The sequence below is a fragment of the Dongia sp. agr-C8 genome, assembly GCF_054658695.1.
The window spans coordinates 1-57,411 of the sequence record NZ_BAAGHZ010000001.1; the positions used below are offsets into that span (position 1 = coordinate 1).

General features: G+C 66.6%; 50 protein-coding genes. 22 read left to right on the top strand and 28 right to left on the bottom strand.

The genetic code is table 11. The features are described 5' to 3' along the window. The 4 genes from ACYQ4T_RS00005 to ACYQ4T_RS00020 all read left to right on the top strand — a co-directional run. A partial coding sequence (locus ACYQ4T_RS00005; protein ID WP_459849650.1) for a beta strand repeat-containing protein occupies positions 1-2,461 on the top strand: 2,461 nt, incomplete at its 5' end. A gap of 304 nt (positions 2,462-2,765) precedes the next feature. Further along, complete coding sequence (locus ACYQ4T_RS00010) at positions 2,766-9,095, top strand: Ig-like domain-containing protein (protein ID WP_459849653.1); 6,330 nt, start codon at positions 2,766-2,768, stop codon at positions 9,093-9,095. A 152-nt stretch (positions 9,096-9,247) separates the two neighbouring features. Further along, on the top strand, positions 9,248-10,015 hold the full coding sequence (locus tag ACYQ4T_RS00015) for a DUF72 domain-containing protein (RefSeq protein ID WP_459849655.1): 768 nt from the start codon (positions 9,248-9,250) through the stop codon (positions 10,013-10,015). 25 nt (positions 10,016-10,040) lie between these two features. Further along, positions 10,041-10,778, top strand: coding sequence for a DUF3750 domain-containing protein (locus ACYQ4T_RS00020; protein ID WP_459849658.1), 738 nt, complete (start codon positions 10,041-10,043; stop codon positions 10,776-10,778). On the opposite strand, the gene ACYQ4T_RS00025 is transcribed toward ACYQ4T_RS00020, so the two are convergent. Then, a complete protein-coding gene (locus ACYQ4T_RS00025; RefSeq protein ID WP_459849661.1) occupies positions 10,767-11,852 on the bottom strand; it encodes an NAD(P)H-dependent flavin oxidoreductase in 1,086 nt (361 codons plus the stop codon). The two genes, ACYQ4T_RS00020 and ACYQ4T_RS00025, sit on opposite strands and share 12 nt — an antisense overlap. A gap of 148 nt (positions 11,853-12,000) precedes the next feature. Between ACYQ4T_RS00025 and ACYQ4T_RS00030 the strand changes: the two genes are divergently transcribed. The 5 genes from ACYQ4T_RS00030 to ACYQ4T_RS00050 all read left to right on the top strand — a co-directional run bounded on the left by ACYQ4T_RS00030 (position 12,001) and on the right by ACYQ4T_RS00050 (position 16,737). Then, positions 12,001-13,515: a sensor histidine kinase gene (locus tag ACYQ4T_RS00030; protein WP_459849664.1), complete on the top strand. Its 1,515-nt coding sequence runs from the start codon at positions 12,001-12,003 to the stop codon at positions 13,513-13,515. Continuing rightward, a complete protein-coding gene (locus tag ACYQ4T_RS00035; RefSeq protein WP_459849667.1) occupies positions 13,512-13,952 on the top strand; it encodes a response regulator in 441 nt (146 codons plus the stop codon). The genes ACYQ4T_RS00030 and ACYQ4T_RS00035 overlap by 4 nt, the downstream gene beginning before the upstream one ends. 13 nt (positions 13,953-13,965) lie before the next feature. Next, positions 13,966-15,033 (top strand): response regulator, encoded by a 1,068-nt coding sequence (locus tag ACYQ4T_RS00040; RefSeq protein WP_459849670.1) that lies wholly within the window; start codon positions 13,966-13,968, stop codon positions 15,031-15,033. A gap of 95 nt (positions 15,034-15,128) precedes the next feature. Further along, on the top strand, positions 15,129-15,500 hold the full coding sequence (locus tag ACYQ4T_RS00045; protein ID WP_459849673.1) for a YciI family protein: 372 nt from the start codon (positions 15,129-15,131) through the stop codon (positions 15,498-15,500). Next, positions 15,481-16,737 carry an RNA polymerase sigma factor gene (locus ACYQ4T_RS00050; protein WP_459849676.1) on the top strand — a complete coding sequence of 419 codons (1,257 nt, stop codon included), beginning with the start codon at positions 15,481-15,483 and terminating at the stop codon, positions 16,735-16,737. The genes ACYQ4T_RS00045 and ACYQ4T_RS00050 overlap by 20 nt, the downstream gene beginning before the upstream one ends. Here the strand turns inward: ACYQ4T_RS00050 and ACYQ4T_RS00055 are convergent. Then, positions 16,734-17,435, bottom strand: a complete 702-nt coding sequence (locus tag ACYQ4T_RS00055; protein WP_459849678.1) for a DUF1194 domain-containing protein — start codon at positions 17,433-17,435, stop codon at positions 16,734-16,736. The genes ACYQ4T_RS00050 and ACYQ4T_RS00055 overlap by 4 nt on opposite strands. A gap of 299 nt (positions 17,436-17,734) precedes the next feature. On the opposite strand from ACYQ4T_RS00055, the gene ACYQ4T_RS00060 reads away from it, so the two are divergent. After that, a complete protein-coding gene (locus ACYQ4T_RS00060) occupies positions 17,735-19,681 on the top strand; it encodes an ATP-binding protein (RefSeq protein ID WP_459849680.1) in 1,947 nt (648 codons plus the stop codon). Between the two features lie 14 nt (positions 19,682-19,695). On the opposite strand, the gene ACYQ4T_RS00065 is transcribed toward ACYQ4T_RS00060, so the two are convergent. Beyond that, positions 19,696-20,457: a class I SAM-dependent methyltransferase gene (locus tag ACYQ4T_RS00065; protein WP_459849683.1), complete on the bottom strand. Its 762-nt coding sequence runs from the start codon at positions 20,455-20,457 to the stop codon at positions 19,696-19,698. Positions 20,458-20,527: 70 nt separating this feature from the next. On the opposite strand from ACYQ4T_RS00065, the gene gloB reads away from it, so the two are divergent. The 3 genes from gloB (at position 20,528) to ACYQ4T_RS00080 (ending at position 22,411) form a co-directional block, all read left to right on the top strand. Then, complete coding sequence (gene gloB, locus ACYQ4T_RS00070; protein WP_459849686.1) at positions 20,528-21,301, top strand: hydroxyacylglutathione hydrolase; 774 nt, start codon at positions 20,528-20,530, stop codon at positions 21,299-21,301. 110 nt (positions 21,302-21,411) lie between these two features. Then, entirely contained in the window at positions 21,412-22,005 is a 594-nt protein-coding gene (locus ACYQ4T_RS00075; RefSeq protein WP_459849689.1) for a glutathione S-transferase family protein, read from the top strand. A 37-nt stretch (positions 22,006-22,042) separates the two neighbouring features. Next, positions 22,043-22,411, top strand: coding sequence for a hypothetical protein (locus ACYQ4T_RS00080; protein ID WP_459849691.1), 369 nt, complete (start codon positions 22,043-22,045; stop codon positions 22,409-22,411). An 8-nt stretch (positions 22,412-22,419) separates the two neighbouring features. On the opposite strand, the gene ACYQ4T_RS00085 is transcribed toward ACYQ4T_RS00080, so the two are convergent. Next, a complete protein-coding gene (locus tag ACYQ4T_RS00085) occupies positions 22,420-23,364 on the bottom strand; it encodes a 2-dehydropantoate 2-reductase (protein WP_459849694.1) in 945 nt (314 codons plus the stop codon). 28 nt (positions 23,365-23,392) lie between these two features. Beyond that, positions 23,393-24,259, bottom strand: coding sequence for a LysR family transcriptional regulator (locus tag ACYQ4T_RS00090; RefSeq protein ID WP_459849697.1), 867 nt, complete (start codon positions 24,257-24,259; stop codon positions 23,393-23,395). Between the two features lie 95 nt (positions 24,260-24,354). Here ACYQ4T_RS00090 and ACYQ4T_RS00095 point away from each other — a divergent pair, with 95 nt between their 5' ends. Beyond that, positions 24,355-25,320, top strand: coding sequence for a quinone oxidoreductase family protein (locus ACYQ4T_RS00095; protein ID WP_459849700.1), 966 nt, complete (start codon positions 24,355-24,357; stop codon positions 25,318-25,320). A gap of 12 nt (positions 25,321-25,332) precedes the next feature. On the opposite strand, the gene ACYQ4T_RS00100 is transcribed toward ACYQ4T_RS00095, so the two are convergent. The 5 genes from ACYQ4T_RS00100 to phaR all read right to left on the bottom strand — a co-directional run bounded on the left by ACYQ4T_RS00100 (position 25,333) and on the right by phaR (position 29,765). Then, positions 25,333-26,619 (bottom strand): NAD(P)/FAD-dependent oxidoreductase, encoded by a 1,287-nt coding sequence (locus ACYQ4T_RS00100; RefSeq protein WP_459849703.1) that lies wholly within the window; start codon positions 26,617-26,619, stop codon positions 25,333-25,335. Positions 26,620-26,810: 191 nt separating this feature from the next. Next, positions 26,811-27,593 (bottom strand): LuxR C-terminal-related transcriptional regulator, encoded by a 783-nt coding sequence (locus ACYQ4T_RS00105; RefSeq protein ID WP_459849706.1) that lies wholly within the window; start codon positions 27,591-27,593, stop codon positions 26,811-26,813. A 13-nt stretch (positions 27,594-27,606) separates the two neighbouring features. Further along, the gene (locus ACYQ4T_RS00110) at positions 27,607-28,218 is read right to left on the bottom strand and encodes a gamma-glutamylcyclotransferase (RefSeq protein ID WP_459849709.1); all 612 of its coding nucleotides are present in this window, start codon (positions 28,216-28,218) and stop codon (positions 27,607-27,609) included. Further along, entirely contained in the window at positions 28,208-29,026 is an 819-nt protein-coding gene (locus ACYQ4T_RS00115; protein WP_459849712.1) for an alpha/beta fold hydrolase, read from the bottom strand. Before ACYQ4T_RS00115 ends, ACYQ4T_RS00110 begins: the two co-directional genes overlap by 11 nt. A 70-nt stretch (positions 29,027-29,096) precedes the next feature. Then, the gene (phaR, locus tag ACYQ4T_RS00120) at positions 29,097-29,765 is read right to left on the bottom strand and encodes a polyhydroxyalkanoate synthesis repressor PhaR (protein ID WP_459849714.1); all 669 of its coding nucleotides are present in this window, start codon (positions 29,763-29,765) and stop codon (positions 29,097-29,099) included. 219 nt (positions 29,766-29,984) lie between these two features. Here phaR and ACYQ4T_RS00125 point away from each other — a divergent pair, with 219 nt between their 5' ends. Genes ACYQ4T_RS00125 through ACYQ4T_RS00135 form a run of 3 tightly spaced genes read left to right on the top strand, consistent with a single transcriptional unit; the run spans position 29,985 to position 31,886 of the window. Beyond that, the gene (locus ACYQ4T_RS00125) at positions 29,985-30,467 is read left to right on the top strand and encodes a hypothetical protein (protein ID WP_459849717.1); all 483 of its coding nucleotides are present in this window, start codon (positions 29,985-29,987) and stop codon (positions 30,465-30,467) included. Beyond that, positions 30,421-31,482, top strand: a complete 1,062-nt coding sequence (locus ACYQ4T_RS00130; RefSeq protein WP_459849720.1) for an alpha/beta fold hydrolase — start codon at positions 30,421-30,423, stop codon at positions 31,480-31,482. Before ACYQ4T_RS00125 ends, ACYQ4T_RS00130 begins: the two co-directional genes overlap by 47 nt. Then, positions 31,479-31,886, top strand: coding sequence for a hypothetical protein (locus tag ACYQ4T_RS00135; RefSeq protein WP_459849723.1), 408 nt, complete (start codon positions 31,479-31,481; stop codon positions 31,884-31,886). The genes ACYQ4T_RS00130 and ACYQ4T_RS00135 overlap by 4 nt, the downstream gene beginning before the upstream one ends. Before the next feature lie 748 nt (positions 31,887-32,634). Here the strand turns inward: ACYQ4T_RS00135 and ACYQ4T_RS00140 are convergent. The 6 genes from ACYQ4T_RS00140 to ACYQ4T_RS00165 form a co-directional block, all read right to left on the bottom strand. Then, positions 32,635-36,108, bottom strand: a complete 3,474-nt coding sequence (locus tag ACYQ4T_RS00140) for a beta strand repeat-containing protein (protein WP_459849726.1) — start codon at positions 36,106-36,108, stop codon at positions 32,635-32,637. Positions 36,109-36,370: 262 nt separating this feature from the next. Beyond that, positions 36,371-37,498, bottom strand: coding sequence for an aminotransferase (locus ACYQ4T_RS00145; RefSeq protein WP_459849728.1), 1,128 nt, complete (start codon positions 37,496-37,498; stop codon positions 36,371-36,373). A gap of 70 nt (positions 37,499-37,568) precedes the next feature. Next, positions 37,569-38,888, bottom strand: a complete 1,320-nt coding sequence (locus ACYQ4T_RS00150; protein ID WP_459849731.1) for a caspase family protein — start codon at positions 38,886-38,888, stop codon at positions 37,569-37,571. 229 nt (positions 38,889-39,117) lie between these two features. Then, positions 39,118-39,414, bottom strand: a complete 297-nt coding sequence (locus tag ACYQ4T_RS00155; protein ID WP_459849733.1) for an antibiotic biosynthesis monooxygenase family protein — start codon at positions 39,412-39,414, stop codon at positions 39,118-39,120. Next, on the bottom strand, positions 39,414-39,911 hold the full coding sequence (locus tag ACYQ4T_RS00160; RefSeq protein ID WP_459849735.1) for a PAS domain-containing protein: 498 nt from the start codon (positions 39,909-39,911) through the stop codon (positions 39,414-39,416). Before ACYQ4T_RS00160 ends, ACYQ4T_RS00155 begins: the two co-directional genes overlap by 1 nt. Positions 39,912-40,004: 93 nt before the next feature. Further along, positions 40,005-40,877: a hypothetical protein gene (locus ACYQ4T_RS00165; protein WP_459849736.1), complete on the bottom strand. Its 873-nt coding sequence runs from the start codon at positions 40,875-40,877 to the stop codon at positions 40,005-40,007. 190 nt (positions 40,878-41,067) lie between these two features. Here ACYQ4T_RS00165 and ACYQ4T_RS00170 point away from each other — a divergent pair, with 190 nt between their 5' ends. From ACYQ4T_RS00170 to ACYQ4T_RS00190, 5 genes are all read left to right on the top strand, one after another. Next, positions 41,068-42,255 (top strand): acetyl-CoA C-acetyltransferase, encoded by a 1,188-nt coding sequence (locus tag ACYQ4T_RS00170; protein ID WP_459849738.1) that lies wholly within the window; start codon positions 41,068-41,070, stop codon positions 42,253-42,255. 146 nt (positions 42,256-42,401) lie between these two features. After that, positions 42,402-43,124 carry an acetoacetyl-CoA reductase gene (phbB, locus tag ACYQ4T_RS00175; protein ID WP_459849740.1) on the top strand — a complete coding sequence of 241 codons (723 nt, stop codon included), beginning with the start codon at positions 42,402-42,404 and terminating at the stop codon, positions 43,122-43,124. A gap of 13 nt (positions 43,125-43,137) precedes the next feature. Continuing rightward, positions 43,138-43,452, top strand: a complete 315-nt coding sequence (locus ACYQ4T_RS00180) for a hypothetical protein (protein ID WP_459849742.1) — start codon at positions 43,138-43,140, stop codon at positions 43,450-43,452. Positions 43,453-43,502: 50 nt separating this feature from the next. Beyond that, positions 43,503-43,913 carry a carboxymuconolactone decarboxylase family protein gene (locus ACYQ4T_RS00185; protein WP_459852003.1) on the top strand — a complete coding sequence of 137 codons (411 nt, stop codon included), beginning with the start codon at positions 43,503-43,505 and terminating at the stop codon, positions 43,911-43,913. Between the two features lie 82 nt (positions 43,914-43,995). Continuing rightward, positions 43,996-44,505, top strand: coding sequence for a hypothetical protein (locus ACYQ4T_RS00190; RefSeq protein ID WP_459849743.1), 510 nt, complete (start codon positions 43,996-43,998; stop codon positions 44,503-44,505). 6 nt (positions 44,506-44,511) lie between these two features. Here ACYQ4T_RS00190 and ACYQ4T_RS00195 read toward each other — a convergent pair whose 3' ends face one another. From ACYQ4T_RS00195 to ACYQ4T_RS00250, 12 genes are all read right to left on the bottom strand, one after another. After that, positions 44,512-45,330 (bottom strand): ABC transporter permease, encoded by an 819-nt coding sequence (locus tag ACYQ4T_RS00195; protein ID WP_459849745.1) that lies wholly within the window; start codon positions 45,328-45,330, stop codon positions 44,512-44,514. Then, a complete protein-coding gene (locus ACYQ4T_RS00200; protein WP_459849747.1) occupies positions 45,320-46,264 on the bottom strand; it encodes an ABC transporter permease in 945 nt (314 codons plus the stop codon). Before ACYQ4T_RS00200 ends, ACYQ4T_RS00195 begins: the two co-directional genes overlap by 11 nt. A gap of 71 nt (positions 46,265-46,335) precedes the next feature. Then, positions 46,336-47,241 carry a sulfotransferase domain-containing protein gene (locus tag ACYQ4T_RS00205; RefSeq protein WP_459849749.1) on the bottom strand — a complete coding sequence of 302 codons (906 nt, stop codon included), beginning with the start codon at positions 47,239-47,241 and terminating at the stop codon, positions 46,336-46,338. Positions 47,242-47,397: 156 nt separating this feature from the next. Next, entirely contained in the window at positions 47,398-49,821 is a 2,424-nt protein-coding gene (locus ACYQ4T_RS00210) for a bifunctional diguanylate cyclase/phosphodiesterase (RefSeq protein ID WP_459849751.1), read from the bottom strand. 213 nt (positions 49,822-50,034) lie between these two features. Then, complete coding sequence (locus tag ACYQ4T_RS00215; RefSeq protein WP_459849753.1) at positions 50,035-51,063, bottom strand: ABC transporter ATP-binding protein; 1,029 nt, start codon at positions 51,061-51,063, stop codon at positions 50,035-50,037. Positions 51,064-51,141: 78 nt separating this feature from the next. Continuing rightward, entirely contained in the window at positions 51,142-52,323 is a 1,182-nt protein-coding gene (locus ACYQ4T_RS00220) for an ABC transporter substrate-binding protein (protein ID WP_459849755.1), read from the bottom strand. Positions 52,324-52,504: 181 nt separating this feature from the next. Further along, positions 52,505-53,590 (bottom strand): CobW family GTP-binding protein, encoded by a 1,086-nt coding sequence (locus ACYQ4T_RS00225; protein ID WP_459849757.1) that lies wholly within the window; start codon positions 53,588-53,590, stop codon positions 52,505-52,507. Then, positions 53,587-54,690, bottom strand: a complete 1,104-nt coding sequence (locus tag ACYQ4T_RS00230) for a COX15/CtaA family protein (RefSeq protein WP_459849759.1) — start codon at positions 54,688-54,690, stop codon at positions 53,587-53,589. The genes ACYQ4T_RS00225 and ACYQ4T_RS00230 overlap by 4 nt, the downstream gene beginning before the upstream one ends. 71 nt (positions 54,691-54,761) lie before the next feature. Beyond that, positions 54,762-55,532: a class II aldolase/adducin family protein gene (locus ACYQ4T_RS00235; RefSeq protein WP_459849760.1), complete on the bottom strand. Its 771-nt coding sequence runs from the start codon at positions 55,530-55,532 to the stop codon at positions 54,762-54,764. A gap of 186 nt (positions 55,533-55,718) precedes the next feature. Further along, on the bottom strand, positions 55,719-56,144 hold the full coding sequence (locus ACYQ4T_RS00240) for a cytidine deaminase (protein ID WP_459849762.1): 426 nt from the start codon (positions 56,142-56,144) through the stop codon (positions 55,719-55,721). Continuing rightward, positions 56,141-56,920 (bottom strand): Crp/Fnr family transcriptional regulator, encoded by a 780-nt coding sequence (locus tag ACYQ4T_RS00245; RefSeq protein ID WP_459849764.1) that lies wholly within the window; start codon positions 56,918-56,920, stop codon positions 56,141-56,143. The genes ACYQ4T_RS00240 and ACYQ4T_RS00245 overlap by 4 nt, the downstream gene beginning before the upstream one ends. 107 nt (positions 56,921-57,027) lie before the next feature. Further along, positions 57,028-57,384: a DMT family protein gene (locus ACYQ4T_RS00250; protein WP_459849765.1), complete on the bottom strand. Its 357-nt coding sequence runs from the start codon at positions 57,382-57,384 to the stop codon at positions 57,028-57,030. Between the last annotated feature and the right edge of the window lie 27 nt (positions 57,385-57,411).

The following is a 57,411-nucleotide window of genomic DNA, read 5'->3' on the forward strand; positions in this document are numbered from 1 at the left end:
CAACCTCAACTCCGGCCCGAACCCCGGCACCAACACGGTGCTCAATGCCGAGAGCTTCGACATCACCATCACCGACGACAAGGGCAACACCTCGGTCGATACCGTGAAGGTCGATGTCATCGACGACGTACCCACGGCCACGCTCGACACCAAATCCCTCAACGCCGGTGCCTCGACCAGCGGCAATGTCGAGACCAACGATGTATTCGGCGCCGACGGCAAGTCGGGCTCGGGCGTGGTCGGCGTGGCCACCGGCAGCAATACCGCTTCGCCGGTTTCCGGCAGCCTTAACACCGACATCGTCACCAGCCTCGGCACGCTGAAGCTGCAGGCCGACGGCAGCTACACCTACACCGCCAAGCCGAATGTCTCGGGCGTGGATCATTTCGTCTACACGATCCAGGACGGCGACGGCGACACGTCCACGACCACGCTCGACATCACCGTCAACAACGTGGCCCTGAAGACCGACACCCAGATCGTGACGGTCAACGAGGCGGCCCTCGACACCACCCAGGATCCGCTGGATCTCGCCGCCAGCACCAAGACCGGCTCCAACCCGTCCTCGCCGGATGAGACCAAGACCGGCAAGCTCACGCTCGACCCGGGCATCACCGCGACCGCCGGCGACTATACCGGCAGCTTCGGCAAGCTGCATGTCGATGCCGACGGCAGCTTCACCTACACCCTCACCACCAACATGAACTCGGGTGCGATCGCCGGCGCCAACACGGTATTGGATGCCGAGGTCTTCAACATCCAGATCCAGGATGCCTTCGGCAACAAGGCCACCGACACGATCAAGATCAACGTGATCGACGACGTGCCTCAGGCCTTCAACCCGGTCGACCAGAGCCTGTTGAATTCCAACCTGGGCGGCACCATCACCGGCGGGCTCGACATCGCCGGCCATACCGGCGCCGACGGCTACGGCGCGATCGTGTTCAGCGGCGGCACCGACGGTTCCAAGGCGATGCTGGCCGACGGCACCACGCCGATGCTCTACCAGACCCACAACATCCTGCTGACCGGCTTCGGCACCACCACCCTGACCGGCATCGCCGACGTTAACAACAACGGCAAGATCGACTCCGGCGAGACCACGGTCTTCACCGTCAAGCTCGACGGCGCTGCCGATCGCTACGAGTTCGATCTGCTGAAGCCGATCGACAACGGCGCCAAGATCGACTTCACCGACTTGAGCAACGCCAAGGCCGGCAACGGCAGCTGGCTCGGCGTCGGCGCCGATGCCGGCGATGCAACGACCCGGGATCTGCTCTACACCTCCAGGACCACGGGCGAGACGGTCAACAGCTCGAAGAACGACATCGGCTCCAACAACCAGTGGATCGATTTCGGCGAGGCGATCCGCATGGATTTCGTCAACGGCCTGGTCACCGACGCCGGCAGCTACAACTTCGCCAGCCACTACCAGGTCCAGGACTTCCAGTTCACCGTCGCCCAGGTCCAGGGCGGCGGGACGACCAACGTCAAGCTGTCGGCCTTTGACGTCACGACCCAGGCCAACAACACCGCCACCACGAATGCCGATTTCCTGCTCCAGACGGCGGTGATGCTCGCCGCCGGCGAGCTGGTGGTGTTCCGGGGCGGGAATGACATCACCTCGACCCTCACCATCACCTTCACCTCCGGCGTCGCCACCATCAACGGCCTGCAGGCCGGCGACGTCATCCAGATCGACGAGGCGACCGGCTTCGACCGCCTGCTGATCGAGGCGGCCGACAGCAAGGCCAACGACTTCGCGGTCACGGCCGCCAAGGTGCTGAACACCTCGACCGGCGTCGATCTCGACGCCAAGTTCGAGACCACGCTGACCGATGGCGACGGCGACACTTCGAAGGGGCAGTATATCGGCATCAACCTGCAGACCGACGACGGCCAGGCCCATACCTTCACCGGCGGCGCCGGCAACGACACCATCCACGGCGGCAGCGGCAACGACACGCTCAACGGCGCCGGCGGCAACGATTTCATCTTCGGCGATGCCGGCAACGACACCATGCTCTACGACAGCGCCGACAAGTATGACGGCGGCGCCGGCTTCGACCGGGTCCAGGTGACCAGCGGCGGCACCTCGCTGACCTACGACAGCGCCAGGTTCATCGGCATCGAGATGATCGACCTCGGCGACAGCAGCGACCGCACCGGCGCCGGCCAGAACACCCTCGCGCTGAGTGCCACCGATGTGATCGCCGCCAACGGCGGTACGACGGTCGGCACGGTCGCCGGCCACCAGATCAACTTCTTCGTCATCGGCGACACCGCCGGGCCGACCACCGCCGACCACGACAACGTGGTCATGACCGGCTTCGGCGCCAAGCTCGCCACCGGCAGCTTCGTCGATCCGATCACCAACGCCTCGCACACCTATGATGTCTACGCCACCACCGCCAACCCGGCGGTCAAGGTGGCGATCGAGCAGAATCTCGACGTCAGCTGATCCCGGGCGGAGAGCCCCTGACAGAGTGCTCCGTTCCGGTAGGGACCTCCCCTCGCCATAGGGGAGGTCCCCCTTTCCATAGGAGCCGCAAGCCTCATCCCCTGAGGTATGGATTTACGAAGATTAACGAGAATTTGCAGGTATTTTTGCGCAAACCCCGCTGACTCACATTATGGTATAAATATTAACCAACCTCTCGCCCCCACCTTCGGACTACCTCCGAATTAACCTCCCCGCCATTCGTGGTGACGGGAGCGCCGCTCCGACCACGCGGTGAAGGGAGCGCCTGCGGGCGCGGGGTGATATGGCGAACGATCTCAGCAATCCGGTCCAGGCCAACCAGGCTTCCGGCGACGGCTTCTTCGAGCACGGCGCGGAGCAGGACAGCCTGTTCGGCAGCGTCCAGCTGGCCCAGGCGACCCAGGCCTCGGCCCCCGGCCAGACCATCCAGGTGGCCGCGCCGCAGGCGGCCACCGGACCGGTGGTGATCCGGGTCGAGGTCGCCCCCGGCAGCACCGTCGAGCTCCCGCAGCCCTTCGCGGCCGATGCCGCGCTGATGGCGCGGGAAGGCGACGGCAACCTGGCGATCCGCGTCGGCGAGGTCACGGTCATCCTCCAGGGCTATGTCGACGCCAACCAGCAGGTGCCGGTCACCATCGAGGGCGCCGACAACCAGCCGATCGACATCGCGACCATCCTCGCCTCGACCGATCCCACCATCGACATCCAGACCGCCGCGGGCCCGGGCGATGCCGGCCAGGGCGGGCAGGGCGCCGACAACACGGGCGCAATCCTGTCCCAGCTCGAGGACGGCGCCGGCCTCGGCGGGTTGGACTCGGTCGGCACCCAGGACCAGACCGAGCTCGGCTATCGGACCATCGACGCCAGCATCCGCAACGACTTCGCCGACACCCTGGTGACCGCCGATACCTTCGGCTTCAGCGTCGGCGCGATCTCGGGCACCTTCGGCGAGGGCTTCCTGCGCGACCCCGCGCAGACCACCCCGATCGGCAGCTTCGAAACCTTCCTGCAGGAATACCAGGACGCGGTCGAGCATCCGGGCCAGGCGATGTATGCCGGCTGGGCCGACTTCCACGGCACCGGCGTCACCGGCGGCGATTTCCAGGAATATCTCGACCAGACCAGCAAGACCACCACGGTCGACGTCAACTTCACTGGCGAGACCGGCGATCTGGTGCTGACCGGCATCGCCGACGGCGTGCAGTCGAACCACAGCGATCTCAAGCCCGAGTTCCGCGACGACGGCCATACGATGTTCCTGCGCCGCGAGTCCGACGACGCACTGGTTGCCGTGGTCCATGTCGAGGGCCCGGACGCCGACGGCCATTTCGTGATCCAGACCTTCCTGATCAACCGTCTCGACCATCCGGGTGCCGGCGAGGGCGATGCCGGCAAGGACTCGATGGACATCGAGATCCTGTTCAAGGTCTATGACGGCCCGGCGCCGAACCCGGAGCAGCAGGAGCAGCCGCTCGAGGGCGGCGTGAGCAACGACCTTCCGCCGGAGCCCACGTCACCCTCGACCGACGGCAGCTTCAAGGCGAGCTTCAGCGACGACGTGCCGATCCTCGAGGACGTCGCCTATCATAACCAGCACGACATGAAGACGCCGGCGCGCGAAAGCGTCGTCGCCGGCGGCAGCAACACCGGCCTGATCGACGAGGATTGGATCCGCGGCGGCGCCCACGACAAGGGCGCCGACGGCAACAACAATCCCGGCGAGAACGGCGACACCGGCGGCGGCAAATGCGTCACCGGCTGCATCAACGTCAACTTCGGCGCCGACGGCGCGGCAAACAGCGACGTCAAAGGCGAGGGCGACAAGCAGGCTTTCGTGCTCGACACCACGCAGTATCAGCTCGGCCAGGCCTTCCCCTACGGCGATCACGGCCTGACCTCCGGCGGCCAGACCCTGGTCGTGCTCTCGGTCAGCGGCGACCACCTGACCGTCGGCATCGCCGATGCGAAGCAGCAGGGCCTGGTCGAGAGCGAGGTCAGCGACGAGACCCCGACCGATCCGATCCCGGGCTGCACCGTCTTCACCCTGACCCTCGACCAGGATACCGGCCACTTCAGCTTCGAGCTCAAGGGCCCGCTCGACCATGGCGATTCGATCTTCGGCGGCGAGACCGGCACCTCGGCGCTGGTGGTGGAGCAGCCCGAGAACACCATCCCGCTCGAGTTCCACGTCAGCGCCTATGACGACGACGGCGACTGGGTCGATGCGGCGATCAACATCGACGTCAACGACGACATGCCGGTCGCGCGCGACGACAGCACCACCGTCTCAGCCGGCAGCCACGACCCGATCTCCGGCAACGTGATCACCGGCGCCGGCGACATCATCCCCGCCTCCGGCCAGGACTCGGAAGGCGCCGACCATGCGCAGGTCGCCGGCGTCTTTGCCGGAACCGGTTCCGGCGGCGAGAACGACAAGGTCGGCACGGAGATCCAGGGCCAGTACGGCAAGCTCACGCTCAACGCCGACGGCAGCTATACCTATACCCGCGATGCCTATAGCGCGGGCGGCGTCGACGACGTCTTCACCTACACGCTGAAGGACGGCGACGGCGACACCAGCACCGCCACCCTCACTGTCCGCATCAACGATGCCGAGGTGGACATCCATCTGCCGGCCCGCGGCGCCGAGACCACGGTCTACGAAGCCGGTCTCCCGGCCCGCGGCGCCGAGCCCGAAGGCAGCAATGCCGCGGCGGATTCCGAGCAGACCGGCGGCACCGTCACCATCACCGCCCCGGACGGCATCAGGACCCTGGAGATCGGCGGCAGCACGCTGACGCTGGCCGAGCTCAAGGACCTCGGCGCCAACCCGCACGAGATCGAGGACGCGACCGGCAAGCTGACGCTGACCGGCTTCGACGAATCGAGCGGCGCGCTCAGCTACACCTATGTCCTCAAGGACAACACCGACGCCAACAGCACCAGCTCCGTCAGCTTCGAGATCAAGGTCACCGATGTCGATGACGAGGAAGCCACCGCGACCCTGAAGATCGACATCGTCGATGACGAGCCGACCGCGAACTGCGACACCCTCGGGCTCAACGAACCCCAACCGCCGACCACCGATGTGCAGTTCATCATCGACGTCTCCGGCAGCATGGAGAACTACCACACCGGCGTCTCCGGCTATCCGGACAACGCGATCGGCCTGGTCCGCTACTCGATCGAGCAGATGCTGAACGCGCATCCCGAGATCCAGAACGTCCAGTTCGTGCTGTTCGACGACAACGCTTCCCACAGCGTCTGGATGACCGCGGCCGACGCGCTCAACTACGTGAAGGACAGCGACAACTTCGACAACGGCGGCGGCAACACCAACTACGACAAGGCCCTGACTGAGGCGATGGGCGCCTTCGACGACGCGCGTCCGCTGCCGCAGGGCGACCAGTCCCTGGTCTACTTCTTCTCCGACGGCAACCCGAACGAGCCGCACAGCGATCCCGGCATCACCGACGAGGGCAACGGCGCCTCGCAGGTTTCGATCCAGGAATGGACCGACTTCGTCAACGCCAACGACATCACCAATGTCTTTGCCGTCGGCATCGGCAGCCTGAGCGGCAGCGAGACGGCCGACCTCAGCGCGATTTCCTATCCCGACACCGATACCGCGCCGACCGGCCAGGAGGACAACCTCCTCGGCATCAGTTCGACCGGGAATGTCGGGACGCTGCTCAGCAGCCTGAACAACGCCATGACGCCGACGGTGAGCCCGATCATCGGCAACGTGCTCGACAACGACGTGTCGGGCGCCGACGATTACGGCGCAGGCAAGCTCACCATGGTCTCGTATGACAGCATCAACTATGTCTTCAACGCGACCACCCACGAGCACACGATCGACCTCGGCGCCGGCCGCGGATCGCTGTTGATCAATGACGACGGCACCTACACCTACACGCCGCCGGCCAAGAATGCGAACGGCAAGCCGTTCTACGTCGAATACACGATCCAGGACGGCGACGGCGACGTCTCCACCGCCAAGCTGAAGATCGACATCAACACCCGCCCCGAGACCGACCTCAACGGCAACGACCAGGGCGCCGACAACAGCGCGCATTTCGTCGAGGACAGCGGTGCGGTCCAGATCTCGCCGAGCGGCACCGTCAAGGACGACGGCGACATCCACTCCATGACGGTGACGCTCGCCAACCGTCCGGACGGCGATGCCACCGAGGGGCTGAGCCTCAATGTCTTCGCCCAGCAGGCGGTCGACGACAACGGCCTGAACGTCACCTACGCCAACGGCGTGCTGACCATCTCCGGGTCGCCGGTCGCGACTTCGGTCTACCAGACCATTCTCCAGGGCATCCTCTACAACAACAGCAGCCAGGCGCCGAACGAGACCGACCGTCACATCACCGTGGTCGTGAATGACGGCACCTTCGACAGCGTCGCCCACGAGATCGATCTCTGCGTGACCTCGGTCAACGACGCGCCGGACGCGACCATCTTCCTGGACCCCTACTCGGCGAACGAGGACCAGGTGATCACGCTGTCCGGCCCCGGCAAGATGTCGATCAGCGACGCGGACTCCGGCAACGAGGACGTGACCGTCACGCTCTCGGTCAGTCAGGGCATCATCGATGTCACCAAAGGCAACAGCGGCGTCACGGTCGCCAACGACGAGACCAGCTCGGTGAAGCTCACCGGCTCGGTGGCGGAGATCAACGCGCTGCTCCACGGCACCGGCGCGGGCGGCCAGGGCAAGATCACCTATCTCAACACCAACGACTCGCCGCAGGCCCAGGTCACGCTGACCCTCAAGGTCGACGACAAGGGCGAGACCGGCGCCGGCGGCGCCAAGACCGACACCGACACCGCGACCATCAACGTCGCCAATGTCAACGACAAGCCGGTGACCGACCTCAACGGCGGCAGCTACGGCTCCGACCACGAGGTGTTCTTCAAGGAGGACAACGGCGCGATCCTGATTGCGCCCTCGGCCACCATCTCCGACGACACCGGCAAGCTGCTCTCGATGACGGTCGGCCTCGCCAGCCGCCCGGACGGCGCCCTCGAGTCGCTGTCGCTGAACTCGGCGGCGGAAACCGCGCGCAGCAACGCCGGGATCTCGATCAGCAACGTCAACGGCGTGATCACGCTCTCCAGCGCCGCGCCGGTCGATGTCGCGGTGTTCCAGGCCATCTTCCGCGGCATCGTCTATAACAACGACAGCAACAACCCGACCACCAGCGACCGCACCGTGACGGTGACGGTGACGGACGAGGGCAACCTCGTCAGCACCAGCCACACCATCTGGGTCGATGTCGACGCGACCAACGACGCGCCGACGGCCACCATCACGCCGCTCACCTACAACGCGGTCGAGCAGACCAGCCTGGTCCTCTCGGGAACCGGCCTCTCGATCGGCGACGTGGACTCCAAGAACGGCGTGATGACCTTGACGCTCAAGGTCGGCGAGGGCGAGCTCAACATCACCAAGGGTTCGACCGGCGTCTCGGTCTTCGGCAACGGCGATGACACGGTCACGATCACCGGCACCCTCACGCAGATCAACAATCTGCTGGCCGGCAGCAACGGCGGCGTCGTTTCCTACTTCAACAACGACGACACGCCGTCCAGCCAGACCACCCTCACCATGAAGATCAACGACGAGGGCTTCACCGGCGGCGGCGATCTCACCGCCACCGACACCGCGATCATCTATATCCAGGATACCAACGAGGCACCGGTCGCCCACGACGACAACGTCGTCACCAATGCCGGCTCCAACCTGTTCAACATCCCGGAATGGGCGCTGCTCTACAACGACAGCGACGCGGACAGCAGCAAGAGCAGCTTCGACCTGATCGCGGGCGCGGCCGCCGTCTTCAGTGCCAGCGGCGGCTCGGCGTCCCATACCAACGGCACCGGCGCGGAAGGCTTCGTGAGCTTCACCGACAGCGGCGGCAACGGCGGCTCCTTCGACTACAAGATGACCGACGGCGCCGGTGGCCAGGACACCGGCCATGTCACCGTCAGCCAGGACACCAACGGGACGCTGAGCGGCTCCAATGGCGACGACATCGTCGTGGTCTACGGCAACGGCGGGACCACCGTCGATGCCGCTGGCGGCAACGACATCGTGATCGGCGGTGGCGGCGACGACAAGCTGGACGGCGGATCGGGCAGCGACCTGATCTTCGGCGGCGCCGGCGACGACACCATGGTGTTCGGCAGCGGCGACAAGTACGACGGCGGCGCCGGTTTCGACCAGGTCAAGAACGCCAACGGCAACACGAATTTCTCCTACGACAAGGACTCCTACCTTGGCGTCGAGATGGTCGATATCGGCGACACCAACGACCGATCCTTCAGCCAGAACACCTTCGCGCTGAATGCCGGGGACCTGGTGGCCGGGGCGACCGGCACCTCGCTCAGCGGGCACTCGATCGCGCTCTACGTGATCGGCGACCAGAGCGGCAACTCGAGCGGCCGCGACAACGTCGATCTGACCGGCTTCAACCTGACCGCGGTCGCGACCAACGTCAGCTTCAAGGACAGCGTCACCGACACGACGCACTTCTTCAACATCTACGAGGCCGCCGGCGGCGTGAAAGTCGCGGTGGAGAACGGCCTCGACGTCTCGTAATCGGCCGGAACCAGGATCCCACGGTTCCGACCGGACCCCGGACCTCCCCCTCGCCAGGGGGAGGTCCTCTTCCTTTCAGCTACGGGTGGAAAACCGCTGCGTCACACGCTAAGTCTTCTGAAGGCGATGAAGGCGATGAAGGCGAGGCTGGCATGGCGGCGAAATCAAAGACCAAGTCCACCGGCGGCGCGATCCGCGTCGGGATCGGCGGCTGGACCTTCGAACCCTGGCGCGGCGTGTTCTATCCCAAGGATCTCTCGCAGAAGCGCGAGCTGGAATATGCCGCGAGCAAGCTCAGCTCGATCGAGATCAACGGCACCTATTATTCCACCTTCAAGCCGCCGAGCTGGATCAAATGGCGCGAGGAGACGCCGAAGGACTTCGTCTTCGCGGTCAAGGCCTCGCGCTTCTGCACCAACCGCAAGGAGCTGGCCGGGGCGGGGGAGTCGGTCACCCGCTTCATCAACCAGGGTCTGCACGAGCTTGGCGACAAGCTCGGGCCGATCAACTGGCAGTTCATGGGCACCAAGAAATTCGACGCGCAGGATTTCGGTGCCTTCCTGAAGCTGCTGCCCAAGGAAGTGAACAAGCTGCCGCTGCGCCACGCCATGGAAGTACGCAACCCGAGCTTCAACTGCGAGGAATTCTACGAACTCTGCCGCAAGCACAACGCCGCCATCGTCTATGCCCATGACGCGGATTTTCCGGAGATCGACGAAGCGACCGCCGACTTCACCTATGCCCGCCTCATGCAGAGCCAGGAAGAGGTGACCACCGGCTACCCGCCGAAGCAACTCGACGCCTGGGCAAAGCGCGCTAAGGACTGGGCCAAGCGCGGCGACGCCTTCGTCTATTTCATCTCCGGCGCCAAGGTCCGCAACCCCGCGGCCGCCCAGGCCCTGATCGAACGGGTCGCGTAAGGGCGGAATGCGCCGCGGGGTGACGATGCTGTTGTGGTTCTTCCTGATCGGCTTCGCGCTCCCGATCGGCGTCTCGGCCGCGCTCTATTACGGCGGCACCGAGGCCAAGGCGGATTGGCGCACGGCGGATCGCAGCAGCGCCGGCCTGCTCGAGCAACCGCTGCTGCATCGCGATGCGGTGATCCGCATCTATGCCGCGCGCACCGTGCGCTGGCGCGGCGTCTTCGCGGTGCATTGCTGGCTGGTCTACAAGCCGAAGGGCGCCGCTGCCTATACCCGCTACGACTACACCGCCTGGACCGAGCTCCCCGTGCGCATGAACGGCTATGCGCCGGACGGCCGCTGGTTCGGCCGCGCGCCCGAGACGGTCTATGCGCTGGACGGCGTGGCGGCGGAGCGGCTGATTCCGCAGATCGAGGACGCGATCCGCGCCTATCCTCTGCGCGAAGCCGGCGATTACCGCGCTTGGCCGGGGCCGAACTCGAACACCTTCATCCAGGCCATCCTCGATGCCGTGCCGGAGATCGACGCGACCCTGCCGGCGCTGGCGATCGGCAAGGACTATCCCTATGACGGCAAGTGGTTGCGCACGACCGCCGACGGCGCCGGCTTCCGGCTGAGTCTTTCCGGCTATGCCGGTATCACCCTGGGCTGGCGCGAGGGCCTCGCGGTCGACATCGCGGGCGCCGCGATCCGCCTCGATCTGCGGCGGCCGGCGATCGAGCTCCCCGGCCTCGGCCGCTTCGGGCTGTCACCCGCCTAGCCGCGCCAGTGCCTCACTGGCCAGCTTGCGGGTCAATTCCCCCGCCGGCATCTCGACCCCGAGCCGCGCCGCTTGGCCCGCCCACATATTGCTGAACTCGCCCGATCCCTTGGCCTCCGCGACCTTGCGCAAGGGGATGAGCGCGCCGCCGGCCAGCGGAAAGCGCGGCACGTCGGCGGAGAGCGGACCGATCTCGCGCATGATCCGGTTCGCAATCCCACGCGCCGGCCGCCCGGTGAAGAGGTTGGTCACCATGGTGTCGTCATCCGCGGCGGTCTTCAGCGCCGCGCGGTGCCAGGCGGGGATCTTCGCCTCCGGGGTGAAGAGATAGGCGGTGCCGATCTGCACCGCCGATGCGCCGAGCGCAAGAGCCGCGACGATGCCGCGCGCATCGGCGATGCCGCCGGCGGCGATCACCGGCACCTTCACCGCGTCCGCCACCTGCGGCACCAGGACGAAGGTCCCGACCTGCCGCGCCATCGCGCGCGCCGGGTCATCGCCTAGGAAGATGCCGCGATGCCCGCCCGCCTCATAGCCCATGGCGATGACGGCATCGCAGCCCTTCGCTTCCAGCCATTGCGCTTCCTTGACCGTGGTCGCCGAGCCGATCACCTTGGCGCCGGTAGCCTTCACCCGCTGGAGCAATTCCGGCTCCGGCAGGCCGAAATGGAAGCTCGCGACCTCGGGGCGGGTTTCCTCGACCCAGGCGCAGAAGGCGGCGTCGAAGGGCGTCCGCCCGCCCGGCGGCGAAGCCATATCCGGATCGAGGCCCAGCTCGTGGTAGTAATCCGCCAGCCGCGCCCGCCAGCGCCGGTCCTCCGCCGCATCGGGCTGCGGCATGCGGTGGCAGAAGAAGTTCACATTGACCGGCCGCTGGGTCGCGGCCCGCACCTGGGCGAGCGCCGCCCGGGCCCCGGCGAGGTCGTATTGCGCGCAGGGCAGGGACCCGAGCCCGCCCGCCGCGCAGACCGCGATCGCCATTTCCGGGGTCGAGGCGCCCGCCATCGGCGCCTGCAGGATCGGCAGCTCGATGTTGAAGAGATCGAGGATACGGCGGTCAGGCCAAGCGGTCATGACGAATCCTTCCGGGGCCAGAAGCAGGGCGAATGGTAGCCGCCGCAACGACTTCTGGCTCTGAAAATCGGGGTCCCGCGGCTGCTTTGCGCCGGCCGCGCATTTGATCTACAACGGGGTCCCTCGAAATTGAGCGACCTCCCCAAGCATGCTTCGCCAAGGCTATCGGGCTCCGGCCCAGCGGCTTCTGCTGATCGTCGGATTCGCCGTGGTGCTCACCATGGGGGCGATCTCGCTCATCCTGATCCGGCAGTCGCTGACGGCGACATCCGGGGTTGATCACTCGCTGACGGTGCTCAATGTCATCGCCAACCTGCGCGCCGATCTGCGCCGGGCGGAAAGCGGCCAGCGCGGCTTCCTGCTGACCGGCGAGGCCGCCTATCTCAACGACTACAACGCCACCTTGGGCCGGATCTCGCCGGCGCTGGACGTGCTCGGGAAATTGACCAGCGACAACCCGACCCAGAAAGCCACCATCGACCGCCTGCGCCCGCTGATCGAGGAGAAGCTCGGGGAACTGGCCGGGACCGTCACGCTCACGCTCCAGGGCCGCGCCGCGGAGGCGCTGGCCGCGGTCAAGACCGACCGCGGCCTCAGTCTGATGCAGGATATCGGCGAGGCCTATCGCGACGCCAACGCCGAGGAGCGTCGCCTGCTCGACGAACGGCGCAGCTCCGGTACCGCCTTCCAGGTGGCACTGATCGTCGTGAACAGCGCCGGCGTGCTGGCGATCGGCGGCCTTGCCTATGCCTCCTATCTTCTCTTCCGCCGCAGCGCCCGCGAGATCATCGAGAGCGAGCGGGCGTTGAAGGAGCTGAACGAGGGTCTGGAGGCGCGGGTCCAGGAGCGCACCGCCGAGCTGGAAGCCGCCAACCAGGAGGTGCAGCGCTTCGCCTATGTCGTGACCCACGATCTCCGCTCGCCGCTGGTGAACATCATGGGCTTCACCAGCGAGCTCGAGGTGCTGCGCGACCAGATGTTCCAGCGGCTGGAAGCACCGGCGGGTCCGAGCGACTTCACCGAAGCGCCGGCCGCACCGGACGTGGTGGATGTCGCCGTGCTGCGCAAGGATTTCGACGAGGCGATCCATTTCATCAAGACCTCGATCGGCAAGATGGACGGCTTGATCAAGGCGATCCTCACCCTGTCGCGCGCCGGCCGCCGCGAGCTTCTGATCCAGCGCATCGATCTCAACGACGTGCTGCAGGTGATCGCGGCGGATGTCGAGCACCGTCTGCGCGAGGCCGGGGCGGAGCTCGTGGTCGGCCGGCTGCCGGCGGTCCGCAGCGACCGCATGGCGCTCGAGCAGATCCTCTCCAACCTGGTCGACAACGCGCTGAAATACCTGCGCGACGGCGTTCCGGGCCGGATCGAGGTCAGGGCCGAGGAGACGCCGCGCGAGTTCCGGATCAGCGTGATCGACAACGGCCGCGGTATTGCGCCGGCCGACCGCGAGCGGGTGTTCGACCTGTTCCGCCGTGCCGGCGCCCAGGACAAGCCGGGCGAGGGCATCGGCCTTGCGCATTCGCGTGGACTCGCGCGCCGTATCGGCGGCACGATCCAGCTCGAAGAGGCGCCCGGCGGCGGCTCGGTCTTCACCTTGGTGCTTTCGAAATTGTGGATGGCGCGCCAGCCGGTCGCGCAGGGAGGGATGGCAGCATGAGCAAGCAGGAACCGCTGACGATCATCATGATCGAGGACGACGAGGGCCATGCGACCCTGATCGAGCGCAACATCCGCCGCGCCGGCGTCAGCAACGAGATCGTCAAGTTCGCCTCGGGCCAGCCGGCGCTGGACTACCTGATCGGCGGCGGCGGCAAGCCGGGCGTGAAGAACGGCAAGCCCTACATGGTGCTGCTCGATCTCAACCTGCCCGACATGTCTGGCGTCGACATCCTGAAGAAGCTGAAGGAAACGCCGAAGACGGAGCGGATCCCGGTGATCGTCCTCACCACCACCGACGACAAGAACGAGATCCAGCGCTGCTACGACCTCGGCGCCAACGTCTATGTGACCAAGCCGGTCAATTACGAGAACTTCGCCAACGCGATCCGCCAGCTCGGCCTGTTCTTCTCGGTCGTGCAGGTGCCAGAGCTTTGAAATCGGAACGCTGATGTCTCGATCGATGCCGCGCGTCCTCTACATCGACGACGACCAGGGCCTCTGCCTCGTCGTCAAGCGCGACCTGGAGCGCAACGGCTATTCCATGGACATGGCGCATGACGGCGTCTCCGGCCTTGCACGGATCGTGGCGGAGCATTACGACGCGATCATCCTCGACCACCACATGCCGGGCCGCGACGGGCTTTCGATCCTGGGCGAGATCGCCAAGCTCGACGACCCGCCGCCGGTGGTCTACGTGACCGGCGAGGCCGAGGGCAAGGTCGCGGTGGCGGCCTTGAAGGCCGGCGCCGAGGAATACGTGATCAAGGAGGCGAGCGCCGACTTCCTGCCGCTGCTCCGCGCCGGGGTCGCCGGCGCGATCGCGCAGCGCGAGATCCGCCGCGCCCATGCCGCCGCGGAAGCCGAGGTCCGCGAGGCGCGCGACCGCTTCGAGAATCTCGCCAAGGAACGCGAGGTGCTGATCCGCGAGATCAACCACCGCATCGGCAACAGCCTCCAGTTGGTGAATGCCTTCCTGCGCCTGCAGGCGGGGGCCGCCTCGCAGCCGGAGACCAAGACCGCGCTCTCCAACGCCCAGGTCCGGGTGAATGCGATCGGCCACGTGCATCGCCAGCTCTATACCGGCAGCGACGTGCGCGAGATCGACCTCGGGCGCTATCTCGAGGACCTGGTGATCGACCTCCGGAAGGCGCTCGGCACCGAGACCGGCGCGCATCTCTCGGTCGCGGCCGAGGCGATTCTCACCACCACCGACCGCGCCGTCTCGATCGGCATGATGGTGACCGAGCTGGTCTTGAACGCTGCCAAATACGCCTATCCCCCGGGCCAGCACGGCCCGGTCCGCGTGATCTGCCGCGCCACGGCCGGCGGCGGGGTGGAGCTGGTCGTCGAGGACGACGGGGTTGGGATGGATGCGGCTGCGCCGGCCAAGGGCGGGGGGCTGGGCCAGAAGATCGTCGGCATGATGAGCACCAAGCTCAAGGCGGAAATCAGCCGGGACCCGGCGCATAAGGGCGTGCGGACGGTGATCCGGATTCCGGAAGCCCCGCCGGCCTGAAGTTTTCTCGCCCGGCCTGTCGAAATCGCCGGCTTCCGCCCGTCACGCTTTTGTCGGAGCATCCTGCCCGGCTTGAGCCAAGGGAGCGAGGAATCATGAAATACATGCTGTTGATCTATGTGGACGAGGCCAAGGGCGCGCAGATCCGCAAGCAGGTCGGCGACGCCGAGATGTCGGCGCCCTATATCGCCTATACCGAGGCGCTGCAGAAGGCCGGCGTCATCGTCGGCGGCGATCGGCTGCAGCCGACCGGGACCGCCACCACGGTCCGGGTCAGCGACGGCAAGACCCAGGTGCTGAACGGCCCCTATGCCGAGACCCGCGAGCAGCTCGCCGGCTATTACATGATCGACGTGCCGGACCTCGATCAGGCGCTGTCCTGGGCGGCCCGCTGCCCGGGCGCCGCGCATGGCACGGTCGAGGTCCGCCCGCTCTGGACCATGGCGCGTGACCCCAGGGCTTCCTGAGGGACGGGATCGCGATGCGCGCGCCGTCGCGGAAGCGGCGGCGCGCCGCAGCTACGGCAAGCTCGTCGCCTTCCTCGCCGCGCAAAGCCGCGACCTGGCCGCGGCCGAAGACGCCCTGGCGGAGGCCTTTGCCAGCGCGCTCGCCGACTGGCCGCGAAACGGCGTGCCGGACAATCCCGAAGCCTGGCTGCTCACTGCCGCGCGGCGCCGCGCGATAGACGCGGTGCGCCGCAAGCAGAGCGCCGCGCTGGGTGAAGCACACCTCACGCTGATGGCGGAAGAGCTGGAGGAAGCCGCCGCCAACCCCGCGGCAATCCCCGACCGCCGCCTGGCGCTCATGTTCGCCTGCGCCCATCCGGCGATCGAGCCTTCGATCCGCGCGCCGCTGATCCTGCAATGCGTGCTCGGCTTCGACGCGGTGGCGATCGGTTCGGCCTTTCTGGTGGCGCCGGCGACCATGGGCCAGCGCCTGGTCCGCGCCAAGACCAAGATCCGCGCCGCCGGCATTCCGTTTCGCATCCCCGAGCGCGAGGAACTGGCGCGGCGCCTGGAGGCCGTGCTGGACGCGCTCTACGCGGTCTTCGGCGAAGGCTGGTCCGGCATGGACCTTAAGCGTCGCGACCTCTCCGGCGAGGCGGTCTGGCTCGGCCGCCTGGTGGTCGAGCTGCTGCCCGGCCAGGCGGAAGCCCTGGGCCTGCTGGCGCTGATGCTGCATGCCGATGCCCGCCGTGACGCACGCCGGGATACGCAAGGCAACTTCGTGCCGCTGACCGAGCAGGAGATGCGGCTGTGGAACCACGCCACCATCACCGACGCCGATGCCCTGCTCACCCGCGCGAAGCAGCTCGGCGAGATCGGCCGCTATCAGTTGGAAGCCGCGGTGCAATCGGCCCATGCCGCCCGCCGCCATCTCGGCCATTCCGACTGGCCGGCCATCGTCATGCTTTATGACGGGCTGCTGGCGCTCACTGCCTCGCCGGTGGTCGCGGTCAACCGCGCCGTGGCCTTGGCGGAAGTGCAGGGCGCCGCCGCCGGCCTCGCCGCGCTCGATGCGATCGCCGCCGACAGGCGCATCGCCGAGTACCAGCCCTATTGGGCGGCGCGGGCGGCGCTGCTGTCGCGGCTCGGCGACCGCGAGGGCGCGGACAATGCCTATGCGCTGGCAATCGGCCTCGAGACTGATCCGGCCTTGCGCGCCTTCCTGCAGAAGCAGCGCGCCGCACTCGGCGCCGGCTAGAGGCTGGCGATCTCCTGGATCAACTTCTGCCTGAGCGCCCGGGCGAAGTCGGCGCGGGTCTGCGCCGGGATCACGAAGGCCGCGAAGCCGCCGATCACCGTCTGCTCATAGACCTCGACCAGCCAGGGCCGGCCGCCGGGGCCGAGCCGGTCGTCCTGCAGGATTGCGAGTGCGTTGATCGTGATTCCCAGCTTGACCGCCATGTCGCGGGCGAGCGTCGCGGAGACGCGGCTTCGCATATCGGGATTGTCGCCGGAAACGTCGATCACCTTGCGGGTCGGCGTGCAGGGACAGGCATAGATCGCATCGGTCGCGCGCACGATGCCGTCGCCGATCGCATTGTAGCTCTGCATCACGCGCGGCGCCGATCGCACCGCATCGGCGAAGGCGCCGGCACTGGCTTCATCGCCGACGATATGCCAGTCGACCGCCTGCACGGCGCCGGCCGGCGTGCCCCATTCCACCAGCGCGATGGCGATCCGGCCATGCCGCCCGCCCTTGATCGCGCCGAGCACTTCGGCGTCGTTGACGGCGCCCGCGATGCCGTCGCGCTGCAGCGCGAACTCCTCGGTATCGATGCTGCCCGAGGCATCGACCACCAGGACCAGGGCGACATCGACCGGCGGCTTATCCTGCGCGGAAGCCACACCGCAGAGGACCAGACCGCACGCCGCCAAGAACAATCTCAGTGCACGCATCGCATCCTCCGCATAAGCGAGGCCGTCAGTCTAACGCGCCCCGCAGATCACCGGCGTCTGATCGGCGGGGCGCACGGCCGATCGCATCAACCCGGGGCTGTGATGCCCGATTGGGCGGCGCCGGCACGCCGCGATTGGCCGCCGGCCGGTGGCGGGCTTGCCCCGGTTGTTCAGCTGCTTAAAATGCCTAAAACTAGTTTTAAATCAATAGATTACCGAAGAGCGGGAAAGCCGGGCCGGCCCCCGTTGCGCCTGTGCTAAAATGCCTAGCAAGGTTGCATGAGGGACGCGGGCAAGGGATGGCCGGCAAATCCGAGGAGATCGCTGGGCTGCCCGCCGACGCCAGGCCCGCGGAACGGCATTTGCCGAAGCTGGGCGATCTGCGCCACGGCATCGCGCTCCGCCTGCTGGTGTTCGTGCTGCTGTTCAGCTCGGCGGTCACCCTGGTCCTGACCGCGGTCCAGCTTTATCTCGACTACCGCTTCGACGTCGGCGCGATCGAGCAGCGCCTGGCCGAGGTCGAGCGCGGCTATATCAGCAGCCTCGCCGAGGGCCTTTGGCAACTCGACCGGCGGCAACTCGAGCTGCAGCTGAGCGGCATCGCCAGCCTGCCCGAGGTGAGCTATGCCGCGGTGGTCGAATCCGGCAACGGCGGCAGCCCGCTGGCGGTCGCGATCGGCACCGAGGGCGCAGGCTCGGTGCTGCGCCGGGAGATCCCGATCGTCTATGACGACAAGGGCGGCCGGCAGGTGATCGGCCGCTTCGTGGTCGAGGCCAGCCTCGCCGGCGTCTATCAGCGGCTGATCGAGAGCGCGCTGGTGATCCTGATCAGCCAGGGGGCCAAGACCTTCCTGGTCTCGGCCTTTATCGTTTTCGTGTTCTACCGGCTCGTCGGCCGGCACCTCTTCCAGATCGCCCGCGCCGTCGCCGGCTACAATCCCGGGCATCCCGCGGCGCCGCTCATGCTCAATCGCGCGCGGCGCAAGGAGGCCGACGAGCTGGATCGCGTCGTCTCGGCGTTCAACGACCTCAGCGCCAGCCTGCAGCGCTCCTATGGCGAACTGCAGCAGGCCAATGCCGACCTGAAGCGCGATGTCGCCGCCCGCGTCGCGGCCGAGGCGGCGCTGCGCGAGAGCGAGGAGCGCTTTCACGATTATGCGGTTGCGGCCTCCGACTGGTTCTGGGAGACCGGGCCCGACCATCGCATCACCTATCTGTCGCCGAGCGTCGGCCAGCACGGCTTCGATGCCGGCGCCTTCCTCGGCCGCCCGCGCTGGGAGAAGGCGGTGGATCGCGAGGCGGAGGCGGAGAAGTGGCGCGAGCACGGCGCCCTGCTGGAGCGGCATGAGCCGTTCCGCGGCCTGACCTACCGCATCCGCCGCCCGGATGGAACGATGGTCTATGCCGAGACCAGCGGCCGGCCGGTGTTCGACGCGGCCGGGGTGTTCAAGGGCTATCGCGGCATCGCCCGCGATGTGACCGCCATCGTCGATGCCGAGAACGCCTTGCGCGAAGCGCGCGACCAGGCGGAGCAGGCGAGCCGGGCGAAGAGCCTGTTCCTCGCCAACATGAGCCACGAGCTGCGCACGCCCTTGAACGCGATCATCGGCTTGTCCGAGATGATCGACAGCCAGATCCTCGGTCCCGACCATCCGAAGTATCGGGAATACGCCGCCGACATCCGCACCAGCGGGAAGCACCTGTTGCGCATCATCAACGAAGTGCTGGACATTGCCAAGATCGAGGCCGGCAAGTTCGTGCTCGAGGAGAGCGAGGTCGATCTCGGGGCGCTGGCCGAGGAGGCCGCGCGGATCCTGGCGCTCGAGGTCGAGAAGGCGGAGCTGACGCTGACCACGCGCGTGCCGCCGGACCTGCCGCGGGTGCGGGTCGATGCCGGCGCGATCCGCCGCATCCTGTTCAACCTGCTCTCCAACGCGCTCAAGTTCACGCCGCCCCAGGGCGCGGTCCTGCTGTCGACCGCCGAGCTCGAGCAGGGGATCGAAATCGTCGTCAGCGACACCGGCATCGGCATCGCGAAGGGGGACCTGCCGAAGCTGATGCAGCCCTTCACCCAGGTAGAGGGCGCCTATCAGCGGCGCTATCGCGGCACCGGACTGGGGCTCGCGATCGTCCGGGCCCTGGTCGAGCTGCATGGCGGGACGATGACGCTCGAAAGCGATCCCGGCCGCGGCACAAGGGTCAAGGTGCTGCTGCCGGAGAGCCGCATCCTGCGGCCGGGACCCTAGGGGTCAGGCCCCGATTATCCGGTAAGTCCGTCGCGGCGCAGCGGCACCACGCGGCCGGTCGCCACGTTGGGCAGCGGCACCAGCACCGGCTTGGCGCGGCGCGGCGCTTTTACCGGCTTGGCGCCATAGAGCTGCTTGGTCGCCTCGATGATGACGGCGCCGGCGAGGCCGGCGAACCAGTTGTTGGCGAAACGCTCCCAGCCCGGCGCCCCGGAGAGCCAGGCGCGCGACCGGAGCGGCATGAAGTGGAGCGCGCGCGCGGTCTGCAGCGGCGTGAAGGAGGTGCTGCGCAGCAGCCGGGAGAGCTGGCCCGCCGAATAGGATTGCCCGAAGCCGAAGGGTGTCCGCTCGGTCAATGACCAGACGCTGCGCCGGCTCGGCACCACCACCATCAGCCGCCCGCCGCCGGAGAGCACGCGCCAGGCCTCGCGCAGCATGTCGCCGGGATGCTCGGAGGATTCCAGCGCGTGGACCATCAGCACCCGGTCGATCGAGAAATCCTGGAATGGCAGCTCGGTCTCGTCGGCGAAGGTGACGAGGTTGCGCTGGCCCACCGGCCAGTGGATGACGCCTTGCCCGGCCGGCATCAGCGCCAGCACCCGTTCCGCCTCGTTGATGAAGGGCGCGAGATAGGGGGTCGCGAAACCGAGGCCGAGCAGCGACTGGCCGGTCACATCCGGCCAGAGCGCACGAATCCGCGCCTGCAGCAGCCGGCGGGTCACCGCGCCGAGCGGCGTCTGGTAGAAGTCATGCAGATCGACGACGTCCTGCCACATGGCGTTGATTATGCCACAACCGCTGCTAAGGTCAGCGGCCGATTTCTGCCAGGATTACAGGGAGTTCAGCATGCCGGCCCCGCTCCAGATCACGCTCGTCCCGATGCTCAAGGACAACTACGCCTATCTCATCCATGACGCCGCGAGCGGGGCGACGGCGATCCTCGATCCTTCCGAGGCGGCGCCCGGCCTGAAGGCCGCGGCGAAACGGGGCTGGACCTTGACGCATGTGCTGGACACCCATCATCACAACGATCATTGCGGCGGTAATCTCGGCATCAAGCAGGCGACCGGCGCCAAGGTGGTCGGCCCGGCCTACGACCGCGAGCGCATTCCCGGCATCGACCTCGCGGTCGATGAGAAATCCGGCTTCGACTTCGCCGGGCATCACGCGCAGGTGCTGTTCATCCCCGGCCATACCAAGGGCCATATCGCCTTTCACTTCCCGGATTCCCAGGCGGTGTTCTGCGGCGACACCTTGTTCTCGATCGGCTGCGGCCGGATGTTCGAGGGGACTTCCGACGTCATGTGGCCGTCGCTGCTGAAGCTGCGCGCGCTGCCGGACGACACCCGGATCTATTGCGGCCATGAATACACCGAGGCCAACATCCGCTTCGCGCTCGCCGCCGATCCCGACAACGCGGCGCTGAAGCAGCGCGCGGCGGCGGCGAAGCAGCTCCGCGCCGCGGGCCGGCCGACCATTCCCGCCGTCCTTGGCGACGAGAAGAAGTCGAATCCCTTCCTGCGCGCCGACGCGCCGGAACTGAAGGCCCGGTTCGGCGGCCAGGACAAGCCCGACCACGAGATCTTCGGCGCCATCCGCGCCGCCAAGGACCGTTTCTAGCATTGATTCGTCATGGCCGGGCTCGACCCGGCCATCTCCATCCGGCGCGAGATTGCCGGATCAAGCCCGGCAATGACGAATATTGAGTAGGACGCTTAAGGAGAGATGCGATGATGAAGCTATGCCACAGCAGCACCAGCCCCTTCGTGCGCAAGGTGCTGGTGACCGCGATCGAGACCGGCCAGGACGGCGAGATCGAGCGGGTGAAGACCAACACCGCCGACCCGGCGCTGGGGGCCACCAACCCGCTGAACAAGATTCCGGCCCTCACCCTGGAAGACGGCACGGTGCTGATCGATTCCGCGGTGATCTGCGAGTTCCTCGACAGCCGCAAGGGCGGCAAGCTGTTCCCGAAGGACGCGACGCGCTGGCCGACCTTGAGCCGCATGGCGCTCTGCGACGGCATCCTCGACGCGGCGATCCTGCGGCTCTATGAATCGCGGCGCCCGGAGACCCTGCGCTCGATCGACTGGGACAGCAAGCAGAAGACCAAGGTCGACCAGGCCCTGGACGCGCTGGAAAAGGATGCCGGAAGCTTCGGCGACAAGATCGACATCGGCACGTTGACCGTCGCGATCATGCTCGACTATCTCGACTTCCGCTTCGCGCATGAAGCCTGGCGCGACGGGCATCCCAATCTCGCCAAGTGGCACAAGGCGATCTCGGCACGGCCTTCGCTGAAGGCAACGATGCCGTTCGAATAGACCAGTCTAGATTTTGATAATGTTCATCAGATTCGTTGTGAGCGAGATCGATCCCGATTCCGGAGTACGGCAAGGGCTGTATCATGCCGTTGCTCGGCTAAGGGAATCCCCAGACATATCGCCAGCGGATTGCGATCTTCTCGATGAAGTCAACGAGTGGTTCAACAAGAACCTGGAGAAACCGACCCAACTATCAATCTCGCGCAGACCGCATGGCAAGGCACAAGCCATAAGCTGGTTCAAGGCATCAGCCGTTGCGCATATCCAACGGATGCATCAGTTCGCGAGCGTGTTGAAGTCGTACGATATCGCCGTGGAGATGATAACATCCCGCCGGCCGGGCTATATCGTCTATGAGGATGAGTTTCAGATCGCTGCTTATCCTTTCAAAGACACAGCAACCTGATTGAGACGCTATTTGGCTGCCTTCGCCCGCCGCGCCTCATAGGCCTGCAGGTGGCAATAGGCGATGCGCAGCAGGTGCGCGTCGAGGCCGGCGTCTCGCGCGCGGTGGTACATGTCGCCGATGATGTGTTCGCCTTCGATCGGGCCGCCGGCTTCCATGTCGCGCAGCATCGAGGCGGTGAAGCCGGAATTGCGGTCGAACAGCAGGCTGCGCACGTTCTTAAGATAGTCTTCCGAGGGCGGATACTCGGCCTCGGTGGCGACGGCGGCGGTCTCCTCCAGGAGCTCCGCCATCAGATCGGGCCCGCCCTTGGTCGCCATGATCTCGCCGACCGAGGCGCGCATCAAGGTGGTCATGCCGGCGAGCGTCGCCAGCATCACCCATTTGTCCCAGAGATTCTGGTCGATCGGATCGGCGCGCTTGCTGGCGAAGCTCGCCTTGGTGGTCACGGCCAGCAGGTCGTCCAGCACCGGATCGACTTCCAGGCGGTTGGGCTGGTCGGCGAAGGCGCCGAACACCATCCGCGCCATCGGGTTCAGATGCTCGATTTCGCCGAAGGCGTTGATCGTGGTCGAGCATTGGCAGATGCCGCCGACCACGCGGCCGTGGCCGAGCCGCTCGCGCAAGAAATCGTTATGCGCCATGCCGTTCATGATCGGCAACGCCAGCGCCCCGGCATCGACATGCGGCTCGATGGCCTCGAGGGCGGAGTCGAGGTCATAGGCCTTGCAGGTCACCAGCACGATGTCGAATTTCCGCGCGGCCTCGCCGGCAAGGATGGTCTGGACCTGAAGCTGGGCATTGCCGACCGGGCTCTTGATGACCAGGCCGTTTTCCCGAATGCGGTTCTGGCGTTCCGGCCGCAGCAGGAAGGTGACGTCGGCGCCGGCCTCGACCAGCCGCCCGCCGAAATACCCGCCGGTCCCGCCGGCGCCGAGGATCAGGATGCGCATGCCTCTCTCCACTGCTTTGCGCCGGCCATTATGGCAGCCGGTCAAAGCACCGGGCCAGAAAATCCAGCGTCGCACGCACCAGCGGCGCGCGGCGGAGGTCCTGGTGCACCGCCAGCCAGACCTCGCGGCTCAGGTTCTTGCCGCCGCTCTCGAGCCGGCGCAGGCCGGGTTCGGATTCGCCGAAGAACCGCGGCAAGGCGGCAATGCCGATGCCGGCCTTCGCCGCCTCGCGCTGCACCTCGAGATCGCTGGCGCGCAGCACGACGGGGCGCCCCTGGGCAAAGTGCCGCAGCCAGATCTGCTGCGGCGCCTGGTCCATCGGATCGTCATAGGCGATGAAGGCATAGTCCGCCGGCGCGATGGCATCGAGATAGGCCGGCGCGGCGTAGAGCGCGAAACCCAGCCGGCCGATGCGGCGGGTGACCAGGCTCTTCTCCTGCGGACGAATGAGGCGCACGGCTATATCCGCCTCGCGGCGCGACAGCGAGGCGCTGCGCTTCTCGCCGATCAGCTTCAGGCTGATGCCCGGATGCGCCGCATAGAGCGCCGACAAACGGGGTGCGATCAGCGCGGCGGCGATGGTCGGCGGCGTGCTGACCGTGACCGAGCCTTGGAGGCCGGTCTGCGCGCCTTTCGCGGCGCGGTCGAGCTCGAAGGCGGCCGCTTCCATGCGCTGCGCGATCGCGGCGATCCGGCGGCCCTCGGCGGTCAGCGCATAGGACCGGGCCCGCCGATCGACCAGCTTCAGCCCGAGGGCGGCTTCCAGGGCGGCGACCCGGCGGGCCACGGTCGCATGGTCGACCGCAAGTCGGCGCGCCGCGGCGGACAGCGAGCCTTCGCGGGCCAGGGCAGCGAAATGGCGCAGGTCCTGCCAGTCGGTCGGAGTATCGCGCATGGGCGTTTTCGCACAATCGAGGTGGGAGCTTGCGGAATTTCGCATAGTCGGCGCCGGCCGCACAATCGCGACGTGAACCTGTTTGGAGGCAAGCGATGCCCTTGGTGATGCAGATCCGGAAGCCGGGCGACGCCGCGGCGCTCGAGCCGGCGGAGATCACGCTGCCGGAGCCGGGTCCGGGCGAGATCCGGATCCGCCACAGCGCGATCGGCGTGAACTTCGTCGATACCTATCACCGGCGCGGCCTCTATCCGTTGCCGGCCCTGCCGGCGGTGCTCGGCGTCGAGGCCGCGGGGATCGTCGAAGCGGTCGGCCGGGATGTCGACAGGCTCGCGGTCGGCATGCGTGTCGCCTATGCCGGTGCGCCGATCGGCGCCTATGCCGCGGCGCGGATCCTGCCCGCCTGGCGGGCGGTGCCGCTGCCGGATTCGGTTCCGGACGACGTCGCCGCGGTGGCGCTGGCCCGCGGTGTGACTGCGGAGATGCTGATGGGAACGGTCTATCCGGTCGGGCGCGGCACCACGGTGCTGGTGCATGCGGCGGCCGGCGGGCTCGGCAGCCTGCTGGTGGCCTGGGCCAAGCGCCGCGGCGCCGCGGTGATCGGCACGGTGAGCAGCACGGCGAAGGCCGAGATTGCCCGCGCCGCCGGCGCGGATGAGGTCGTCACCGGCCGCGCGGCGGATTTCGTCGCCGCGGCCAAGGCGTGGACCGATGGGCGCGGCGTCGATGTGGCCTATGACGGGATCGGCGGCACGACGCTGGCGAAGACATTCGGCGCGGTGCGGCCGCTCGGCACCGTCGCCAGCATCGGCCAGGCCGGCGGTGCCATTCCGCCGCTCGCCATCGAGACGATCGGTCCCCGCAATCTCGCCCGGCCGAGCGTCATGCTCTACATGAACGACCGCGAGAACTATCGGCGCGGCACCGAAGCGGTGCTGGCCAGCCTCAGGGACGGGCTTCTGCCCAGGCTCGGCACGCGCTATGCGTTGCGCGACGCCGCACGGGCCCATGCCGACATGGAGGCGGGTCGCACCACCGGCGCGCCGCTGCTCATTCCCTAGGAATCTTGCGCCTCAGAGCTTGTCCCGGAGCACGTACCACAGCATCGCCAGCACCAGCAGCGGGTGGCGGAGCAGGGTGCCGCCGGGGAAGGTCCGGTGCTCGATCTGGGAGAAGACGTCGAAGCGCTCGGCGGTGCCGGCCATGGCCTCGGCGATCAGCTTGCCGGCGATGCCGGTGATCGCGACCCCCATGCCGGAATAGCCCTGCGCGTAATAGACCCGGCCGACCCTTCCCAAATGCGGCAGCCGATGCATGGTGATCGCCAGCATCCCGCCCCAGCCGTAGTCGATGCGCTGGCCCGCGAGCTGCGGGAACACCTGCAGCATGTAGGGTTGCACGAAACCGGCGATGTCGGCGGGCTCTTGCGTGTTGTAGCGCTCGCCGCCACCGAACAGCAGGCGGTTGTCGGCGGTGACGCGGTAGTAGCTGACCACGAACTTGGTGTCGCAGGCGCAGGAGCCGCTGGGGATCAGCGCCCGCGCCTCGTCTTCGGGCAGCGGCTCGGTGGTGATCACGAAATTGGCGATCGGCATGATCTTGCCGGCGATCCTCGGCTCCAGCGCGCCCAGATAGGCATTGCAGCCGAGCACGGCGTAATCCGCCTCGATCCGGCCGGCCTCGGTGGTGACCGTGATCCTGGCGCCGTCATCGTCGATCTTCGTCGCCGCCGTGTGCTCGAACATCTGCACGCCGGCGTCCTCAGCCGCCTTGGCAAGGCCCAGCGCATAGTTCAGCGGGTGCAGATGCCCGCCGCCGCTGTCCTTGATGCCGCCGTGATAGATCTCGCTGGCGATCTCGGATCGGATGGCGTTGCGGTCGAGCAGCTTCGCCTTGGTGTAGTTCATCTCGCGCTCGAAGCAGGCGATCTCCTCTTCCATCCAGGCGAGGTCGCCGGGCTTCGAAGCGAGCAGCATGTTGCCGTGCCGCAAGTCGCAGGAGATGCCGTGCTTCTCCACCCGCTCCCAGATGATGCTGCGCGCCTCCTCGGCGAGATCGAACAGCGCCTTGCCGCGCGCCTTGCCGAAACGCGCGATCAGTTCCTGCGGCGACTTGCGCAGGCCGGTGTTGATCTGCCCGCCGTTCCGCCCCGAGGCGCCCCAGCCGATCCGGTTGGCCTCGATCAGCGCCACCTTGAACCCGCGCTCGGCGAGATTGAGCGCGGCCGAAAGCCCGGTGAGCCCGCCGCCGACCACGCAGACATCGGCCCGGATCGATTCCGTCAGCCGCGGCCAGGTGCCATGCGGATTCGCGGTCGCGGCGTAATAGGAGCTTTTCGGGTGCTCTTGGTTGGAGAACATGATGCCTGCCTTGGATGCGCGGCAGCATAGAGACAGGTTTGATGGGTCTCAAGCAGCGTCAAGGCCCTCACCCAACCTCTCCCTTCGGGAGAGGGGCTCACCGAGTATGAAGGCCAGTGCACCAGCGTCCCCTCGCCCGTAGGGAGAGGGACAGGGTGAGGGCCTTGACGCTGCGTGAGGCGTCTCAGGGCTCAGCACACCCCATCCAGCAGCCGGTAATGTGCCGCCCGCGCCACCGCCTGCACGCGGTTGCGCGCACCCAGCTTCCGCGTCGCCGATTTGAGATGCAGCATCACCGTCGCCGGCGAGCGATCGAGCTGGTAGGCGATCTGCTTCGCGGTCATGCCCTTGGCGCAGAGCTTCAGGCATTCGCGCTCGCGCGGGGAGAGGCGCACGTGGCGCGACGGCATCGCGTCCGGATCGAAGGTCTCCAGCGCCGCGTTGTGGAAGGCATAGCCGGCGAGCGCGATCTCGCTGATCTGCCGCCGCGCATCCTTCTCGAAGCCGGGCTCGGGATCGACCCGGATCGCGTTGAAGGTGGCGAGCCCGCCTTGCGCGAGGCGCATCGGCACGGTGACGCCGATGGTCATCCGGGTGTCGCGGCAATAATGGATCACCGGCTGGTGGCGGTCGGTCACCACCGCGGCCAGCGCATTCTCCGCCGGGTTGCCGTCGACCTTGTTGCAGGACCACATGAAGGGCGCGTTGGCCTTGATCGCCAGCTCCTGCATCGGGTCGATCTGGCAGAAGCCGCCCTTGGTCCAGAGCTCCGGCATCTCGGCGTCGATGTTGCGGATCTCGAGCAGGCTGGGGCTGATGAGGTCGCCCTCCGGCGTCATCGGCACCGGCGTGTAGTCGTAGCCCAGGGCGGTGAAGCCGAGATCCTGGAGGGCGGCGATCATCGCGTCGAGCCGCGGGCCCAGCCCTGCGACGCTCGACAGCCGATCCTCCAACCCTTCCAGCCAGCGCGACATGATGACAGTAACTTTACTGCCCCTGCTCGACCTGCCGCAACACCCGGTGCAGCACGCCCTCGTGAATGCCCATTTCCTCGAGATGGATAACGGTGTTCTTCAGGTAGTCCACGTTGCTGCCGGTCTTGCCGATGGCGCGGCGGATGCGGCGGGCGATCTCGGCGATCTCCAGCTTGCCCGCATATTGCGGGTGGCCGCGGTCGGCGACATAGGCGAGGGCGGTCTCGATCCGGTCGTTCTCCAGCCGGACTTTCAACCAGCGCGGCTCATAGACGCCGGTCACCATCTCGCGGGCATGCAGCCCGTCGGCGACCGCTTGCGCATGTTCCGGCTTCACCCGGAACATCCGGCCGTGGCACATGCCGCCGCGGTCGAGGCCGAGCACCAGGCCGGGATTTTCCCGCGTGCCGCGATAATGGGTGGATTGGATGCAAAAGGCGCGGTGATAGCCGTGCAGGGCGGCCGGGACGATATCGATATAGGGGAAGTCCGGCCGCCACATCAGCGAGCCATAGCCGAACACCCGGAGCTCGGCGCCGGGCTCGAGCTTCACCCTGCGGCTTTCGATCAGGTCCTGGTCGATGAGGCCGAGTTCGTCCTCATCTATCGGGCTTTCAGTCGGCATCGCCTTCCAAGAGGAAGCCGGTGACGGCCTCGTTGAAGGGTTGCGGCTTCTCGACATTGCAGAGGTGATAGCCGCCCTCAATCACGGTGAGGCGCGCGCCCTGGATCCGGTCGCGCAGCGCGCTGACCGCGGCGACCGGCGCGCCGGGATCCTTCTCGCCGGCGATGCAGAGCACCGGCAGGCGCAAGGTCTCCAGCTTCTCGCCGGGAATATCCATCCGCTTGATCGCCAGCGCCGCGCCGATATAGCCGGCGGGCGGCGTCGCGCGGATGAGGTCGGCGATCCACTTTATCGTCTCCGGCTCCGCGGCGCGGAATTCCGGCGACAGCCAGCGCGCCAGCGTGCCCTCGACCTGGGATTCCACGCCGTCCTTGGCGATGGCGGCGACACGATCGTCCCACATCTTCTGTTGATCGGCATTGGGCTTGCCGGTCCCCGTGCAGGCGAGCACCAGGCGATCCAGCATCTTGGTATGCCGCAGCGCCAGCACCTGGCCGATCATGCTGCCGATCGAAAGCCCGACGAAATGGAAGCGGCCGTGTCCCAGCTTCGCCGCCAGTGCGGCGACATCGTCGGCCATCTGCTCCAGCGTATAGCCGCGGGTCAGGTCCTCGCCGGTCGCGTCGGTGCCGCCATGCCCGCGCATGTCATAGGAGAGCACGCGGAAATGCTGGGTCAGCGCCGGCAGCTGCTCGCGCCACATCGCGCCGCTCACCGAGAGCGCATGCGAAAGCACGACCAGCGGCCGGTCCTCCGGCCCATCGAGGCGATAGTGGAAGTTGGTGTGATCGAGCCTGACGCTGGGCATGGGCTTAAACGGGATAGACCCGACGGGTGATGGCTGGTGAAACGCGAAACATAGCAGGTGACGGGACCGTTTACTCGCCCTTGCCGGAGGCCTTGGTCAGCGCCTCGATCTGCCGCTGCAGGGCCAGCATCTGGCTCTTCAGATCGGTAATCTCGTTGGCCGAGGGCGCATCGGCCGGCTTCTCGCCGCCACCTGCCGGCGCGGCGCCGGGCGCGCCCGGCATGCCCATGCCGCCCTTGAACGGATTCCACATCCGCATCGCCTGCTCGAAGAAGGCCATGTTCTGCTTCGACATCTCCTCGAAGCGCTCCATCGGGAACATGCCGCCGAAGCTGTCCTTCATATAGGCGCGCATCTGCTCCTGGTTCTTGCCGAAGCTCTCCATGCTCTGCTCGAGATAGCGCGGCACCAAAAATTGCAGGTTGTCGCCGTAGAGGCTGATCAACTGGCGCAGGAAGTTGATGGGCAGCATGTTCTGCCCCTTGGACTCTTCCTCGACGATGATCTGGGTCAGCACCGAGCGGGTGATGTCCTCGCCGGTCTTGGCATCCTCGACGGTGAACTCGGTGCCGTTCCGGACCATCTGTGCGAGATAGTCCAGGGTCACATACGAGCTGGTGGCGGTGTTGTAGAGCCGGCGATTCGCGTATTTCTTGATCCGGACCGGCGACTGCCCGTTCTTGCCTTCGCCCTTGCCGCCTTCCGGCCCTTCCGGTTTCCTGCCTTCGCTGTCGGCCATGTTCTTTGTGCCCTTTTAACCAACCCCCTGGATGCAACGCAGCATAGCAGGATTAACCCCCCATTTGGCAATGCGGTCGCTGCGATGCGGAAACCCCATCTTTCGCAGTGCGGCCCCATCTTTCGCACTGCGAAAAGGCTGTTATAGTTTCGCCCCATGGCAGAAGACGGCAAGAAAACCGGCCCTGAAGCGGCCCCCCAGGCTCCAAGGGAAGCCTCCGTGGAGGACCTCGCGAAGCGGCTGATGGATCTCTGGCAGGAGCAGATGGCGGCGATCGCCGCCGATCCCGACCTGATGCGCCAGATGGCCCAGATGATGGCGGCCTCGCCTTTCCCGGCGATGATGCAGGGCATCATGCAGGGGATCCTGGCGGCCAGCGCGAAGCCGGGCGCGCAGAACCCTTATGAATGGTGGAAGGCTGATGCACCGAAGTCATCCGCTGAGACTAGGCCCCCGGCCGCTGCCCCAGCATCTCAGCCTGGCGGCGGCGACTTGGCTGAACTCCGGCGCAATCTTGCCGGCCTTGAGGCTCGGCTCGCAGAACTGGGCGGCAACGGAGCGGGAGAGCGAGCGGGAAAATCCGCCGCCAGCCAGCCCAAGCCCAAGCGACCCGCGCGAAAACCTCAGAAGCCGGTGGCGGGACCTGCTGGCGGAGGTGGAGCGGGCGGAGCCGGTGGCGCTGGCGGGGGCGCTGCAGGCTGAAGGCCTGCGCCGCTTCGACCGGCTCCTCTCCGGCGTCGAGAAATACCGCCACGCCCCGAAGAGCCGCAACGTCGCGGAAGCGCCGGTGCTCTGGCGCGAAGGCACCACCAAGCTGCTCGACTACCGCACCGGACGAGACGCAAGAGCGCCGCGCCTGCTGGTGATCCCCTCGCTGGTCAACCGCTACTACATCCTCGACCTCGAGCCGGACGCGAGCTTCCTGCGCTGGAGCGCGGCGCAAGGCTTCGCGCCCTTCGTGATGGACTGGGGCTCGCCCGGGCCTGAGGAACGCGGCTTCGATTTCACCGACTATGTCGCGGGGCGGCTGGAGAGCGCGCTCGAAGTGGTGCGGCGCGAGCCGGGCGGGCCGATCTTCGCCATCGGCTATTGCATGGGCGGCAACCTGGCGCTGGCGCTCTCTCTCCGGCGCCAGGCCGAGATCGCCGGGTTGATCCTGCTGGCCACCCCCTGGGACTTCCACGCCGAGGCCAAGGAGCATTCGCTGATGCTGGCCGAGATCGGCCGCGGTCTCGAGCCGGTGCTGCAGCTCTTCGGCGAGCTGCCGGTCGATATCCTGCAATGCTTCTTCAGCGGCTTCGATCCGTTCCAGGTGCTGCGCAAATTCCAGAACTTCGCCGCCGCCGATCCGGAGAGTGCCGGCGCGAAGAAATTCGTCGCCTTGGAGGATTGGCTGAACGACGGCATGGCGGTCTCCGCCGCGGTCGCCCGCGAATGCCTGACCGGCTGGTACGGCGAGAACACCCCGGCGCGCGGCGAATGGAAGATCGCCGGCGAACCGGTCCTGCCGCAGCGGTTTGAGCAGCCGGCCCTCTGCCTGATCCCCGCCGGCGACCGCATCGTCCCGCCGAAGAGCGCGCTGGCACTGGCCGACGCGCTGCCCAAGGCCGAACGCATGCTCCCCAGCGCCGGCCACATCGGCATGATGGCCGGCGGCAAGGCGAAGCCGCTGGTCTGGGAGCCGATGCAGGCGTGGATCGAAAGGATCTGGTTATGAGAAGCTTATCTGCCACCGCCATTGCGGTCATTCTTCTTCAGTTGCTCTGTGTGCCGGCACTCGCGCAGACAGTCACTGGTGCATTGCCATCGGAGACCACTGCGGCACGAAAAGAGATCCAGAAAGGCATGGCCGCAGTCTTCACCAATACCAAAGATGAAGCTTTTCCTGGTGCCACAAAAGCTGACATCGGCCGTGCGAAGGCATGCGCCGTGCAGGCGCTCATGGCAGATATGCCAGATGACGTCGCAGAGGAACTCGTTGTGCAGTTGAGAGACACTTCAGTCCGCGATGACGAATTCTTCCTGCATTGGCTAATGCCCGGAGAAAAAGATGTCGCGCGTCGAAATCAAATCGACGCACGGGCAGGGGAGATTTGCCCAGAGCTTTTGCAGCCTCAGTAGCGCAACAACCAATGGCTTTGAGCGGGGACCCCGATGAGCCATTGCGCTGACAGCCATGCCCGACGAAGTCTTCTCTGCATACTCCCGAATTCAGATGATGCATCGAAAGCGACGTGGCGCGCCGATTGTGGTATGATCGGTGCCTGCCTTCCGAATTGTCCGCCGGAGCTCCAGCGCAGGCGGAAGCGCACAGTGCGAAGGCGGATGCTGTTTGAGATTGTGAATGTCCAATGGATAGCCGTGGCGCGGGCCGCTGGCGCGTCGGCAACGCAGACGGGACGCAGACACGGACAATTCTAGCGCCGATTCCACATGACCCGGCGCTCCCGGCGAGGTCCGCATGGTGCCGCGTGACCGGGTATAGAGAAATGTTGTGGGCCCAGTGCCTTACCGCAGCGGCAACCCGGACAGGACCCGGACAGAAAAGGAATTGCACGCAGATTCACCCGCGAAGCGGCGCGATCCGGCGATGGCTGCGTGGCGCTGCGTGAACGGGTGGGTGGAAGTAGGGGATGTCAGTGCCTTAGTCTGTCCCCAACGCAGACAGGACGCAGACAGGGAAAATTTTCGGCGCAAATTCAGCATAGCCCGGCGCGCGTATCGGCGAATTTTGCATGGCTCTGCCGGTGCTGCGGACGAAGGCCGCGTCCTTGCATTGACCCAGCATGGACGGAAGGTGGCATCGCCCTCGCCGAGCGGATGAACGGCTGCAGGGGCCGAAGCGCATCACGCTCCGGCCCCTTCACCGTCAGCCGTTCACCACCACTTCCTGCCCGACCGTGATCGGGCTGCTGGTGTGCAGGGTGGCGACGACGTGCTCGAAGCCGTTGGCCGCATTGCCGTCGGCATCGACCCCAACGATGACGTTGCCGAAGCCGTCGTCGGTCAGAGAGACCTTGCCCTCGCGGTCGCCGGCGGCGATGCCGAGGCTGTCGAACAGCTGCGTGAGATCCAGCCGGTCCTCGCCGGTGAAGCCCTCGATCAGGTCATGGCCGTCGAGCATGCCGGTGACGACGAAGGTGTCGGCGCCGTCGCCGCCGCCCATAACGTCGTCGCCGATCCCGCCGGTGATGACGTCGTCGCCCTGGCCGCCGTCGATCGTGTCGGCGCCTTCGCCGCCTTTGAGGATGTCATGGCCGTCGCCGCCGAAGATCAGGTCGCCGTCCTGGGTGCCGGTGATCGCGTCGTTGCCGGCGCCGCCGTCCAGGGTCATGTGCGGGTTGCCGGACTGCACGCCGGAGGCGTCGATCACGTCGTTGCCCTCGCCGCCGTTGACCCGGATCTCGTCGTCCAGCTCGCCGTGGCTGACGGTGACCTGGGCGGGGAGACCGGTCATGGTCACCACGCCGTTGGCCGAGGCGATGGTCATGTGATCGTTGCCGGCGGTGCCGTCCACGGTCACGGTGTCGAGCGCGCCGTCGCCGTCGCCGGTGAAGGCCGAGAGGTCGATCGCGACCTGCTTCACCGCCGTGCCGCTCAGGTCGTGGACATGGATGTTGTCCGCGCCGCCGAGCGCCCGGAACTCGATCCGCTCCATGCTGTTGAGATGCATGTCGATGGCGGCGACATTGCGCGTCAGCTCGGCATGGCTGCCGTCGGCCAGGATGTTGATCTCCTCGCCGATGTTGCTGCCGTTGAAGCGCAGCGTGTCGAAGCCGGCCTGGCCGTCCACCGAGTCGCTGCCGTCGCCCGGATCCCAATTGAAGACGTCGTTGCCGGCGCCCATCAGGGCGACGTCGTTGCCCTGGTTGCCGTCGATCACGTCGTCGCCGGATCCGCTGAAGATGGTGTCGGCGCCGTTGCCGCCGGTGAAGTGCAGCGAGGTGGCGAGGCCGCTCGCCATGATCACCTGGCCCGGCACGTTGCCGAAGCTGCTGATGACGTTCAGCACGTCCGACGAGTCGACGTTGTCGAGGGTGATGGTCTGGAAGGTGTTCTGGTTGGTGATGAGGATCTGGTTGCACTTGCTCTCGATCAGCATCACTTCGCCGACGCCGTTCTGGACGGTGACGGTCTCCCCCGGCGATCCGGCGCCGAGATCGACCATCACCTTGTCGATGGCCGTGCTGCTGAGATCGCCGATCAGGATGCTGTCCTTGCCGGCCCCGCCCATGACCTTGACCTGCTCCATGCCGGAGACATCGAGCGTGGAACCGTCGCTGCCCGTGACCGTGAGCTTGCCGCCGACACTGGCGAAGACCTGGATCTGGTCATCGCCGCCGCTGCCGTTCAGGGTGAGGCTGTCGAACCCGGCCCCGCCGTCGATGACGTCCTTGCCGCCGCCGATCGACCAGGTGACCGTGTCATTGCCCTCACCGCCGAGCAGGGTATCCGCGCCGGCGCCGCCGAAGATCAGGTCGTTGCCGGCGCCGCCGTCCAGGGTCAGCGCCATGGCGCCGTCCTTCAGCGCCGAGGCATCCAGCGTGTCGTTGCCGTCGAGCGCCCTCACGACCAGGACGTCGCTTGCCTCGGCATTGGCGATGGTGATGGTCTCGGCTGCGCTGGCGACGGTGATCAGGCCGTCGGTACCCTGGGTCAGCTTGATCACGTCCTTGGCGTTGCTGAAATCGACGCTCACCGTGTCGACCGCGCCGTCGCCGCCGCCGGTCGAGCCGCCGAGATCGAGCGCCAGTTGCTTCACCCCGGTGCCGGTCAAATCGCCGATGGTGATCACGTCGGCACCGCCCAGCGCCCTGAACTCGATCCGCTCCATGGCTTCGAGGTCCATCGCGATGCTGGCGACATTGCGGGTGAACTGGACATGGCTGCCGTCGGCGGCGATGCCGATCTGCTCGGCGATGTTGGCGCCGTTGAACGCCAGGGTGTCGAAGCCGGCCTGGCCGTTGACCTTGTCGCTGCCGTCGCCGGGGTTCCAGACGAAGCGGTCGTTGCCGGCGCCCAGCAGCACGGTGTCGCTGCCCTGGCCGCCGTTGACGAGGTCGTTGCCGGCGCTGCCGGTGATCGTGTCGTTGCCCGCGCCGCCGTTCAAAGTCAACTGCAACCGGTTGGCCGCGAGCTGGCTGGCGTCGATGACGTCGTCGCCTTGGTTCGCATTGATGGTGAGGAAGTCGTCCTTGCCGGCATGGCTGACGCTGATCTCCGCCGCCAGCCCGCTGACCAGGATGTTGCCGCCGGCGGAAGCGAGCTTGATCGCATCGGCGCCGATCGTGCCGCTGATGCCGAGCTGGTCCGCGTCGCTGTCGCTGCCGAGATCGACGGCGACGGCGCTGAGCCCGGTTCCGGTCAAGTCACCGATCACGATGTTGTCAGCGCCGGCCGCGGTGCGCAGCTCCAGCTTCTCGACCTCGTTCATGTCGAGCGTCACGCTGTCGAGACTGTCGGTCAGCCCGATCCGCCCGCCGTTGGCGAAGACCTGGATGGTTTCGCCGGCATCCGCGCCGTTGAAGCGGACGGTATCGGTGCCGCTCTCGCCTTCGATCGTGTCGTTGCCGTCGCCGCTGTTCCAGGTGAACTTGTCGTCGCCGCCGCCGAGGAAGGCCACGTCGTTGCCATGGCCGCCGGTCACCGTGTCGTTGCCTTCGCCGCCGCGTAGCACGTCGTCGCCCTCGCCGCCGCGGAGGACGTCGTTGCCGCTGCCGCCGTCGAGGACCAGCTTCAGCGCCGCCGCCGGCAGGCCGCTGGCATCCAGCGTGTCGTTGCCGTCGAGGCCGCTCACCACCAGCGTGTCGCCGGCTTCGGCATTGGCCAGCGTCACGGTCGCGCGCAAGCCGGTCACCGAGACCTCGCTGCCCGATGCCGCGACGTGCACGCTGTTGTGGACAGCGCCGCCATTGACCGCCACGACATCGGCCGCGCCGTCGCCGCCGCCGGCAAAGCCGCCGAGGTCGATCGCGACCTGCCGCAGCGCGCTGCCGGTCATGTCGCCCACCCAGATCGTGTCGGCGCCGCCCAGAGTGCGGAGCTCCATGCGCTCGACGCTTTCGGTGTCCATGGTGATCGCCGCGACGTTGCGGGTGAGGACGGCATGGCTGCCCTCGGCCCGGATCTCCATGAGCTCGGCGATGTTGGCGCCGTTGAAGGCGAGGGTGTCGAAGCCGGACTGGCCGTTGACGATGTCGCTGCCGTCGCCGGGATTCCAGACGAAGCGGTCATCGCCGCGGCCCATCAGCGCGATGTCGTTGCCGCGGCCGCCGGTGATGATGTCGTCATCCCTGGTGCCGGTGAGGGTCTCGGGATCGTTGGTGCCGTTGATGATCGCCATGTTTCGCTGTCCTTCACAGTGGAGCGGGGTTCGCTTCGAGGCCGACAGCAGGCGCAGGCCGCGCGTGATCCGCCTGTAACGCCCGTCACAGGACGCGATACTTACGCGGCGAGAGAAGGTGAGTATGTCCTTATGGTGTCCGCAGGAGGCGACTTGCGCCACGCAACGTGTGACGCTCCACGCGCCGAGCAGGGCGAATGCGCCATGCCGGCGATGCGGATCGGCAGCGGAAGCGCCGAATCGCGACTTCCGGAAGATCGCGCTAGCGGTTGCCCTTGCGGGCCAGGAAGCGGGACATCCGGGCCAGCCCCTGCTCCAGCACCTCGGTGCCGCAGGCATAGCCCATCCGCACCGTGCCTTCGAGGTCGAAGGCGCTGCCGGGGCAGAGCATGACGCCTTCCTCTTCCAGCAGCCGGAGGCAGAAGTCGCGCGACGACATCGGCAGGTCGTAGGTGAGCAGCGCCGTGGTGCCGGATTTCGGCTTCACCCAGGCCATCCGCTTCTCGCCCGCCATCCACTTCGAGAGGATGGCGAGGTTGTCGCGGGTGATGCGATGGGCGCGGGCGAGGATCTTGTCGCGGTGCTCCAGCGCCAGCGCCGCCAGATGATCGTCGATGCGGCCGACGCTGATCGTGTTGTAGTCGCGGTGGATCATCGCCGCCTCCAGCACTTCGCGCGGCGCCACGATCCAGCCCAGGCGCAGGCCGGCCAGCGAATAGGCCTTGGACATGCCGGCGGTGCTGATGCCCTTCTCGTAGAGATCGGCCATCGAGGCGCTGTAGCCGTCGCCCACTTGATCGGTGCCGCGGTAGACCTCGTCGCAGAGGATCCAGGCGCCGACTTGGCGCGCCAGGCCGGCGACCGCTTCCAGCATCGCCCGGTCCATCAGCGCGCCGGTCGGGTTGTTGGGATTGTTGATGGCGATCAGCTTGGTGGTCGGCCGCAGCATCGCCTTCAATGCCGCGGGGTCGGGCAGGTAGCCCTGCTCAGGCTTGAGATGCAAGAGCTCGACCTCGGCGCCGAGGCTTTCCGGGATCGAGTAATGCTGCTGGTAGGTCGGCACCACGGCGATCACATGGTCGCCGCGGCTGACCAGCGCCTGGTGCACCAGGGCGTTGGCCCCGATCGTGCCGTGGCAGACCAGGACATTGTCGCGCGCCTGCTTCGCGTAGAGCGAGGCGATGGCGTCGCGCAGCCGCGGGCTGCCTTCGATGTCGCCATAGCCGAGCCGCATCGGCAGCAGTTCGTCGAGCAGGCTCTGGCGCTTCCCCGCCATGTCGAGCAGTTCGCCGAGCGTGATGGAATCGACGCAGGTCTCGGCCAGATTGAGTTCGCACCGGGTCTCGAACTCGTTCATCCACATCTCGACGCCGAACGGCTTGATCTCCACGGACGCACCCCTGCTGGACCCTTGCGGTCCAGCCTGTCTAGCCGAAGAGCCGTGCGGTGGCGATGCCGATTTATCGGCTGGCGCGGACCGGGTTCTGCGTGTTCTGGCCGGTGGCGGACGCCGCTTCCAGCCAGTTCAGGGCGTTATCGACCAGGCCGATGCCGATGCCGGCGCTCTTGCCCGCGGCAGGTTGCGCCGCCTGTTGCGCGGCGGCGGCCGGCATGCGCTGGGCCGGCACCGGCCGGGCGGTGCGGTAATTGCTGACTGCGTCGGCATGGACGTAGGCAGTGGTGCCCGCGCGCGTCGCGACCTGCCACCAGGCGCCGTCCTTGGAACGGGCGACCGCGCGGAGCTCGGCATTGGCCGGCAGCTTGGCGAGGATCGCCGCGTCCTTGCTCGGCTCGGCGCGCAGGCGCGAGCCTGGCTTGGCGAACAGGCTGCGGGTCTGCGTCACGAAATCCGGGGCGGCGGCGGCCTCGGCCTGGCGCAGCACTGCCGGCGCGGCGGGTTCGGGATGCGCGGCTGCAACCTCGACCGGCGCCGGTTCCGCCGCCGCAACGAGATCATCCTTGGCCCGATCGCCGGCCGGCGGAATGAAATAGAAGGACTTCACCAGCGAGGAGGAATCCCAGGGCGTCTGCCGCTCGTCGGTGGCGGCGAGCACCCGCTCGCGCACACGCTGGAACACTTCCGCCAGATCGAGGCCGGGGAGCTCCATCGAGGCCGCGAGCGCCTCGGCGAAGGGGCTGTGGTCGCCGTCGCCATCGACCGCGACCTCGCCCGGCGCCGTCGAATAGCTGATGAAGGTGCCCTTGGGCTTGCTGCGGATCTCGGCAAAGCCCTGCGAGGGCGCCACCGAGCGGAAGTCTCGGGCCAGCGGGTTGTTGCGGCAGGCATCCAGGATCACGATGTTCACCCGGCTGCCGCCATAGGCCATCTGCTTCAAGACCAGGTCGGCGGAGACGCCGTTGATCTCGACATCGACCTCGCGCGAGATGTCCGCATCGGTCGGCACCAGGAAATTCTGGCCGTCGAGCTGCAGCCCGTGGCCGGCATAGTAGAACAGCCCGACCGCGTTGGGCCCGGCCTCGGCCAGGCGGTCGCCGAATGCGACGATCGCGCGCTGCATCGGCTTCTGCGCGGCATTGGTGACCAGGATGACCTCAAAGCCCAGCTTCTCGAGCGTGCTGCCGATCAGCGCGGCATCCTTGGCCGGATTGGCGAGCTTGATCGCGTCGGCATAGTCCGCATTGCCGATGACCAGGGCGATGCGCGGCTCACGCGGGACGAAAGGCGGCGGCGGTGCCGGCCTGGCCGCGGCCGGATCGGCGGCGGCCAGGAACAGCAGCCCGGCGAAGACAATGGAAGCGAAGCGCGCGATGGTGTGCATGACCGACCCCAAAATCTGATGGGATCAGGATTCCGAAATGCATTCGCCTTGACCACTTCGGGTATTCGAGAAGAACTCGACTAGAATTTTATCGATCGCTGATCGCGGGTCCGTCGCGGGGCGTATTTAATTGAAATCGCACGCGGATTTCATTCCGCTCCGAGCTGGTTCTTGCATTTCGGACCTGCCCCAACTCCCGATTCAACCGACCGCTTCACGCGCGTGTGAGTCAGGCGAAGATGCTTTGATCGAAGTGCTCGACCCGGGGGAAGGGATCATAGAAGTGGTGCAGCAGCGCGCGCCATTTCTCATAGCGCGCCGACTGGCGGAAGCCGACCGTGTGATCCTCCAATCTCTCCCACTCGACCAGCAGCAGATAGCGGTTCGGCGTTTCGATCGAGCGCCGCACCGCGATCGACCGGAATCCGGGCGTCGCCGCGATCAGCGGCCGCGCTTCCCGCATCGCGGCTTCGAAGGCCGCTTCCTCGCCGGGCTTCACCTCGAGCAACGCGGATTCCAGGATCATCAGATCACCACCTTGCCCGGCTCCGGGGCGAGGTCGCCGGGGATGACGGCAACCATCAGCTGCTCGACCCGGCCGTCGCGTCCCAGCGGCAGGATCAGGGTCTCCTCGTCGAAGCTCTTGGTGTCGAAGGCGCCGTGCTTGCGATAGGCGTAGGGGCGCTGCCGGTCGACCACGCGGTCGTAGCTGGCGGCGACGAAGTCGATGTAGTCAGGCAGCCCGAGCTCGTCGAGATACCGGCCGGTATAGTCCATACCGGAGAGCATGGCGAGGATCGAGCCGTCGAGCTTGAACCGGTAGCGCCGCGGCGTCGGCTCCACCTCGACCAGAGTCACATAGCCGAGGATGAAGCGGAAATCGAGCGGATCGACTGCGCTGCGTGCCGGCATTACGCCCTCCCCGCAGCGGCCGCGCCAATAGTCGTGAAGCCGTTTCAGGCGCGGATCGTGCAAGTCATCCAGGCAGTCGGCAGGCAGGATCGCATCGGTCACCGGCCGCATTCTCCTCGGCGCTGGGATCGGCTCGGTCGCCGGGGATCGATCGGCGGCGGGACCGTCCTGCCCATCACTCCGGTCCCGGCTGGCATTGTCAAGTCATGCCATCGGCCGCGGCGACGCGAGCGGTGCGGCGGCGAGTGCCGCCAGCGTCGCCAGCCAGATCTGGGTCAGCAGCGCAAAGAGGCGCGTGAGGTGATAGGCCGGGCCTATCCAGTCCTTGCCATAGATCAGCGCGGCGCCGTTGCGCGACCAGATGCAGAATGCCCAGCTCAGGAACAGCAGCGCGATGAAGCCGAGGCAAAGGCGCGGCCCGGTACCTCCGCCCGTGAGCCGCGGCACCTCCGCCAAGCTTCCATCCCAGCCGGCGGCGGTGAGGGCGGTCAAGGGCGCGAAGCGCACATAGACATAGAGCGCACCGACCAGCCCGAGGATGATCGTCAGCGGTGCCCGGGCCCGCGGCAGGCCGTCCGCGTCGATCACGGGAAACCGGTTGAGCCACAGGTTCTGCGTATAGAGCGCATTCGACAGGGCGAACAGGACGAAGCCGACCACCGCCCAGGCTCCGAAGACGACGAGATATTGCGGCATCCGGCGCAGGCTCGCCTTCAGCCAGGCATCTACCGGTTCCCGGAAGCCGGTCGCGACCGCGCGCTGCCAGGCGCAGAGCCAGAAGGCCAGGGTCAATAGGCTGAGCGCCCAGATGAGGCCGTCGGTCGCCGTCATCCATTGCGTGACCTGATCGAAGTTCCGCAAGGCGGGCACGGTCATGGTGACCAGGCTCAGCGGCTCGATGAGGTGGGCGTAAAACCCCCCATGCAGCAGATAGCCGCCGGCGTAGAGAATGAGGAAGGGCAGGCCGGCAAGGCCGCAGCGCCCGGCGCGGCGGACGGGCAGGGTCACGGCCTGCAGCGTCCAGTGCGCGATGTGCGGCGACGGCTTGGTCGCGGGTGGTGCCGCTATGTCCGTCATGGATGATCCCCCGAAACGCAAACCATCGCCGCATTGATGCGCCCAAAGGTGGAGATTTTATGACCATCTCGACTGTCTCGCGACGGTTTGCCGCTTGCGGCAGGACCGGATTCTTTTTAGGGTCGATTCCAAGGCCTAGAAGTTTCAATTATAGGCCGCTTTCCACCAGCCCCCCGAGGAGTAAAGCGCCATGGCCCAGAATGGACAGGACGTCGTCATCACTTCCGCCGCGCGGACCGCGGTCGGCGCCTTTGCCGGGGCCTTGTCCAAGCTGCCGGCCCACGAGCTCGGCAAGGCGGCGATCGTCGAGGTGCTGAAGCGCGCGAAGATCGCCCCGGGCGAGGTCTCGGAAGTGATCCTCGGCCAGATCCTCGCCGCCGGCGAGGGCCAGAACCCGGCCCGCCAGGCGGCGATCGGCGCCGGCATTCCCTTCGAGAAGACGGCCTACGGCATCAACCAGCTCTGCGGCTCGGGGCTTCGCGCGGTGGCCTTGGGCTTCCAGGCGATCCGCAACGGCGATTCCGAGATCGTGGTCGCCGGCGGCCAGGAAAGCATGAGCATGGCGCCGCACTGCATGCACTTGCGCAACGGCACCAAGATGGGCAATGCCCAGATGATCGACACCATGATCACCGACGGGCTCTGGGATGCCTTCAACGGCTATCACATGGGCAACACCGCCGAGAACGTTGCGAAGGCGTTCCAGATCACCCGTGAGCAGCAGGACCAGTTCGCGGCGGCCTCGCAGCAGAAGGCGGAGGCGGCGCAGAAGGCCGGCAAGTTCAAGGACGAGATCGTTCCGATCGTGGTCAAGGACCGCAAGGGCGACATCACCATCGACAGCGACGAATACCCGAAGCACGGCACCACGGTCGACACTTTGGCCAAACTGCGCCCGGCCTTCCTGAAGGAGGGCGGCACGGTGACCGCGGGCAACGCCTCGGGCATCAACGACGGCGCCGCGGCGGTGACCCTGATGTCGGCGGAGCTGGCGGCCAAGCGCGGATTGACGCCGCTGGCCCGCATCGCCTCCTGGGCGACCGCCGGTGTCGATCCGGCGATCATGGGCACCGGCCCGATCCCGGCCTCGCGCCTCGCCTTGCAGAAGGCCGGCTGGAAGATCGACGACCTCGACCTCGTGGAGGCCAACGAGGCCTTCGCGGCCCAGGCCTGTGCGGTCAACAAGGACATGGCCTGGGATCCGGCCAAGGTGAACGTCAACGGGGGCGCCATCGCCATCGGTCACCCGATCGGCGCCTCGGGCGCCCGGGTGCTCGTGACCCTGCTGCACGAGATGCAGAAGCGGAACGCGAAGAAAGGCCTCGCCACGCTCTGCATCGGCGGCGGCATGGGCATCGCGCTGACCGTGGAGCGCTGACACAACACGCGGCCCACACTCGGTTGTCACGAATGTCCGCATTCGCGGACGGTGCCCGGGGACCTCTGAGTTTGGAGCGGCGGAAAGAAACTCAGGGATGGCCGGGCCAAGCCCGGCCATGACGAACAGGAAACAGGGGAGGAAACATGGCACGGGTGGCAGTGGTGACCGGGGGAACCCGCGGCATCGGTGAGGCGATCTCGGTCGCGCTGAAGAACGCCGGCTACAAGGTCGCGGCGACCTATGCCGGCAACGACGCGGCCGCCAAGGCCTTTCACGACAAGACCGGAATCGACGTCTTCAAATTCGACGTCGCCGACTTCAAGTCCTGCGAGAAGGGTGTCGGCGAGATCACCGCGAAGCTCGGCCCGATCGATGTCCTGGTGAACAATGCCGGCATCACCCGCGATGGGACGATCGTGAAGATGACGCCCGAGCAGTGGGAGCAGGTCATCCACACCAACCTCACCTCGTGCTTCAACATGTGCCGGCTGGTGATCGAATCCATGCGCGCCCGCGGCTTCGGTCGGATCGTCAACATCGGCTCGATCAACGGCCAGGCCGGGCAATACGGTCAGGTGAACTATGCCGCGGCCAAGTCCGGCATCCACGGCTTCACCAAGGCGCTGGCGCAGGAAGGCGCCGCCAAGGGCATCACCGTCAACGCCATCGCGCCCGGCTATATCAATACCGACATGGTGCGCGCGGTGCCGCAACCGGTGCTCGAGAAGATTGTTGCCAAGATACCGGTCGGCCGCCTCGGCGAGGCCTCGGAGATCGCGCGCGGCGTCCTGTTCCTGGTCGCCGACGACGCGGGCTTCGTGACGGGCTCGACGCTCTCGATCAATGGCGGCCAGCACATGTATTGAGCGGGAGTTTGCGATGGCCGATACCGTGATGGCGACCTTCCAGGTGAAGGCGGGCATGGTGGATCGGCTCTCGCTCCTCCTCGACAAGCACTACGCCACCATCACGCGGCTCGGCTTCGGCGGCGGGCCGAAACCGGTGCGCGTCGTGCTGGAGCAACCGACAGGGCCCGTGCTCTACGAGATCTTCGACTGGATGGACGGCGCCATCCCGAAGGCGGCCGAGAATCTCGAGGTCAAGGCGCATTGGGGCGAGATTGAGGCCTGCTGCGAGGCCCGCGGCGGCAAACCGGCGCTCGACTTCCCGCATGTGAAGCGCCTCTCCGCCTGACACGCATTCAAGCGACCCGCACAAACCAAGGAGTATTTCCCGTGGCCCTGATGCCGTTCATCGAGGAAGCTGATGCCTCGCCGGAAGTAAAAGCCGTCTACGAGGACATCAAGGCGACCCGCAAGGTCGACTGGATCAACAATTTCTGGAAAGTGCTGGCCAACGATCCGGCGACCTTGAAGCGGACCTGGGAAGACCTGAAGCAGATCATGGGCCCGGGCAGGCTCGACCCGGTCGTGAAGGAGATGCTCTATCTCGCCGTCAGCATGACCAACTCCTGCGACTACTGCATCGTCAGCCACACCGCGGCGGCGCGCAAGGCCGGCATGGACGACGCGATGCTGGCCGAGCTGGTCTCGATTGTCGGCATGGCCAACGCCACCAACCGCATGGTCGCCGCCTATCGCACCGAGCCCGACGAGCGCCTGGTCAAGGCCGCGGCCGGCGGGAAGAAGAATTAGGCTGGTAGCCCCCAGGATTTGTTTCTTCGTCCTTTGTTAACCGATCGGACCCAGACTAACGGTCCGAAAGGTGAGACGCGCGATGGCGAAGAAGGAAACCGAGAAGGCCCCCGATAAGGGCGACGAGACGGAGGCCGAGGCTGAAGAAGCCCTGGTGGCGAGCGAGCTCGACGAGCGCACCCATGCCGAGATGCTGATGCTCTACCACGAGGCGGTGAAGACCAGCCGCTTCGGCAAGGCCCAGCAATGGCGCGCGATGGCGATCGGCGTGGTCTCGATCTTCGCGCTGGGCGTGCTCGGTGCCCATGTCTCCGAGGACGACTTCCTGTTCCGGCTGGTGCAGTTCCTCGCCGTGGTGATCGGACTCGCCGCGGTCTATCTGATCGTCTTCTATCAGTTCTGGCAGAACACCGAGCGCGAGAAGCTGGTGCGCATCATGTCGCGCCTCTCCAATCTCTCGCGCTCCATCCGCGGCATGTCGTCGGGCCGCGAGGCCAGCCTCCGCCGCTTCATGGTGCTGGGGTTCATGATCCTGGTGATCCTCGGCGCCGTCGCGCTGATGATCGCCTACCTGCAGCAGCTGCCGCGCTGACGCCGCCTACTTGCCGCTGCCGGCGGTGTCCTGGGTGTCGCGCGTCAGGTAATAGGCGAGCAGGATCGGGCCGAAGGTGATCACCATGACCATGACCGCCGCGACATTGGTCACCGGGCGGTTATGCGGCCGCGACAGCTCCTTCAGGATGAAGATCGGCAGGGTGTTCTGGTTGCCGGCGGTGAAGGTCGTGACGATGATCTCGTCGAAGGAGAGGGCGAAGGCCAGCATGCCGCCCGCCAGCAAGGCGGTTGCCAGGTTGGGCAGCACCACGTAGCGGAAGGTCTGGAAGCTGTTGGCGCCCAAGTCCATCGAGGCCTCGACCAAGGCCGGCGATGAGCGCCGCAGCCGCGCGATCACGTTGTTGTAGACCACCACGACGCAGAAGGTGGCGTGGCCGAGCACCAGGGTCCAGAAGCTGAACGGCATGTCGGCGAGGTCGAAGGCCGCGCGCAGCGACATGCCGGTCACGATGCCGGGAAGGGCGATCGGCAGCAGGATCAGCAGGGTCACGGTCTCCTTGCCGAAGAAGCGGAACCGGTACATGGCCGCCGCCGCCAGCGTGCCGAGGATGAGCGCGATCGCCATCGAGATGAACGCGACCCGGAGCGACAGGCCGAGCGCGTCCCAGAGATCGTCGCGCGCGAAGGCGACGCCGAACCATTTGGTGGTCAGGTCGGGCGGCGGAAAGCTGTAGGACCGGTCGTCGGTGGTGAAGCAATAGAAGATGATGAACAGGATCGGCACGTTCAGGAACAGGACCCCGAACCAGGCCGCCGCGGTCAGGCCCCAGCCCGGCCTGGTCTTGCCCGTATCAGAGCGCATCGAAGGCTCCCAGGCGTTTGGCGGCGGAAAGATAGAGCGCCATGATGACGATCGGCACCACGGCAAAGGCGGCCGCCAGCGGCAGGTTCGACGCCGTGCCCTGGTACTGATAGACCAGCTGGCCGATGAAGGGCCGCGACGAGCCGACCATGTTCGGGATGATGTAATCGCCGAGGGTCAGCGAGAAGGTGAAGATCGAGCCGGCGGCGACGCCGGGAATCGAGAGCGGCAGGATCACCCGGCGGAAGGTATCGCGCGGATGGGCGCCGAGGTCGCTGGAGGCCTCGATCAGCGAGCGCGGCACGCGTTCCAGCGCCGCCTGGATCGGCAGCACCATATAGGGCAGCCAGATATAGACGAAGACGATGGTGGTGCCGATCATCGAGGTGCCGAGCGAGGCACCGCCGATATCCGGCGTCGCCAGCACCCAGTCGAGCGGGCCCTGCAGGCCGAGATGCGCCAGCAGCCAGGTCACCGCGCCTTCCTTGGCCAGGATCAGCTTCCAGGCATAGACCCGGACCAGGTAGTTCGACCAGAGCGGCAGCATGACCGCGATATAGAACACCGCCTTGGCCCGCGGCCCGGCGTAGCGCGCCATGTAGTAGGCGAGGGGGAAGGCAATCGCGGCGCAGATCAAGGTCACCGTCACCGCCGTCAGGGCGGTCCGGCGAATGACGCTGATGCTGGTGTCGTTGAACAGGCCGGCATAGGTCGCGAGCGTCGGCGAGTAGACCACCTTGCCGGTGAAGTCATCGACCGAGAAGAAGCTCTGCACCAGCAGCGAGAACAGCGAGCCCAGATAGATGATGCCGAGCCAGAGCAGCGGCGGCAGCAGCAGCAGGAGCAGCAGCAGCCGCGGCCGCACGTAGAGCGCGGTGGAAAGGCGGTGCAGCAGCGAAGGCTGCCCGGCGGCAGCGGTCGTGGAGGCAGGCAAGATCAGATCCCCGGAGTTCGGTCCCGCGCTATTGAGCGCGGGCCGGCTCCGGGGGTCAAGCCGTTATCGGCTCAGCTGTTGCGGCCGTCGCCCATCGCCAGCCACCAGGCGCAGTCGGGGCCGAGCTCGGCCAGCGCCTTGGCTTCGTAGGCTTCGACCTCCTCGGCGGAGAGCGCGTCGCGCCAGCGGCCGTTGGTGCCCTTGTTGACGAAGGTCTGGGCGCCGCCCTGCCACAGCACGCCGCCGAGCGGCGCCACCTTCTCGGCATGGGCCTTCATGTAGTCGAAGCTGCAATGATGCACGATCTTCGGGAACGTGGCCTCGTCGATCTCGATGTCCAGGAAGTCGGCGATCCGGCGGATCGCGCCCGGCAGGTCGCGTTTCATGTCGCTGAAATGCATCAGCAGCACGTTGGGCAGATGGCGGATCGCCCACCAGGAGCGGATGTTCTCCCAGAACGGCCAGTAGGGCTCGCCGTCATTCTCGAACCAGCGGGTGAAGAAGGCATGCGGGTCGTTGGCGCCGCGCTCCAGCCGCGGCCCGTGGCGGCCCGGGCAGTCGTTGAAGGCGGCGAAGAAGGCGTCGGTCGCATTGATGTGGTGGTTAAACAGGCTCCAGATCGCATCGCGCCCGTCGCGGCCGATGTAGATGTATTTGGCCTTCGGCGAGAACACCAGGGCATCGACCGGCAGATGGGTCTTCAGCACCCGGCGGTGCTGCTGCAGCTCCAGCCCGTCGATCGCCGCCTTCGGCATGATGCGGAGATCGACCCAGGGCGAGATGGCCGGTACGTCGATACCCTCGGCGCCGTTGAAGATCAGCTGCGCCACGATCTGCTGGGTCCAGGTGGTCCCGGACTTGCCGTAGGTCGCGACGATCACGTCGTCGTCGCGGAACTTGAAACTGTTCCAGACCGTCGAATCCATGTGGTGGTTGTGCATCTCCCGGCGCTTCACGGGCCAAGTGATCGGCGTCATCAAATTCATCGCTGCCCTCGAATTGAGATTTCCGCGTCCCACCACGGCTGGGCGCTTCAATCCCTCTTCTTCGCACTGCGGGCAAGTCTGGATGCAGCGGGGTGAGACGGGCGTCACACGGGCAGGCGCCCGTGGCGGCTTTATCGATAGCGGCGCTCAGTCGACCGTGGCTGCCTGGGTCGCGGAGGCGGCGGAAAGCAGCGTGCCCAGGTCTTCCTTGGCCATCGGCTTGCCGAGCAGGTAGCCCTGCACCAGGTCGCAGTTCTCCTGCTGAAGCAGGTTGAGCTGGGCCGCCGATTCGACTCCCTCGGCGGTCACCTTGATGCGCAGCGACTTGCCGAGCGCGATGACGGCGCGGATGATCGACATCGAATCCGCGTTCTTCTCCATCTGCGAGACGAAGGAGCGGTCGATCTTGATCTTGTCGAACGGGAAGCGCTGCAGGTAACTCAGGCTCGAATAGCCGGTGCCGAAATCGTCCAGCGAGATGCGAACGCCCGCATCCTTGAGCACCATCAGCGTGGCGAGCACGCGGTCCGGATCGTCGATCAGCAGGCTCTCGGTCACTTCGAGCTCGAGCCGTTCCGCCGGGAGACCGGTCTCCTTCAGCACCGCCAGAATCTCCTTCGCGAGATCGGCATGGCGGAACTGGGCCGGCGAGAGGTTGACGGCCACCAGCTTGTCGCTCGGCCAGGTGGCGGCATCGGTGCAGGCGCGGCGCATCACCCAGGCGCCCAAGGGCATGATCAGGCCGCATTCCTCGGCCAGGGGGATGAACTGCACCGGCGAGATCGGGCCGCGTTCGGGATGGGTCCAGCGCAGCAGCGCCTCGAAGCCGACGATCTTGCCGCCGCCGCAATCGGCCAGCGGCTGATAGTGGACGCGAAGCTGCTCTTCCGCCAGCGCCTGCCTCAGGTCGCGCTCCAGCAGCCGGCGCTCCTGCAAGCGCACGTCCATCTCCGCCTCGAAGAAGCGGAAGGTGCCGCGGCCGGCTTCCTTGGCGCGATAGAGCGCGGTGTCGGCGGCGCGCACCAGGTCGTCGCCCTCCTCGCCGTCGCCGGGATGCAGCGCGATGCCGATCGAGGTGCCGATCATGGTCTGCTGGCCGCCGAGATCGAACGGCTTGCCGATCGCCTTCACCATGCGCTCGGCCATGATGCCGGGGCCGTCGGGATGGGCGACGCCGACCTGGATGACCGCGAACTCGTCGCCGCCGAGGCGCGCCGCGGTATCCTCGGTCCGGATGCTGTCGCCGAGGCGCTTGGCCACCTGGCGCAGCAGCTCGTCGCCGGCGGCATGGCCGCCGAGATCGTTCACATGCTTGAAGCGGTCGAGGTCGAGGCAGAGCACCGCGACCGTGGTCCCGTCGCGCTTGCTGCGCGCCAGCACCTGGGTCAGGCGGTCCATGAACATGCGCCGGTTCGGCAGGCCGGTCAGCGCGTCGTGATGCGCCATGTGGCGGATCCGCTCCTCCGCCTCCTTGCGCTCGCGGATGTCGCGCACCGCGAGCACCTGGGTCTCCTGGCCGCTGTCGCCTTCGGTCTGGATCTTGCGGGTCAGGATCTCGGCCGGAATCAGCGTGCCGTCGGCGTGTTTCAGTTCGATCTCGCAGGCCGCCTCGATGCCGTCGGTGATCGACTTGCGTAGCATCGGCCGGCTGGTGTCGGCGACGCAATCCATCACGTCGCGGCCGACCAGCGCCTCCTGCGACACGCCCATGAGTTCGGACATCGAGCGGTTGGTATCGACGATGCGGCCGCCCTGGTGCATCAGGATGCCTTCGAAGGTCGCTTCGGTGAGCTGGCGGAAGCGCCGCTCGCTGGCGGCGATGCGCTCCGCCTCCTTGGCCGAGCGGCTGACCAGGTGCTCGTCGAGGATCGAGCCCGCGAGGCTGAAGCAGAGCACCATCAACGTGACGGCGGTGACCGCGATCGCCAGCGCGATCGGCGAGATCGCCTGTTCCGGCACCGGAACGCTGGGGTCGGGTGTGATCGAGGCGCCGGCCATCGCGGTGAAATGCAGGCCGCAGATGGCCAAGGTCAGCAGGATCGCGGCGGAGAGGCGATGGGTGGTGTCGAACTTCCTGAGCCCGATCACCGCGGCGATCCCGCCGCCGAGGATGCCGATCAGCAGCGAGGCGACGACATAGCTCTGGTCGTAGTGGACGACGCCGGGCACGGTGAGCGCGGCCATGCCGACATAATGCATCGCCCCGATCCCGGCGCCGATGATGGCGCCGCCCAGCAACGGCATGCCGATCCGGCGCATCATCGAGACCGCGAGGCCCAGCCCGGAGATCAGCATCGCGATCACGATCGAGAGCAGCGTGGGGCCGAGCGTGTAGCCGGCCGGCATGTTCGGCTGGAACGCGATCATGGCGATGAAATGCGTCGCCCAGACGCCGCTGCCGGTGGCGAAGGCGCCGGCGCCGATCCACCAGACCCGCGCCTTGGGCCCGGATTCGATCGCGCGGCCGATCAGGCTGAAGGCGGTATAGGCCGCCAGGAAGCAGATGAACCCCGCGACGATCACCAACCGGAGGTCGTGCTGCTGGGTGATGCAGTTATAGACTTGGAGCATTCCGGACGGCTCCTCCGCCGACTCCCCTCGGCCCACGGTGCTGGCGGCCCTCAGATCCACCGAGTCCGAAGGGGTCAAAATCCTTGCCCCTCAACCCGATAGCTGAAATCGCCCCCGATCTAAGCCGCGAACCATTATAGGATGGTTAATCCCGGCGGCCTAGCGGCATCGCTCACACGCGAAGTGGGGTTTTCGAGAAAGGCGGCGGTCGCGTCAGGACTGAAAGCGCATCAGGTGCCGGGCATCCCACCACAGCCGGACGGCATCGCCCTGGGCCGGGGAGAAATGCGCATCGCGATTCTGCAGCAGCACGGTCAGTTCGCCGCCGCCCTCCAGCGCCACCAGGTAGCGGGTGCTCGCGCCGAGATAGAGAATGCCGGAAACCACTCCGGTGACGGTCTGCGCTTCGGCCGGCGCCGCGGTGCCGGCGCTTTCGAGATGGATCTTCTCCGGCCGCACCGATACCGGTGTGGCGGATCCGGTCAGCCGTTCGGCCAGCGCGCCGCCGACCAGGTTGGAAATGCCGACGAAGCCGGCGACGAAGGCGGTCTTCGGATGCTCGTAGAGCTCGGTCGGCGCGGCCATCTGCTCGATCTTGCCGTGGTTGAACACCGCGACCCGGTCGCTCATGGAGAGCGCCTCGCCCTGGTCGTGCGTCACGTAGATGAAGGTGATGCCGACCCGGCGCTGGATGGCTTTCAATTCGACCTGCATCTGCTCGCGGAGCTTCAGGTCGAGGGCACCCAGCGGCTCGTCGAGCAGCAGCACGCTCGGCCGGTTCACCAGCGCGCGCGCCAGCGCCACGCGCTGGCGCTGGCCGCCGGACAGCTGCGACGGCTTGCGTCCGCCGAAACCGGAGAGCGCCACCATCGCCAGCATCTCCTCGGCGCGCTGCACCCGTTCCGCCTTCGGCACTTTGCGGATCATCAACCCGTAGCCGACATTCTCCAGCACCGTCATGTGCGGGAACAGCGCGTAGTCCTGGAACACCGTGTTGACGTCGCGGTCATAGGGCGGGATGCCGGTGACATCCTGGCCGTGGATCGAGACCGTGCCGCTGGTCGGCTGCTCGAAGCCGGCGATCAGCCGCAGGCAGGTGGTCTTGCCGGAGCCGCTGGGCCCCAGCATGGCGAAGAACTCGCCGTCCTTGATCTCGAAGCTGACGTCGTCAACCGCCTTCACCGCGCCGTAGTGGCGCGACACGTTGCGGAACGAGACCGCTACGGATTGACCGTTCGCCATGATCGATTCTCAGCTTCCCCAAAAGAGACGGGCGGGCCCGTTCGTCCCCTGGGCCCGCCCGCGCAACATCATATCAGATCACTGGCCGCTTTGGATTCCATTGAAGGCTTCGGTCCAGGCCTTGTAGTCGACGCAGGTCCGGCCGCCGCCGCAATCCTTGATCGGCGTCTTCCAGAAGTGGAGCTTGTCGAAGAGATCGGCGCCGTTCGCCGCGCAGCCGCCATCGCCCAGCAGTTCCTGGCCCTTGCAGGCCGCCGGTACCGCCGGGACGCTGCCGAACCAGGCCGCGACGTCGGCCTGCGTCTTCGGCTTCAGCGAATGCTCGAGCCAGAGATAGGAACAATTGGGATGCGGCGCGTTGGCCGCCATCATGGTCGTGTCCGACCAGCCGGTGGCGCCTTCCTCCGGGACCGTGCCGGCGACTTTGATCTTCGCGTCCTTGTCGCCCGAGAGCAGGTTCACCTGCAGCGGCCAGGAGGTCGCGGCGACGATGCCCTCGTTCTTGAAGTCGTCCATCTGCGCCGTGTAGTCGGTCCAATACTTGGCGACCAGCTGGCGCTGTCCCTTCAGCAGATCGACGGCGGCCGCGAACTGCTTCTCATCGAGATAGTAGGGATCGGTGATGCCGAGTTCGGGATTGTGCTTCATGAGATAGAGCGCTGCATCGGCGATGTAGATCGGGCCGCCATAGGCCTCGACCCGGCCCTTGTTGGACTTGCCGTCGTCGAGGGTCATCTCCTTGAAGACGACGTCCCAGGATTTCGGCGCTTCCTTGAAGGCCGCGGTGTTGTACATCAGCACATTCGGCCCCCATTGCCAGGAGGTGCCGTAATGCTTGCCGTCGACCGTGTGCCAGGGCGCATTCTGCAGCCGCGGGTCGATGGTCGAATAGCCGGGCAGCAGCGCGGTGTTGATCTCCTGCACCGTGCCGCCGCGAATGAGCCGCATGGTGGCGTCGCCCGAAGCCGTCAGAAGGTCGTAGCCGCCGCCGTTCATCAGCGTGACCATCTCATCCGAGCTGGCGGCGATCTTCACCGTCACCTTGCAGCCGGTTTCCTTCTCGAAATTGGTGACCCAGTCATAGGCCTTGTCGCTTTCGCCGCGCTCGATGTAGCCCGGCCAGGCCACGATCGCGACCTCGCCTTCGCCGGGTCCGACCTTCTGCAGCATATCGGCCCCAGCGGTGTAGGGCTGTGCGAACGCGGCACCCACCGCGATGCCGGCGGCCGTCATCAATGCAAGCCTGGTGAAACGAGACATTTCCCTCTCCCCGTCCAAGTTGTTATGGGCAGCCTCAAGCTGCGCCGGGATAGAAGCCGCCGCGACGTTCTCACTGCGTTCGCGTGCGACGCTTCGGGGCAAACGGTAGCCCGCCGCGCCCGGCTTTGAACAGGGGGTTTTGAAAGCTTCTTTGCCCGGCGCGGGCTTAGCCCGGCCCCACTCAATCCGGCCGGGGCATGAAGAAGCTCTTGAACGAGGTTTCGATGGTTTCGCGGGCGATGTCTCGCGTGATGAACACGATGCGCGAATGCCGGTCGGAATCCGGCCAGGCGGGCAGCGCGATCGGCGGATGGAACAGGTGCTGCACGCCGTGGATCGCAATCGGTGAATCCTCGCCGGCGACGTTCAGGATGCCCTTCAAGCGCAGCAGGTTCTCGCCATGGCCGGTGATCAGCATCTCGATCCATTCGACGAAGACCGACCAGTCCAGCGGCTGGTCCCAGTCCAGCGCGAAGGCCGCGATCCGCGAATCGTGGCGATTGACATCATGCGGGTCCTGGCCGTGACCGTGTCCGTGATCATGGTCGTGCCCATGATGATCGGCTCCGTGATGATCTCCTGAATAGGCCTCGGCCTTCAGCCAGCGCCGCACGTCGAGGCTCTTGGTCTCGGGATTGTAGAGCCCGGCATTCAGGAGCTCCGCGGCATCGATCCGGCCATCCTGGATCGGGCGGATCGGTGCGGCCGGGTTGAGCTTCCTGAGCCGCTCCTGCAAAGCTGCGACTTTAGCACCTTGGGCGAGGTCGCTCTTGGTCAGCAGCAGCCGGTCGGCGACCGCGGCCTGCTTCACCGATTCCATCTGCTTGTCCAGCTGGTCCATGCCGTTGACGGCATCGACCGTGGTGATGACGCCGTCCAGCCGATAGCATTCGGAGACCAGCGGATCCTGCATCAGCGTGTGGAGCACGGGTGCTGGATCGGCGAGCCCGGTGGTCTCGATGACGACGCGCTTGAACTGCGGGATCGCACCCTTGCGCCGGCGCAGGAACAGGCTGCGCAAGGTGTCCACCAGGTCGCCGCGGATGGTGCAGCAGAGGCAGCCGCTCGACAGCACCACCGTGTCGTCGCTGGAGTTCTCCACCAGCAGATGGTCGAGCCCGACCTCGCCGAACTCGTTGATGACGACCGCGGTATCGGCCATGGCCGGCTGCGGCAGCAAATGCTTGAGGAGCGTGGTCTTGCCGGAGCCCAGGAAACCGGTGATGACGGAAACCGGAATCCGCTCTTGTGACGGCGCGTCGCTCATGCTCCGGCTTCCATTCGCTTCAACCCATGCAATGCGTAGAGCGCCGCGCTCAGCAGCAGCACGGCGCCACCCTGATGCGCGACCGCCAGCGGCAGCGGCACGATGAGGATCAGCGTGCTGATGCCGAGTCCGACCTGCAGGATCAACGCCAGCAGCAACAACGCCATGCGGCCGCGGATGAGATCGGGCACATCGCTCCGCCAGGCGCGCCAGACCAGGGCGAGCAGGGTCAGGGTCACCAGAGCCGCGCCGATGCGGTGCAGGAACTGCGCGCCGCCCGGGTTCTCGGTGACATTCGCCCACCAGGGCGAGAGCGCGAAGACGTCGGGCGCCACCAGATCGCCGTTCATCAGCGGGAAGTCGGTATAGACGAGGCCGCCATGCAGCCCGGCCACCAGCCCGCCGAGGGTGAGCTCGATTGCGACCAGGACCAGCAGCAGGATCGCGTGGCGCTTGAGCGGCCGCGCGGTCGCGGGGCCGCCGCCGATCGCCCGCGGCTGCAAAAGATCCAAAGCCGCCCAGAGGATCAGCGCGTAGATGACCAGCGCCATGCCGAGATGCAGCACCAGGCGATACTGGCTGACCGAATCCCGATCCTCGAAGCCGCTTGCCACCATGTACCAGCCGATCCCGCCCTGCAGCGCACCCAGCAGGAAGATCGCGCCCAGCTTCGGCGCCATGTTTGGACGCCCGGGGGCTTTGCGCAAATAGCCTTTCGCCAGGAACCACAGGAACGGCAGGAAGAAGACGACGCCGATCAGCCGGCCCCAGAGCCGGTGGCTCCACTCCCACCAGAAGATGCCCTGGAACTCGGCGAGGCTCATGCCGTGGTTCACGTTCTTGTATTGCGAAATCTCGCGATAGAGCGCGAAAACGCGCTCCCACTCCGCCGTGCTCATCGGTGGCAGGGCGCCCATCAACGGCTTCCATTCCATGATGGAGAGCCCGCTGCCCGAGAGCCGCGTGATGCCGCCCAGGAGCACCATCACGAAGATCATGGCGGCGCAGGCGAGCAGCCAGAGGCCGACGGCGCGGTCATGGCCGTCGCGCGGCGTCGCGTCGGATTGAGCCAGTCTCGGCGAGGTGAAAGCCTGGGTCATTGCGGCAGGAAGATAGCCGGATTCCGCTGGATTGCCACCGGCAAACCCGCGACCAAAAGCCTCGTTGCGGCCTAGCTCTCGAAGCTCGGATCGATGCGGTGGACCTTGCGCAGCAGGGCGCGGAAGATGTTCTCGCTGACGCTGTTCGGGCCGAAATTGTCGGCGTCCTTCTGGCAGCGCTTCCGGACCTCGTCGGAAATGAGGTTGTCCGGGCCGGCCATGGCTTCCGCCGCCAGCTGCACCTCGGCCGCGCGCTGGAAGCGCCACATGTTCCAGAACGCCTCGCCGATCGAGCGCCCGACGGTGAGGACGCCGTGGTTGCGCATGATCAGCACGGTGTTCTTGGTGCCGAGGCTGGCGAGGATGCGCTCCTTCTCGCCTTCGTAGAGCGAGAGGCCCTCGAAGTCGTGATAGCCGATGCGCCCGACGAACTGCGAGGCGTAGATCGAATTGAGATTGAGCCCGTTGGCCTTCATCGAGACCGCCTGTGCCGCGGTCGTGTGTGTGTGGGCGATGCAGATCGCATCCTCGCGCCCGGCATGGACGGCGCTGTGGATCACGAAGCCCGCCGGGTTCACCGGCCAGTCCGAATGTCCCACGACCTTGCCCTGAAGATCGATCTTCACCAGGTTCGAGGCGGTGACCTCGTCATAGGTGAGGCCGTAGGGGTTGATCAGGAAATGATGCTCCGGTCCCGGCACGCGGACCGTGATGTGGTTCATGATCGTCTCGCTCCAGCCGAGATGCTCGAAAATCCGGTAGCAGCCGGCGAGATCGACGCGCAGCTGCCATTCTTCGGCGCTGATCCCGGAGTTCTGGGGCGCGGGGGTCTGGACGTTCATGGGCCTGTCCTCGAACTGAAGTTTCGAGCGATTCCCGCATATCGCCCGCGGGGATGCAACTCGCCAATAGCCCGTCATGCGCGGGCTTGACCCGCGCATCTTTCTCCGCGCTGGCGCCAGATCGCCGGCCCCGTCCGCGAATGCGGACATTCGTCCGCTGGCTCCGGCGATGACGGACTGGGGCGTTCAGGGCTTGCGGCGGTACTTGTCGGGCAGCAACGACTCGACCGGGCGGCGGTGGATGCCTTCGCCGCCGTCCAGCAATACCGCGGCGCCCGGCGCGAAGTCGTTCAGCATCTCGCGGCAGATGCCGCAGGGCGAGACCAGCTGAGGCTCGCGGTGCTGTTCCCTGGGTCGCGGGTGGCGCACCGAGACGATGGCATCGATCTCCTTCTCGCCGGCGCTCATCGCCTGGCCCAAGGCGACGGCTTCGGCGCAGACCGAGGCGCGGCCGACATAGGTGTCGAGATGGATGCCGGTGTAGATCCGGCCGCTCTTGCCGCGGACGGCGGCGGCGATGTGGTGCCGGTTCTCGAGATAGCGGGTCTTGATGAGCTCGACCGCGGCGTCGATCAGCGCATGATCGGCGGCGGAGACGCCGGGCTTGGTCATGCCGCGCCCTGGCTCGATCCGCGCGTCGTTCCTTCGGCGATCTCGATCAGGCCGTCGAGATCGCGGATCGTGATCGCGTTGTTGTGCTCGATCCGGATATGGCCGGAGGATTTCAGCTTGGTGAACTGGCGCGAGACCGTCTCCAGCGACAGCCCGAGATAGTCGGCGATCTCGCTGCGGTTCATCGGCAGGTCGATCGCCCCCCCTCCGCTTCCATTGGCGGCGACGCCCCGGGCCTTCGCCTTCTGGGTCAGCAGCAGCAGGAAGGTGGCGAGCCGCTCCTGCGCCGTCTTCCGCCCCAGCAGGAGCATCCATTCCCGGGCGAGATCGAGGTCCTCATTGGCGAGGGTCAGCAGCCGGCGCTCGAGATTGGGCATCTCGCGGATCAGCCGCTGGATGGCCGGAAAAGGGAACAGGCAGAGCTCCACCTTGGTCAGCGCCTCGGCGAAGCCATGCGTCGTCTCCTGGGTCGGCGAGCCGACGAAGTCGCCGGGAAACAGGAAGCCGACGATCTGCTGCCGGCCGTCGGCCAGCAGCTTGAAGCATTTGATGGTGCCCTGGACCACGGTCCCGACCAGGGTCGTGGGCTCGTCCGCGGCGAACAAGGTGCTGCCCGGCTCGAAGACCTTGGTGACGGCGATGCCGCGCAGCCGCTCGAGCTCGGGGGCGGAGAGAGCGGTGCAGACCGCGATTTCGCGGACCGCGCATTGCGCGCATTCGTCCGGCACCGCCGCGCTCTCGTGGCGGGGGCAGGTATTGCCGACGACCAGCTTCATCCAAGGCTCCTGGGAGGTGCGCCCCGCATTTCAACCAAGCCTTTCATCGTCCGGTCTGCCGGGTCGAGTCAAGGCGATGGACCTGCGGCAAATCTACCGAAAGGGTCCTACCATTTCTTGAAGATGAAGTAGGCGGCGGCACAAAGGAAAGCAAATCCGACTAGGTGATTCCACTTAATGGACTCGCCCAGGTAGAGCCAGGAGAAGATCGCGAACACCACGAGGGTCACGATCTCCTGGAGGGTCTTCAGCTGCGCCGGCGAGTAGATCGCGCTCCCATAGCGGTTGGCCGGAACCGCGAAGCAATACTCGACGAAGGCGATCCCCCAGCTGACCAGGACCACGGTCCAGAGCGGCACTTCCTTGAATTTCAGGTGGCCGTACCAGGCGAAGGTCATGAACACATTGGAGCACAGCAGCAGCGCGACCGGCGTCAGCGGCGCGGAAAGGGCATTGGCGAACATGGGGAGGGATCCAGGGAGCGTTGCAAC

Coding starts and splice junctions, on each gene's coding strand:
- ACYQ4T_RS00045 (WP_459849673.1), top strand. CDS start 15,129: ATGAAATACATGCTGTTGATCTATGTGGACGAGGCCAAGGGCGCGCAG.
- ACYQ4T_RS00060 (WP_459849680.1), top strand. CDS start 17,735: ATGGCCGGCAAATCCGAGGAGATCGCTGGGCTGCCCGCCGACGCCAGG.
- ACYQ4T_RS00030 (WP_459849664.1), top strand. CDS start 12,001: ATGCTTCGCCAAGGCTATCGGGCTCCGGCCCAGCGGCTTCTGCTGATC.
- ACYQ4T_RS00190 (WP_459849743.1), top strand. CDS start 43,996: ATGGCGAAGAAGGAAACCGAGAAGGCCCCCGATAAGGGCGACGAGACG.
- ACYQ4T_RS00220 (WP_459849755.1), bottom strand. CDS start 52,323: ATGTCTCGTTTCACCAGGCTTGCATTGATGACGGCCGCCGGCATCGCG.
- ACYQ4T_RS00095 (WP_459849700.1), top strand. CDS start 24,355: ATGCCCTTGGTGATGCAGATCCGGAAGCCGGGCGACGCCGCGGCGCTC.
- ACYQ4T_RS00235 (WP_459849760.1), bottom strand. CDS start 55,532: ATGAACGTCCAGACCCCCGCGCCCCAGAACTCCGGGATCAGCGCCGAA.
- ACYQ4T_RS00215 (WP_459849753.1), bottom strand. CDS start 51,063: ATGGCGAACGGTCAATCCGTAGCGGTCTCGTTCCGCAACGTGTCGCGC.
- ACYQ4T_RS00090 (WP_459849697.1), bottom strand. CDS start 24,259: ATGCGCGATACTCCGACCGACTGGCAGGACCTGCGCCATTTCGCTGCC.
- ACYQ4T_RS00245 (WP_459849764.1), bottom strand. CDS start 56,920: ATGAAGCTGGTCGTCGGCAATACCTGCCCCCGCCACGAGAGCGCGGCG.
- ACYQ4T_RS00240 (WP_459849762.1), bottom strand. CDS start 56,144: ATGACCAAGCCCGGCGTCTCCGCCGCCGATCATGCGCTGATCGACGCC.
- ACYQ4T_RS00100 (WP_459849703.1), bottom strand. CDS start 26,619: ATGTTCTCCAACCAAGAGCACCCGAAAAGCTCCTATTACGCCGCGACC.
- ACYQ4T_RS00035 (WP_459849667.1), top strand. CDS start 13,512: ATGAGCAAGCAGGAACCGCTGACGATCATCATGATCGAGGACGACGAG.
- ACYQ4T_RS00140 (WP_459849726.1), bottom strand. CDS start 36,108: ATGGCGATCATCAACGGCACCAACGATCCCGAGACCCTCACCGGCACC.
- ACYQ4T_RS00180 (WP_459849742.1), top strand. CDS start 43,138: ATGGCCGATACCGTGATGGCGACCTTCCAGGTGAAGGCGGGCATGGTG.
- ACYQ4T_RS00085 (WP_459849694.1), bottom strand. CDS start 23,364: ATGCGCATCCTGATCCTCGGCGCCGGCGGGACCGGCGGGTATTTCGGC.
- ACYQ4T_RS00250 (WP_459849765.1), bottom strand. CDS start 57,384: ATGTTCGCCAATGCCCTTTCCGCGCCGCTGACGCCGGTCGCGCTGCTG.
- ACYQ4T_RS00110 (WP_459849709.1), bottom strand. CDS start 28,218: ATGCCGACTGAAAGCCCGATAGATGAGGACGAACTCGGCCTCATCGAC.
- ACYQ4T_RS00230 (WP_459849759.1), bottom strand. CDS start 54,690: ATGACCCAGGCTTTCACCTCGCCGAGACTGGCTCAATCCGACGCGACG.
- ACYQ4T_RS00155 (WP_459849733.1), bottom strand. CDS start 39,414: ATGATCCTGGAATCCGCGTTGCTCGAGGTGAAGCCCGGCGAGGAAGCG.
- ACYQ4T_RS00010 (WP_459849653.1), top strand. CDS start 2,766: ATGGCGAACGATCTCAGCAATCCGGTCCAGGCCAACCAGGCTTCCGGC.
- ACYQ4T_RS00160 (WP_459849735.1), bottom strand. CDS start 39,911: ATGCGGCCGGTGACCGATGCGATCCTGCCTGCCGACTGCCTGGATGAC.
- ACYQ4T_RS00105 (WP_459849706.1), bottom strand. CDS start 27,593: ATGTCGCGCTGGCTGGAAGGGTTGGAGGATCGGCTGTCGAGCGTCGCA.
- ACYQ4T_RS00165 (WP_459849736.1), bottom strand. CDS start 40,877: ATGACGGACATAGCGGCACCACCCGCGACCAAGCCGTCGCCGCACATC.
- ACYQ4T_RS00170 (WP_459849738.1), top strand. CDS start 41,068: ATGGCCCAGAATGGACAGGACGTCGTCATCACTTCCGCCGCGCGGACC.
- ACYQ4T_RS00205 (WP_459849749.1), bottom strand. CDS start 47,241: ATGACGCCGATCACTTGGCCCGTGAAGCGCCGGGAGATGCACAACCAC.
- ACYQ4T_RS00065 (WP_459849683.1), bottom strand. CDS start 20,457: ATGTGGCAGGACGTCGTCGATCTGCATGACTTCTACCAGACGCCGCTC.
- ACYQ4T_RS00115 (WP_459849712.1), bottom strand. CDS start 29,026: ATGCCCAGCGTCAGGCTCGATCACACCAACTTCCACTATCGCCTCGAT.
- phbB (WP_459849740.1), top strand. CDS start 42,402: ATGGCACGGGTGGCAGTGGTGACCGGGGGAACCCGCGGCATCGGTGAG.
- phaR (WP_459849714.1), bottom strand. CDS start 29,765: ATGGCCGACAGCGAAGGCAGGAAACCGGAAGGGCCGGAAGGCGGCAAG.
- ACYQ4T_RS00135 (WP_459849723.1), top strand. CDS start 31,479: ATGAGAAGCTTATCTGCCACCGCCATTGCGGTCATTCTTCTTCAGTTG.
- ACYQ4T_RS00150 (WP_459849731.1), bottom strand. CDS start 38,888: ATGCACACCATCGCGCGCTTCGCTTCCATTGTCTTCGCCGGGCTGCTG.
- ACYQ4T_RS00040 (WP_459849670.1), top strand. CDS start 13,966: ATGTCTCGATCGATGCCGCGCGTCCTCTACATCGACGACGACCAGGGC.
- ACYQ4T_RS00195 (WP_459849745.1), bottom strand. CDS start 45,330: ATGCGCTCTGATACGGGCAAGACCAGGCCGGGCTGGGGCCTGACCGCG.
- ACYQ4T_RS00015 (WP_459849655.1), top strand. CDS start 9,248: ATGGCGGCGAAATCAAAGACCAAGTCCACCGGCGGCGCGATCCGCGTC.
- ACYQ4T_RS00225 (WP_459849757.1), bottom strand. CDS start 53,590: ATGAGCGACGCGCCGTCACAAGAGCGGATTCCGGTTTCCGTCATCACC.
- ACYQ4T_RS00020 (WP_459849658.1), top strand. CDS start 10,041: ATGCTGTTGTGGTTCTTCCTGATCGGCTTCGCGCTCCCGATCGGCGTC.
- ACYQ4T_RS00185 (WP_459852003.1), top strand. CDS start 43,503: ATGCCGTTCATCGAGGAAGCTGATGCCTCGCCGGAAGTAAAAGCCGTC.
- ACYQ4T_RS00210 (WP_459849751.1), bottom strand. CDS start 49,821: ATGCTCCAAGTCTATAACTGCATCACCCAGCAGCACGACCTCCGGTTG.
- ACYQ4T_RS00075 (WP_459849689.1), top strand. CDS start 21,412: ATGATGAAGCTATGCCACAGCAGCACCAGCCCCTTCGTGCGCAAGGTG.
- ACYQ4T_RS00025 (WP_459849661.1), bottom strand. CDS start 11,852: ATGACCGCTTGGCCTGACCGCCGTATCCTCGATCTCTTCAACATCGAG.
- gloB (WP_459849686.1), top strand. CDS start 20,528: ATGCCGGCCCCGCTCCAGATCACGCTCGTCCCGATGCTCAAGGACAAC.
- ACYQ4T_RS00055 (WP_459849678.1), bottom strand. CDS start 17,435: ATGCGTGCACTGAGATTGTTCTTGGCGGCGTGCGGTCTGGTCCTCTGC.